The sequence below is a fragment of the Niallia sp. XMNu-256 genome, assembly GCF_036670015.1.
GTDB lineage: Bacteria > Bacillota > Bacilli > Bacillales > Cytobacillaceae > Bacillus_BD.
The window spans coordinates 1,251,887-1,308,373 of record NZ_CP137636.1; the positions used below are offsets into that span (position 1 = coordinate 1,251,887).

The window sequence follows — 56,487 nt, forward strand, 5'->3', positions numbered from 1 at the left end:
AACCAAAAAGACTTGCAGAGATTCTGCAAGTCTTTTTGGTTGAGCTGAATGAATATCATAAAATAAATTTAACTAAAGAAAAAAGAGCTTCAAACTTGAGCCCTTTAATCGTCCATAGTTTATAAGTAACTATTTCGTACAGGAAAATACCCGATAGTCCAAAGTTCCATGGTATTTTGCCATAATATAAACATGTTGATTCATAATGGTGTACAGTTCAGGTTTAATATCATTTGAATAAAAGAATTCTGGCGTCACATTCTGTTGGGAGATTGGTTGTACTTGCTTATGGATGTTTATCCCTTTAAACCCAGTCTGTTGTAACAAAGTAATCCAATCACTTTCTAGCAAAAGGGAATCTATTCCGTAAAATTGAGTAATTTCCTTCTCATTACTTGGGTGAACACGTTGATTTATAGTAAGTTCATTAGCAATAAAACGGCCGCCATATTTTAATAATCGGTAAATTTCAGTTAATGATCTTGGTTTATTGACAAATGAAAGAACAGATTCAGAAATGATCATATCAAATGTGTCGTCTTTTAAAGGACAATTATCGATCGACCCTTGAATGATTTCAACCGGTAATTGGTATCTTGCCATTCTCTTTCTAGCTTTTTCGACCATGACAGGGTTAATGTCTATCCCGGTTACAATGGCTCCGTATTGGGCAGCTAAGTAGGCTGCAGTTTGACCAGTACCACAACCAACATCTAAAATGCGAGTAGTGGGGGTGACTTTCTCAGACTTGAATATTTCTAACGTCAGCTCAATTCCCCCTGGATGGGCCCCACCAACACCAAACTTAGACAAGAAATCTAAATAGATTGAGGTCTCAATTCTAACCACCTACTCCCATTTGATTTTAATGAGAAAATTAAATATAATGTCGAAATTAATTTGGTTCTTGCCTTTTTTCCTTTTTATCGGCTTCAAATGAATCGACCATATGCCTCATCCATTTTTCATAAATCTTAGCCTTATGATCGATGATTTGATTAAAGGAACTTTGGTCAGGTAGAAGGGAAAACAAATATGGATCAGGAGCCCCTTGTGTGTCATCTGTATTTACTTCTATAATCCACAGGTTTCCAAGATGGTCCAATCCAAAATCAATTCCTACTTCAGTGAAAAAATGGTATTGATCAAGCATTTGACAAATTTCCATGGATACTGTCTTTAATTTTTCTGTTGAAAATGTATGGTTTGAAGTAGGGAATACGGTAGAAATCACTTCATGGGTTGGTTTAACGGAACCATTACTAATTTCAATATTGGATACGATGGATCCTTTTCCACCAATTCTTATTAAATCACCCGCATAGACCCAGGAACCGTTCATCTCTTTATATAAATGAGACCTGATATCAAATGGTTGATCTTTAAAACGGACTGTTGGAATTCCTCTCTGTATGATGGTGCTTTTATCTTGATAAAATTGCTGGATTTGATGATAGATCTCATTAAAGTCATGAAGAATGATTGCTTCCTGTCCTTGAATCGTCCAAATATAGGAATTTCCGTCTTGTTGAAAGGTACTGATATCTTTTCCACCCCAGGAGTCAATTGGCTTTATATAAAGAAGGGGATATTGGATCAGCATGGAGGACAATGATTCTCTTGAAAATAATTGGGTATCAGGGATTTGGACGTTATTTATGGAGTGACATAATAATAATTTATACATTTCCCATTTGTTAATAAACTCTCTGTTTGGATCCAAAATAGGTGACATGCCATTAATCCCCCCATGATTCCATCAAAGGATTCTCTACAACCTTTGTTATATTATTTTGACTATCTACATAGGCCACCTTCGTTTTTAAATATTTGATTTCTACCTCGGTAAATATTCCTGTGCTTAAAATGATCACAATGTCTCCCTTCGAAAAAAGGTGAGCTGGCGGGCCGTTTAAACAGATAACACCTGAATGTGCCTCTCCAGGAATGGCATAGGTTTTCCAGCGAGTTGCATTGCGGAGATTGGTAATTTGTACGATCTCATATGGCAAGATATCGGCTGCTTTCATGAGTTCTTTATCGATTGTAATGCTTCCAGGATAATTTAAATCGGCCTCTGTTACAGTAGCTCTATGGATTTTGCCTTTACACATATAACGTTGCATCTTAATCCTCCAAAATATAAACTTTTTAACATCTGTATATGAAGTTTCAAAATACAATGTGCCTAGAATGGAAGGAAATCGAAAAATAAATTATTAAAAATTTATAAAATCGGAGGAAGGAATTTTATTAAAAATCTTAGTAATCTATACAAAGAGAGGATTCTAAATAGATATTAGAATCCCCTCAACGTGTGCTGTTTTTTCAAAAAATTAGTACCCGCTCATAAATTGAGTACCAACAATAACCAACAGAATAAAGAGAACGACAATTAAAGCAAAACTAGAACCCTTGCTGTAACCACCGCCGTATCCGCCATCTGACATAATATCTAACCTCCATTTATGAAAGATAACATATTGTATGCAAATTTGATTATGGTGAAATGGACAAGCATGTAATAGGTGAAGCGAAGAGTTAACAAGAATTATCCGACCGTACTTTCAACTTGTTTAAGAAATTGCGGAACAGGTCTATCAAAAAAGGTTGAATTCTATGAAAGGAATTGAAGAATACAGGAAGTAAATTAAATACCCAGAATAGGGTGAAAATTCTGTCGGTAAGAGACTTTCATCCCCCATTGATGGTTAGATGAAGATAGCAGCATGCTGGTCACACAGACGTTGCCGTAGGTGTATTTAGTCTGTATTCAACGTGCTTTTTATTAAGCGCATGGGTCTTTAACATCATTCATGCTATTGCAAAATACGTTCGTAAAAAAATAATTCAAGGATAGGGCTTGTCCAAAAATGGAAAGCAGCAAAATAGAAATGAATCATGGGAAAAAGACTGGATGTGGATTCTGTTTAAGTGTTCGAATCAAATGCTGTGTATGCCAAATGGCAGGAATATTAAAATTTAGGTTTAAAACAGTTTCAATAAAGTGAACTTCTGGAATCTCTTTTTCTTCATTCCAATTACGAAGTGATGTTTCTAATAAGGAAAAATTTTGCGTCCATGCTTTCTTGTCCTCTTTTGTAAATGTGCCAGATTTACTCCATTCATCGATAATCGTATATAAAAAATAAATATCGTTGCCCACTCCATTCAATGTTTTGACAAGGGTTTCACCATCTTGGAGTTGAGATTGGCTTTTGTGTGCAAAGGGGTTAAATTTCAAACTTAATTTTGCTTTTTGAATTTGTTTTTCTGACTCCTGTAATTCTTGATGTATGTAATTGAATTGTTGTTTAAAATAGTTTTGTTGTAAGGCTCCTGCATCAATCCAAGCTGCCAAGGATTTGAGACTTTTCGCTAATAGGTTTGGTAATCCATCCACATGATGAATGGCTTTTTTTGTAAAATTTGGTGGATATACATATTGTAGGATTAGGGCTACCACTACTCCAATAATTGAGTCTCGGACGCGATCTAATCCATAGCCGGATAGTTTATGTTCAAATTCTAGAACAAGCAAAACACTTAGCGCAATTTGATGAAGCGTAGTGCCATTTGCTCTTAAGAAAAAAGGGAAGATAAGACTGACCAACATAATGAGCGCAATTGATAAACCGTTGGCATGTAAAGAGGATGCGAGAATATATACCGATACTCCTCCAATGATCGTTCCTAAAATTCTAGCCACACCGAAACGAATCGATTTAAAAATAGTCGCCTGTAAACAGAGAATAAGTGATATGGGTCCTAAATAGGGATATTTCGAGCCAAAGAAAATAGATAATTCCCATGAAATAGCCGAACCTATTACTATTTTAAGAATGAGGATCCATTTCTCAGGACCAGTTAGTTTTATTTTATTCACGATAATCCTCCTGCTAAAAATCATCCACCATTAGTTTTCATTTTGTTATGTTTTTTATACAAAATTAGGATTAAAGTTAGCTATTTAAATGAAGTCAAAAAAAAGCCGAACGCTAATGGTATCGGCTTTGATTCTATTCTGGTGAAGCTGATTTAGAAATATGTTGTTTTATAGATTAGTAAAATCCGCCGCCACAAAAACTGGCGCCAATGATGATTAAAAGGATAAACAATACGATTAATAAGGCGAAACCTCCGCCTGCGAAACCAACTGCTCCAGACATAAAATCACCTCCTCAGGATTTAGGAGGTATGTGTATGGGTCCATACATACTATGTGCTAAATAGGCAGTTGACACTTTGTATTAATAAAAGTTTTCGAATACCTAGGCAAATTTGAAAAAAGCTTTCGTGAAAAAGGCATTATAGAGGCTTTCATTCAGTGGTTTTTTTGAGATGAACGTTTTCAACAGACCCATTAGATAAGTGATGTTCATTTTCTACAAATTGTTGGACTAAAATAGGGAGTTGTTCCTTTAACGTTTTTTCAAGTTCCCCAACAGTAACGGGTTTTGCATGTCTCATTAACTCATATCCCAGCTGTCCGGTAATCTCAATGGAAGCATTTTTAACATCTGAAGTTGATGAAATGCCTTTTTCTCGTAACTTGGCTTCCAGCTGATCAATGGTTATACGCAACTTTTTCAGGTTGTGGGTTATAACTTTACCCTCCTGAATAACAGGAGTTGGTTTCCCGATGAATAATCTTTCAACCTTTTTGGATTGAGTGGTTAAAAATTGAATAATGAGCAGTAATGATACAAGCGAACATAAAGTTAATATCGTTTTGATTAATCCGGTTTCAGAAATAGCATGGCCTGTTGTTGAGGCAATGGCTAAAATTGTGATAATCTCTAATCCTGACATTTCACTTACTGTTTTTTTTCCTGCAATGCGCAACAAACAAAAACCGATGAATAGTATCGTGATTGCTTCCCAAATGTAGTTCATAGCAGCCCTCAATTTATTTCTTAATGTCTTGATCTTAAATTTCCCTTATTTTTCTTATCTATACTCCTTTGAAGTACTTTTAAAAAGCTTTGTTTTAGGACAAAGACGGATGAAAAGGATTCTATAGTTCGATTAAAATGGAACCTTAATAAGCATTCAAACATAGTGTAATTTATAACTACATTCTATTATGAGTAAGGATTGAGCACAATTGAACCGAAAAAGTACCATTAATCAATTTCAATTAAGTCAAATTACAGTAAATACGATTGATACCGCCTCTGGAATTTTTATTGGGACAAATTATGCACAAAATTGGTCCTCTAAACGAAAAAATAATTATGGTTTTGGGTCGGTAAGTCAATCTAAAGTGTCAAATAATATTAGTTATGTTATCGATGAGGATTGGGTAGATACCCCAATCGAAAATAAACCGTCTATTTTATATGATGGAGATCGAGCGGGAAATGCAAATGAAATTGAGATTGGTGAAATAAACGTCAATGTTTTAGATACAGGTGCTGCTGTTTCAGTGGGAGAAAATGATTTAAATGCATGGAGTGCTCACAGTAAGCGGAATGCAGGTCAAGGAAGGTTCGCGGGAGAAATACAAAATACACAAAACTCTTCTCTTATTTTAGATAGTGATGTAATGGACGCTCAAATGAATGATTATAAAGGACTATTATAAGGCAAAAAAGGAGGAGGATTTATGTGGCCATTGCTTTTACATTAGGTGCAATTAATGTAAATTCCCAACAGACAAATGCAGTCGTCACAGTTGGGGAAAATCAATTACCAGGATGGGCCGCTCACAGGAAGGTAAATAATGGGTATGGTTTCTTTGCTGGAAATGTATTAAACGCGGGGAATATGGCTTCCGTTATCGATCCTGACGGTGTGGATGGAATGATGAATAACCAAAATATTGCTCCGGGAGTACAAAGTCAAGCTCTTTAATGATAGGGCTTGATTTTTTATATGGAATAAGCGGAATGAAAGTTACTAGCTACTAAAACATTAGCATACGAAATGATTAAATTCATATAGATAAATAAAGAGGTTCTTATAGAATGAAAAAAGAATTTCAGTCCTGTAAGGGAGGTTGCAAGAGTGGTAAAACCTCATTTTCACTCTAATCTAAAAGAGACGTTAGGAGAGGACTTTAACGAATTATTATATGAAATTGCCCCTTTTATGGAGCCTCGAATAGATATCTATGAGTCAGATTTATATTTCAACATTTCTGTAGATTTGGCTGGTGCACGTAAAGAAGATCTTTCATTAAAATGTTGTAACAACATGTTGTTGATTGAGGGAATGATCCAAACTGACCACAAGATAGCATCTTATAAAAAAATTCAAAAAGAACGGTTTTATGGTTCTTTTAAAAGAGAAGTTTTACTTCCTAAAAACTGTGAACTTCAACATATACAAGCTATTTTTGAAAATGGAGTTTTATCAATTACCATTCCGTTATTAGAGGGAACAATGAAAAATAAAGATACGAGGTAAAGGAGATTATTGATGACTTCTATTAAACATGGATTTTTAAAAATTGATACTATAACAGCTTCATCAGGATTATTTATTGGAACAAATATTCATCAAGGCCGGACAAGCAAATCCTCTATCAACGAAGGGTTTGGAAAGATAAAAGGAAAGCGAAATAACGTTAAAGGGAATACCGCGATGATCAAGAAAAAAATTTAAAAAGGAATTGGAATGATGGATGAAGAGAAGATGATGAATAAAATTGAAGAATTGGTTGAAAAAATAAAACTACTTGAAACAGCCATTGATAATAAAAGGAATCCCCCTATTATAGTAAAAGTCGATGTTAAGGACCTTCATCTCAACAAATTAACTTTGGAAGAACTAGCCTTTCATCTTGATAAGTTAGATATCAAAGAAATTAGTGGAATGCTCAATCTCGGAAATACTTTTTCTCCTCGAATCCATCCTAAATCAAAAGATAAACAGCCATCATCCAAAGAAAATCGAGAACCTCAAGAAGAGGAGGAAAGAAATGATTTCAATGAAATTCAAGTCACGATTAATTATCAATCAGTGCCTTATACAATAACGGAGGGAAAGGATGAATAAATTTGAAACGATTTTCCCCTTCTTTTTTTATTGGTTCTATTTCGATTGGGACGGTTGAAGGAGCCTCCTGTGTGAACTTTGGGAATAATCTCCCTAGTGGCTTTGTGAATTATAAAAAACATAATCAAGGTTTTGGGTCGATTTCTGGTGATAACAATGATATTTACGACATATTAGCGACACTAGAGGAAAAGGATATCCATGATACGTTCCATTACGATGGATTTAAAGACGAAACATACTCACAGGCTTTACAAGAAATCGAAAACGAAATGTTGAACACAGAAGTAGAAATTGAAGGACAAGAAGAGTCGATGGAAATGGATAATGAAATTGATGAAAGTCCTCGAACTAAGGATCGATGAATTCATAACCATGCATTTTATGGATAGCTCTATTAAATATGAACAGACTAACTCTATATTATTCTTAATAAGGTTTGTTTCATAAAAGGAGCTGGAATACAAGTTGAAAAAGAGGCTATTTATTGCTTTACTATCTGTCATCATGATTTGCTTCACAACCTTAGCAAATCCGATTTATGCCCAAAAAGAGATCACATCGATAAGTAGAGCCGTAGAGAATCAAAATGATCCTGGAATCGTGACCATTTATCTTGTTCGCCATGGTCAAACCATTTTGAATCATACGAACCGTGCTCAAGGTTGGGCGGATGGGCCACTAACTCCTTCTGGTGAAGATTTGATCAAAAGAGTGGGAAAAGGTTTGGCAGACGTTCCGTTTGTTGCAGCTCATTCAAGTGATAGTGGGCGAGCCATACAAACAGCAAAACTGATTTTAGCGGAAAATCAAACGAAGGCAAAGGATTTGCAGCTTAATGAAAATAAAGGATTGCGCGAGGTTTATTTCGGAAAATTTGAAGGAGAAAAAATGAATGTACTTTGGAAACTAGCCGCTACTCATTCGGAGCTAAGGAATGGACGAGAATTTTTCATAAGAAGTGTCAATCCATATAAAGAATTAATCAATATTCTTTCAGAATTGGATGAATCAGGTGAAGCGGAGAGTTATCAGGAATTATCAGACCGTACTTTTAAAGCGTTTAAACAAATTGCGAGTCAAGCCTATCAAAATGGAGGTGGCAATATTTTAGTGGTTTCCCATGGAATCACAATAAATGCCATACTTGAAAAAATGGATGAGAGTAAAGTACCGAAAGAGATTTGTAAAAACGGCAGTGTGACAAAAGTTGAATTTAATGGGAATAATTGGAGAATTCAGGAAGTAAATGAAATGAAATACGCAGAAAATTGACCCGCACTTCTGATGTGCAAGGGTCTTTTGTGTTTTTGTTTTTACTGTATAAAAAATAACTCATGTCGACATAAAAAAAAGCCGAACGCTAAGAGTGTCGGCTTTGATTTTATTCTGGTGGAGCTAATTAATGTAAAAAGATAAATGATCGATTATTAGTAAAACCCTCCGCCACAAAAACTTGCGCCGATGATGATCAATAGAATAAACAATACGATTAATAAGGCGAAACCTCCGCCACACGAACCAGCTGCTCCAGACATAAAATCACCTCCTTCAAAGTTAGGAGGTAAAAGTATGGGTCCATCTATACTATGTGCTACATAGGTATTTGACACTGATTTTTTATAAGTTATGAAGCTTTAAATTATTTGATGTGAATGTCATTACTTGAATAGAAAGGGTGGGTTTATTAAGTTAAAGTGGTAAATATTAGGAAGGGGCAATGCCCCTTCCTGTTATTATTTTTCCACTTCTAAAACTTCTTCAGTTTTAGCGTCGATTTTTATTTCTATATCGGATTCATTATTTCTTTCATATTCAATGGTGTACGTTTGTTTTCCATCATCCGCTTCAAGTTTCCATCCTGTTGGAGAAAGCCCCTCAACTTCAGAACTTCTTGAGGCAATTTCAATTGCTTTTTCCGGATCGATAATAGCTGAAAAATCTAATGAATCATCCCTATTTTTTTCTTTTTCAACGTCATTTTCCTTTATTTCTTTTGTCGTTGCATCAATTTCTGTGTCATATTCATTTGTTGAATCAAAACCATCGATATCATAATGTAATCGACCATCATCGTTATCCAAGTCAATGGATTCGATTTTAGCGTCTGGATGAGCATCATTAAAGATGTTAACGGCCTCCTCTAAAGAGACAGTGGGGTTTGTTATGTCAACGGTTGTGGTTTGGTTTTCCGTATTTGGATTGCTGGAATCTTTAGCTGTATTTGATTCCTTATTTGTATTGTTTGTTGTACTAGCTTCATTCGTAGTATTTGGCTGATTTGCTGTACTCGTATTTTCTTCTGGTTTATCTTGACCACAAGCCGTTAATAACAGTAAAGTGCCTCCAGTTATCATTAGTTTTTTGAACATATTCGATCGCTCCCATTCTTTGATTAATAATTATTCCTATTCTCATTATGTAAAATACCCTTTAATCATACAAAATACGCATTAAAAAATGGTGAGAAACGAATAGGATTTACATTAATTTAACAAATGAATCTATAGATGTTATGAATAAGTACAGCGATAACTGTCTGAATTTTTACAAACGTTAATGGTGGACAACCTATGAAAATCCATTTAATATATCTATAGGTAATAAAATTTTGAAAATTTAAAAAAGAGGAGGATGTTCATTGTTAAAAAAAACAACATTATCAATTTTGCTTGCAGCTAGCCTTTCTGTAGGGGCCACTCCGGCATGGGCTGCACCCGAAGCAAATCTGCCATCCGATCAAGCGTTTGACAATAAAATTGTGAAACGGATTAAAGTAGACAACATTTATAACCATATTGCTAAGCTTTCAGAGAAACCACGTGTTGCCGGAACACCAGGTGAGGACGTCGCGGTGGAATACATAAAAAGTCAATTTGAGTCTTATGGATATGACACGGAAGTGCAACCATTCGAGATTTATAGTTACACAACTCCTAGTTTAATAGAATTAGAAGTTGATGGGATAACCTTTGAACCAGCACCACTCGACTTTAGCTATGGTGTTGATGGAGAGGTTACAGCCGAACTCGTTTATGCGGGTAAAGGAGCACCAAGTGATTTTGAGGGAAAAGATGTACAAGGGAAGATTGCATTAATTGAGCGTGGTGACTTTAGTTTTGCAGTGAAAATCTTAAACGCTGCTAATGCAGGAGCAGCAGGTGTCATTATTTATAACAATGCGACTGGTGTCCTTAATGGAACACTTGGTGAACCTAATGATGATTATGTTCCCGCTGTAGCGATCACAAAAGATCAAGGAGTTGCATTAAAGGAACGTTTGGATAAAGGTGAAACCATAGAAGCCACTTTAAAATTAGAAGGAGCTAAAACAGACCGAGCTATTTCTCATAACGTAGTCGCAACGAAAGAAGCCACTCACAAATCTACCGGTGAAATGATTCTAGTTGGGGCCCATCATGATTCTGTAGATGGAGCACCAGGGGCCAATGATGATGCATCCGGTACAGCGACGGTCCTTGAATTGGCACGTGTATTTGCGAATGCACCAACCGATACGGATATACGTTTTGTCACTTTTGGTGCTGAGGAGAATGGATTATTAGGATCCTATGAATTTGTGGAAAGAATGACAGAAGAAGACTATGAACGCACAGTTGGTATGTTTCAAATGGATATGGTTGGAAGTAAGGGTGCCGGCGACTTAATTATGTACACAAATGATGGTGAGAAAAATATTGTGACGGATTTAGGAGCAGCAGCGGGTGCACGTTTATCCAAGACGGGAGAAGCCACTTCTTATGGAATGGAAGGACGAAGTGACCATGTTCCATTCGCGGAAATTGGACTTCCTGCTGCGTTATTTATCCATGCACCAGTTGAACCATGGTATCATACTCCAGAGGATACGTTAGACAAAATTAGTAAAGAGAAATTAAAGGAAGTATCTAATATTGTTGGCGCTGCTGTTTACCAAGTGGCTCGCCCAGATACTCCAGCATTAGAAAACGCAAAAGTTGCACCAAAAAACGTCGATTATAATTTTGAGGAAAGAGAACTTTAACGATCCCTTGTAGCCCTGCGGTTTTCCAGCAGGGTTTTTTGTATTTAATGGAATAATACATAAGTGAACCCTGTGTCAGTTAGTTGTGGCTGGAAAGGGAGGTGGATTTTATTAAAGCGTAGGGAATTGCATACAGTTTGAGATATACTTTTTCTTATTAAGTAAAAGTTAGACTAGTATGATACAATAGTTTAATGTAATTAACAATTTAAACAGAGGTTTTTAGCTACCCTCTATAAAAAACTAAGGAGGAACAGTTCTGCGCTTCTTTAGTAGAACTGTTTTTTCTATTTTTAAAGGAGTGTTTTTTAATAAAAAATATAAGAACGAATAGATTTCTAGAACAAAAGAGTGATGGTTTTTCTACTTATTTAATATACTTCATTGGTGTGGATAAAATTAAGATACAGAAGTTCGACGAAAAAATTATTTGAAGGAAAGGGGTTGCAGATATGTCTGGATTTCGTATTGTTGAAAAACTCCAAAAGTTTGGTGAAGATATCAAACAGGATCAGCTAAAGTACCATCATAAACGAGTATTGGTCAGTAAAGAATTTACATTTGATGCGGCCCATCATCTTCATGCGTATGAAGGGAAATGTAAAAATTTACATGGACATACTTATAAAGTTGTGTTTGGTATTAGCGGATTTGTTGATGAAATTGGTCTGGTAATAGATTTTGGGGATATCAAGGAGATCTGGAAAGAGGAAATTGAAATATTTCTCGACCATCGTTATCTGAATGAAACGTTGCCGAAAATGAATACTACAGCTGAAAACATGGTTGTTTGGATTTATGAAAAGATGGCAGAATCGTTGAATAATAAGTTAGAAGAATATCAGAGTGCTCGAGTAGAATTTGTACGATTATATGAAACGCCAACAAGCTATGCAGAAGCACGAAGGGAATGGATGGAAGTTGAGTAAAATCCCTGTTATGGAAATATTTGGACCAACTATTCAAGGAGAAGGGATGGTGATCGGGCAAAAAACCATGTTTGTTCGAACAGCCGGTTGTGATTATTCATGTTCCTGGTGTGATTCTAAGTTTACTTGGGATGGTTCGGGCAAAGATTTAATCAAACAAATGGAAGCAGAAGAAATCTGGCAGGAACTTCAATCACTGGCTGGTGACGGTTTTTCCTTTGTAACCATATCTGGCGGAAACCCTGCCTTATTAAAAAACCTAAGTTATTTGGTCGAGCTATTAAAAGAAAAGCGTATAAATATCGGTTTAGAAACCCAGGGAAGCAAGTGGCAGGATTGGTTCTTAGAAATTGATGAGTTAACGATTTCTCCTAAACCACCTAGCTCTGGGATGATTACTGATTTTGATGCTCTTGATCACATTATCGATAAGCTAAATGCAGAGAACCCGAGACAAAATACGAGTTTGAAGGTCGTTGTGTTTGATGATCAAGATTACCACTATGCGAAAAATATGCATCTTCGTTATCCGCAAATCCCATTTTTTCTGCAGGCAGGTAATAGCGATATTCAAACAACGGACAATACCGAACTATTATTGCAATTAATCCAGAAATATGAGTGGTTAATTAATAAAACGATGTTAGATAACGAGCTAAGAAATGTGAAAGTCTTACCTCAGCTTCACACTTATGTTTGGGGAAATAAGCAGGGTGTTTAATGAAATAGGGGACGTTCCCATGATCCATTAAATTGTGATGAAGATGACCACACGATCATTAGCATTTGCTTACGCAATTATTTTACCTTTACTAAGTATTAGGAGAATAGAAAAACCGTCCCTTAGTAGGAGACGGTTTTTGTGTTCCAAAACGGTGTTAACGGGGTAGAGAAGAACGGTCCTCATGTTATGTGTTAATCGAAGTATCTTATACTAAACGCTCATCTTTAACTTTTTTCTAATTCTAAAAGGCTAAGATCACGGGATAATCTTTTACTTTTCTTCAAGAGTTTTTTATTTTGTGCAACTAATTCTTTTAATTCCTTATTAAGTTGAGAAAGTTCATTATTGATCGAATCAAGTTTCTCGTATAAAGAGGCTGACTCGGTACTATCTACTCGTAATAAAGATGTGTTTTCAGTCGTATTTTCTTGTTTTTGAGAGGTTTGAGGTGCTGTTTCTTCTAGTATTTGGTGTGATATAGGTGCCGCATTTTCTTGTTTCTCAGCATCTGGAGAAATAAGATTTTTAGAACTCCGATCAACCGCAGCCGGTTCTGTTACAGAATTAAGCAAAGATTCATTTTTTAGTAAATTTGTTAATAAACTGCTAGCCAAATCATTGAAAATATTATTGTCTAAATTAATATTGCTATTGTTTACATTCTTTTCATTGTTGTTCTCATTCATTAAGATAACCACCTTTTTATTTAAATAAACAAGTTCAGAACTCCTATTAACTTATGTCCATTAAATAAAAAAGTAGTGTGCTAATACCCTATGTAAAGAGTATTTTTTCGTTTATCAAGAAATGTACCATTTTGAATAATAAAACCTAGAAGATGTTAAGAAAGGACAAGCATGGACAAATGGTATATAAAAATTCAAAATGGGTTGTCCGATTTAAAGAAATTTGTGAAGGATGAGATATTGGAATATTAAAAAATCCACAGGGATGACAGCGAAGTAGTTAATATTTTGTTTAGAAGACGGTACAATTCCATCAACACTAATTTGACACATGTTATTTTTAAATTATTTTAATTGATGGGATGGGAGAGGTAAAAGATATATTGAATAATCTTATTCAACATGTAGACAATCCCCAATCTTTTATAAGATTGGGGACGTCTATACACACCGAGGGAGCGGTTCTTGTCTGCGTTTTTTAATCTCTCATGGATCCTGCTTCCCGAGAAGTCATCGCACCTTGTCCTTCGTTTACATCTTTTTGGATTTCTTGTTTTACTTTTTGTGGATCTGTTCCGGCAAACCCTGGTTCCATAATAGAGCTTAGATTTTCTTTTGCGTTTTGATCACGCTGCATATAAACCCTCCTTTATTTCTTGTTTCATTGTTATTATTTACAAGCTCACATTAATTATGTTTTAGATTTGGACCGGTCGGTAAAACACAAATGATCCTAAATTATTACAGCCAATATAAACCACACGATCATAATCAATTGGATCAATACTTTAGCTATACTCCCGCCTAAAAAGCCAATGATCGTAGCAAAACCAATTTTTATAGCCTTTATGCCGTCTTTCTGAAGAATAAATTCTGTAACAAAAACTGACAAAAATGGAACGAGAATAATCCCAAAAGGAGGGAAGATAAATGAACCAACAATGGTAGCTATCGCTGCAAGTCTCTCCGAGGTTTTTGAACCACCATATCTTTTCACGAAATAACTGTTGGCAATGATGTCTGACCCAATTAAAACTGCACTTAAAACCACCATACTGATCCAGAACCATAGAGATAACTCATTCGGATTAATGAGAAATTGATAAACAATAAATCCGCCCCAAATGGTTACAATCGAAGGAATCAATGGATAGATGATCCCTACAAAACTTAAGACAAATAAGACGATTATTAATCCCCACCATAATAATTCCATTGGCAAAAACTCGCTTTCTATATAAAATTTTATCAATTATGCCAGTTGTTAATCCTCCTTTTTCCAAAACTTTGAAAGAAAGGAGTAGGTTTGATCCATAAACTCATCAAAGGGAGCGGAATGAATGCTCCTATGATTATATGTTTTTCGAATTGTTTCAATTATAAGGTGTGGCACAGGTTTCCCCTTAATAAAAGGGTAATACAGATCATATGCCTTTTTCAAATGCTCCCATCTCATATCATTTCCCGGCTTCACATATTCGGAAACATCAATGATTTTTGCTCTGCCATTTTGCAGTAAAATATTTTTCAAGTGGATGTCCCGTGGGTTTAACCCTTTTTGACGTACATATTCCCTTGCTTGATCGACATCTTCAATTACTTCATTTGGAATCGGAATGCCTTGCAGTAAACAATCATATAAATTGATTCCTTCTTCAAAGCTTAGAACAAGATAATTATCTTTATAGCCAAAGCAGGTTGAAAAATAGGGGGAGTCCCCTAACTTTTCATAGACTTCTGTCTCGATTTGAACCTTTTGGACTCTATCATTTGCATACATTTTAAATGCGTAATCTGGAACATCAATGGACTGAAATACAGCTGCGTCCGTACCAATACCAATACACCTTAAATGATCTGACGTTCCATGGACGGATACAGGTTCGTTATTTGGATTTGATGAAACTGAAATTTTCGACAAGTGTTTATCAGCAAATATCCACTCCTCTCTCATTAGACACATCTCCTTTATAAAAGTTGTCACTTAATCCCGTTAATTACATTCCTTTTGTTTTCTTTTCTATCTCTTTTGTAGATTGATATATATTTTTATTATAAAAATATATAATTTCTAGGAAACTAATACATAAAATGAGCCAAAAACCTCCAGCCATGTAGCCTGCGATGACATCAGTAGGATAATGTACCCCTAAGTAAATACGACTCATTCCGATTAATAAGATAATGATACTAAAAAAAGTGGCCAAGCCTATCTTTGAAAGAGGATGGAACTTACTGCGTATCACTAAATAGATCAAAAATCCGTAATAAGTCATGCTGCCCATGGAATGACCACTAGGAAAACTGAATCCGTCCGCCTCGATGATTCGATTGATCGTTGGACGTTCTCGTTCAAAAAAGTTCTTTAATGATAGATTTAATAGACCACCTCCAGCCACAGTAATGAAGTAAAATAGCATTCCCCATTGATTTTTACGGTTTAGCCAAATCATACTAATCATGAGAAGAAGACCTAGCATTAACTTGGATCCCAATTCTGTTATAAAAATCATGAAAGTATCCATTGCTGGCGATGCATACAATCTGATGGTCTCAATCACTCTTTGATCAAATAAAAATGACCCTTTTTCCATTAGATCATAGGATAAAAGAATAAATGTGTATAAACAAGCAATGGAAAATAACATGCCCGTCATTCCCAAAATTGTAGGGGAGAGAGCGAATCCCTTTAAACGTTTTCGAAGCAATGTAGATTAAACCTCCTAACTATCTTTACAAATATTAATGACTTCATGAAAGTGAAAAAGACCTTTACTTTTAGTAGTAAAGGTCTTTAAAAAAATAAAAGACCCTTACCAACTATACTGGTAAAGGTCTCGCTAACAATGGACATTGCTAACAAAGCCGAGGACTCTCGTCCCGGAATGACGACTTTGTTATTAAAGCTACTCCCCTTTGGAGGATTATAGATAAATATATTACTTTTATTATAACGGTGTTTTATTTAAAAATCAAAAAAAATTAAGAGGAGAGAGGTACCATGTTTCGGTGCGTATGTTAATCTCCTCCGCAACCACCGCCATCCCCACCACTGTCACTACTACCAGAATGGTCATTGCAAGAATCACCTGTATTTGATGCACCAAGAAACCACCAGCTACTAGTATGGTCCGATGAGGTGTCATGATTATTTTTCATGGTTTTTTTATCTTTACGAGAGACTGCAATAATTACGATGATGGATAAAAGAATTAAAAAAGCAAGGAAGAAAATCCATTCCATTGACAACATCCTTTCCAATTCTCATTATACAATGAATTTTCAAAATGGAATGTAAATATTTGGTTAATGACTTTATACGACTCTTAATTTATATTTATCAACCTAAACAATCGGCTATAGCTTCAGCGTGTTAAAGTAAAAAGGTTTTAATATTCCTAGTTTTCCTATATTATATACTATAGATATAGTGGAAACCTATTGTTAATGAGGAAGTAAGAGGAGAGACATATGAATAGTTTGGAAAAATCAAATACTGAGATTAAGAGTCGTTCTTTTGAAGGTGTATCAAATTATTTAAATAAAATGAAGGGTGAATCGAGAAGTGAAGTGAAGTTTGATTATATCGATTCACTCATTTCTGCGACAGGTGTTTTTCTAGCTGTTAGTATCATCTGTTTGTTAGCTGTTTACTTCAATTATCCGATGGTCATTGGTCCTTTAGGGGCAAGTTGTGTTCTTGTCTTTATTGCACATAGCGGCCCTTTATCTCAGCCAAGGCAAGTAATTGGAGGACATATCCTTTCCACTATTACAGGTTTACTCATTTGGAGTATATTCGGAAAAAGCTTATTTATTATTATGATATCTTTAGTGGTTGTTTTAATTCTGATGTCACTCACAAATACCATTCATCCACCTGCAGCAGCAAGTGCTCTCGTAGCGATCAACTTTGAAACAGGCTGGGGATACCTCATCCCCATTATCATTGGAGTTCTCTTCCTTGTTTTACTAGCTATACTTTATAATAATCTATTTCATAATAGACAATATCCAAAATATTGGTTATAACCCCGTAATCGGGGCGTCACTGTGACCGCGCAAAATTCGGGGCGTACAGTGACTACGGAGTGGGGACCGCGGAGTTACCGCGCAATCAAATTTGTTTTTCAAACAGGACAAAGCGATCATTGTATTTCATGATTCGTTGGAGGAGGATCACATTGATGATTAAGATTACGAGTGAGATGATTAGAGTTACTTGTGCTCCTACGATGAATAATCCACTTGTTTGACCAATAAGCATGGCAATGACAGGTAGGATGATGATGCCACTGATATTCTGGGCTTCTTGATACGTTTTGACACGGGAGGAAATAAAAATATTGATTAAAACTGTCATCAACGTAACCATCGGAGAGAGGCATATAATCAATGCCAGCCAATTCGTTGATGGAAAAATCATCGCTCCAAATATTGGATAACCCATTGAGTTGATTAGAATTCCACTAAAGATGAAGCTCACAATCGAAACGAGAAACGAAGGAATAAATGAAGCAATCATTTTACTAACGAAAAGGGTTTTAATCGATACGGGTGAAAGGAGCAAACTTTCAAGCGTTCTTCGTTCTTTTTCACCAACGAAGCTATTTGCAGCAACCGTACTTGCCGTAATAATTGGGACTAATAAGAACAATGATGGTAATAAATAATTAATAAACAAGTAAAGGAATTGCTGCTCAATTGAATCAAAGGGAAGGGCGCTCCCATTCATTTGCCCTAAAAAGGATTCAACTAATTTTGAAGCGTCGGCACCGGCAACTTTTTCTAAATCGAATAGTAAGGCACTTCCTAATAGAATAGCAGGGAAGATGACGGAAAAAACAATCGGAATCACGATCAATGTAGAAAATAAATTCTTACTGCGATAAATGTCTCTTAGATCCTTTTTGACAATGGCTTTCATCATTCGATTATTCATGGATTTTTTCCCTCACTTTGAAATAAATTGATTCAAGGCCATTATTCATAATGGTAACAGAGTAAATGTCATTGCTTTTTAGTATTTCCCTAAGTAAAAATGGAATTTGACCCTTCGAGGGGAGAGTAAAGGTAACTGTATGATCATCCTGTTGTTTACATGGCAACCCTAAGAATGTTTTTTCTATTGATTTAAAATTCGTAAGAACGTTGATCACAACATCTTTAATATACTTTTCCTCCAGTTGTATCAATGAACCTTGCTCAACAACGGTTTGATTTTCAAGAAAAGCGAAGGAGTCACAAATCGGTTCTAATTGGTGCAGGACGTGTGAACAAATAATGATGGTTGTGTCATTTTCCTCGTTATATTTTTTCAAATAAGATAAAACCATCTGAATTCCATCTGGGTCCAGCCCGTTAGTTGGTTCATCTAAAAACAGCAATTGAGGTTCATGCAACAACGCTTTCCCGAGTGCTAGTCTTTTTTTCATCCCAGTACTATAAGTGCCCACCGCTTTATCCTTATGCTCTTCTAAATCAAAGAGCTGTAATAATTCACTGATTTTATTTTTATCTTGGACATCATATAATTCGGAAAAGAAGGCTAAATTTTCTTCTCCACTCATTTGATGATACAATCCCGCGCTTTCTGTTACGATTCCGGATGCTTTTCGGATGTCGTCTCCAACCTTTATAGGGTTGAATCCGAGAATGGATATCGATCCGTTGTCAGGCTTCAGAACCCCATTTAAAATCCGAATAAACGTTGTTTTTCCTGCTCCATTTGGCCCTAATAAACCAACGATCTCTCCTTTATTTACAGTGAAATTTATATCGCGTAAAACCATCTGATCGCCAAATGATTTTGTTACACCTTTAACCTTAATGACTGGCTCCATAGACTTCCCACCTTAATAAAATATAGGATAAAATAATAATTGTACCGAAATGTGAGCAAACATATGTGCAAAAATGGCATATTCCAGTCCTTTTTTCCAGTACAAATAGCCAAAAAAGAGACCGCCAATTCCATTTAATAAGAGACTACGGAATATAATGGTACTGTTTAACTCACCGAAGTACATAATAGTTGCCGGAAAATGGCCTACAGCAAATAATAATGCGGCGATGACAATCGATACCCCATAAACCCAGTTTGGAATTGAATCTATTCCACGTGTAATCACCTTATTGATGATCCATACGAACAAACTCATTATGAAAAGTCGCATCAAAACCTCTTCAAAAACCCCGCCATAAAAGATCCCGGCAAACATACCTGTAATCGAGGTTTCAGGGGTGACGCTTGCTAATTGAGGGATGTTTTGTTGGAAATAAAACTTATCAGCCCCGACAAGGATGAATCCTGTTATAGCTCCAAACAGTAGCGATAACGCTAATGAATGACGATTGATTATTACTTTTTTGCCTTTTTCAAAAATAGTTTCAAAAAAGGCAAATGAAAATCCCGATTTTCGACCGATTTTTAATCCTAAAAATGCGATAATAAAACTCATAATAAAAATTTGAATCGAGCTAATGACGGTTAAGACAGGTATGGAAAATGGCATTTCTTCCATTAACTTCGCATAATCGCTAGGGTTCAAATACAATTGAAGTGTTTCCATCTGATTAGGTACGAGGATCAATGTACCTACAACGCAAATGGCAGAGAGCAATAAAGCGATTTTGACATCGATTTTCTTCATTTTGCTTCCCCCTTAAGGTTACTTTTTTGCATCTGGAATAATAATTGTTGCGATATTTCGTGCTCTTCGTTCAAATGTTGGTTCATTTTTTAACGCGGATTGGATCAGCATTCCGATCCCTTGCACTAATTCCATAAATTCTTCGTCAGATAGGTAAAGATTTGCCATTGTATAACTAACGCCATCTTTAACTAAATCGAATTCATCTTGATTTAAGTAATTTTCATACAAACTCATTAACTGGGCGGTAAAGGTTAAAAATAACTCAAGATGTTCTTCTTTAGTTAATTTTAAAAAGTCTTTCTGTGACTGGACGTCTGGTTCTTTTAAGGCATAAACCTTTTCAATCGTACCTCTCACAGGATTTTCCTGTACCACTTTGATAAATCCCGCATCTAACAGTTTGTTTAAATGGCGATATAAAGTGGCCTGTGGGACATCCTCTGCCCATTTTGACAATTCTTGAGCCGTCATTTCCTTTCCGTTAATTAATGCTTGAATAATCTTCATTCTCACAGGATGGAGAATCACCTTCATCTTAGAAGTATTCATGAAATCACCTTCCATTACATTATATTGTTATCATTATCAAAGATGATAACAATCAACCAAAAAAATATGGATTATTTTTTAATATTATCATTATCGATAATGATAATATAATCTATGTTTAATGTCAATGTGAATTTACTTAGTATGTTAAGAAGTTGAGGGATGAATTTTTTAATAAATAATTTATTCATTGTTCGGGGCGTCACTCTGTACCTGTCTCTTGGGAATTACCCTTTTATTTGGCAAAATTTTCTGTTAAACAATATACTTACTTATAAGCCATATTTTTTTAGAAAACAGAGAGGGTGATTGGTATGGCCTCCGCGAAGGTTGCTTCGATTTGGAGATATCCTGTTAAGTCGATGATAGGAGAGGAATTAAATGCCTGTGAGATTACCGATAAAGGATTATTAGGTGATAGAGCTTATGGGGTCATCGATCATGAAACTGGTAAACTAGCCAATGCGAAAAATCCAAAGAAATGGCCAAACATGTTTCAGTATCGTGCCAACTTTATTGATCCTCTCATAAAAGGAGCAAGTATTCCACCGGTAAGAATTACGTTTCCAAGTGGTCGCTCAATTATTAGTACAGATAAGAACAAAAACGAATTACTATCAAACAGTCTTAATCGAAAGGTTCATTTGTCAATCCCATCCACAATCGATAGACAGTTTGAAGGATATATACCAGAAGAAATTGAGGAACTTGATAACAAAGGATCTATTTTTACAAAAACTTCTCCTGAAGGTACTTTTTTTGATATTGATATGGTCCATATTATTACAACCTCAACGATTAATTACTTAAGAAAACTAGCACCAGAAAGCAGAATTGAGCCACGACGCTTCAGGCCCAATTTGATTATTGAAGTTCCGGATACAGATGCCTTTATAGAAAACGAATGGGTAGGGAAAACCTTAACGATTGGAAATGTACAGCTCAAAGTCTCTCAAGAAACAAAGAGGTGTGTCATGACAACGTTGGCTCAAGGTGACCTAACTAAAGATCCAAATGTACTTAGATCGATTGTAAGAAATAATGCAGGAAGCTTTGGTGTTTATGCTTCTGTTGTGAAACCTGGAAGGGTAAACATTGGGGACACGATTGAGATTAGTCCAAATTTTTAAAGTGGGGGAAGATTCGCAAGGTTCCAAAGTACCTATACAAGGGTTGGCGGACAAAATCACAATATTTTCCTCCGATTTTCGTTGGAATTGCGTTTGAGAGCTACGTCGGTATTTAGTGCGAATCAGTCGTATTGAATGTACTTCGTTTATAAAGCGTAAAATTAGTGGGATGGGCATGATCCGATCCAATGGGATGACTGCACCATTTTATGAAGGGATGATTGAAATTGGCAAAAGAAGCTTTATTAATTGTGGATATGAGTAATGACTTTGTAGCGGATGAGGGTACATTAACGGTTGGTAAACCAGCACAGGAAATCGTACCTTATATTAAGGATTTGGCGTCAAAATTTTTAGCAGAGGGAAATATAGTAGTTGTTTCAATGGATGCACACCAACCAAATGACCCGCATTTTGAATTATGGCCGCCCCATAATATTGTCGGTACAGAAGGGCAACAATTATATGGAGAGCTATATGATTGGTATGAAAATAATAAAGCTCATGAAAATGTCATGTATTCAGCGAAACCAAACTACAATGCATTCTTTCAAACAGATTTGGCTGAAACGTTTAGAAATTTAGGAGTAGATACGGTTCATGTTGTTGGGGTTACGACAGATATATGTGACTTTTTAACCATTGCCGGAGCGGATGCAGAAGGGTTTAAAACAGCGATTCATAAACGAGGAGTAGCCACATTTACAGATCTTGGAGACACGATGATCAACCATATGAACCGTTGCTTCCATACGGAAATCATTGAATAAAATGAAGCGGGGTAGGCGAAAAAATGAAGGATATGTTACAAAAAATTAATAATTTAGCTAAAAAGCAACGTGAACAAGGCTTAACAAATGCAGAAAAAGTTGAGCAGCAAGTGCTTCGAGAAGATTATTTGCGTGCCATACGTGGTCAAGTTCTTACTACCTTTTCAGGTATGAAGGTACTGGATCCACTTGGAAATGATGTAACCCCACAAAAGGTTCGAAATTTAAAAACAATCCATTGAATCGAATGGAATAATATGAATGGTAATAACTTAGTTCATTTGAACTGAGTTATTTTTTTACCCAAAAACACAGAAAATGGATTTTTTATATACGATTTTCACTTATATTCAAAAACTAAGCGCGCCAGAGAGTTTGATTTGTTTCAAAATGTTATAGTTGGAATATATGGTTTATATAACGTAAATGGAGGTTAGTTAAGGTGGAAAAATTTATGGAACGGGCAGTACAATTAGCATTAGAAAATGTTCGTGAAGGAGGACAACCTTTTGGGGCAGTTCTTGTAAAGGATAAACAGATTGTCTCTGAAGGGGTGAATGAGTTACATAAAAAGTATGATGTAAGTGGTCATGCGGAATTACTTGCGATTCGTCGGGCGCAGGAGCAATTTCAAACAAATGATCTTTCAGGTTATACAATGATTGCGAGTGGGGAACCTTGTCCGATGTGCCTTTCCGCTATGTATTTTGCAGGGATCGAAACCGTGTATTATTGTACAACTGTCGAGGAGGCGGTTGACGCAGGATTAGGGACATCAAAAATGATCTATGAGGATTTGCAAAGACCAAAAGCAGAACGAACGCTTTCGATGGTACATATGCCATTAAATAAGGGACGAGAAAACCCAATGGAGCTTTGGAAGAAACAATCGTAGGCTCCTTTTATGAGGTTTTCTAATATTCGAGGGTTTTTTATAGAATAAATGACGTGGGATGAACACACGTCATTTATTGTTTATTACGAAAAACAGACGTTATAGAGTTCTAGTTTTCTTTATTTGTCTGACTTTATATTTTTCTCCTACTTTAAAAATAAACGGTGTTCCAACAATAGTTGGTAAAAACCAAAAGAAAAGAACGGGAAATTCATTTAACACAGGGATCTTTGGAATGTTGACAACAATGGTTGCGGTAACAATCCCAATATAGGAACCTAACATACCGCCAATGTGGCTACTTAACCAATTTTTCCATCTGAATTTTGCAGATAAATAGCCTAGTAGGGCGAGTGCGTATGAAAAGACTCCAACATAGAAAAGATAAGCACTATCTTCCCAATGAATGATAGACATTACGACTGCGGAAATGAATACGAATACATAGGAGCCATGATAAATCTCACCCGCAATTGTATGTTTTCCATTCTTCTTCTTATATGACATTGCGAATATTCCACTTATTAAGCAAATAAAGCCAGTGCTAATATGAGTTATTAAAAATAGATTAAACAAGTAAACCACCTCGAATTGTAATTGAATGATTCAGTAATTAAAGGCTAATCAGTTATGTTAAAGGTCTCTTTCTTAAGTTCCCTTAATATGAGTAGCACACTAATTCCATATATGAGTGAGATGGCTAAAGGAACAATGATAAAGGCATAATCAACAAAAAATCCACCAATGATTAAAGAGGAAAAACAGACACCAAGAGTAACGAATAAATACGCTTTACTTCGATAAATCCACATATATGGTAGAAAATGAGAGCCGCCTAATAAACCAATCGTAAAAGGTAAATAGGATGGCATATGCATATAAACGATAATAAATACGGGAATATAAAAAGCTTGTGGAGCTGCGATAATTCCACCTAAAGTTCCTAAAGGGTTTCCAGTAGTTAGAATATTTACTTTGAGTAGTTTGCTTAATAACAAACCGAGAGGAAAAATAACACTCAATCCAAAAATCCAAATTAAATAAACAGTATCCATTGAGAATAAGGTAGGTAAAAAGGCGAAGATTAAAAAGACAATACATCCAGAAAGTAGAATAGGATATCCTTTTTTTGCTTCTTTAATAATATTGGATTGTAATAGATCTAGTGTTTTGGTCACGAATACACCCCTTTTTAAATCATTCAAATTTCTTAAATAATATAACAGAAAAAGGTAAAATATTCCATAAAAATGGTGCTTTGCCCCTCTTTCACAACGGATACACATTAAATGATAAGCATAATCATCAATAAAGAGATGAACGACAGACATTGTCTTGATTCCGATAACAACAGATGATATAACTTTGTTAATGAAATATATATTTAGTAAAATGCAATATATATATTGTAAAATGAATAATATATCATATAATAAAGTAAAACAGGAGGTGGATTATACATGAGTTTTTTTAAAAAAGGGTTCGATGAACGTGTAGAAAATGTTCGCAATAAGATTTATAAGGAAACACTCCGAATTGTTTTAGTAATTAGTTTAGTCAGTTTATTTTTTAAAAACTTCATATTCGATGTAGAAATAGTAGGGGTGATAACGGAATTAGTCATTCTGTTAGTAAGTGGGATTTATTATTTAGCCCGTTCAATTTTCCTAGGGGTACACTGGGATGAAGTGGAGTTGCATGATCGGAACAGTAAAATGCCGATGAGCAAAAAAACCATATTCGGTAGTATTGGTGCTTCTTTATTAATTGCTATACTTATGGGAATAAATAGCGCTGTTAACTATGCAGATAGTACTTCACAAGGGGTATGGTATTTTATATTGGTCTTGCTTGTTTCGATCCTAATTTATTTACCTATCTTGTTTCTCCTTTTTGGTGGGGTATACTTTTTAGCGAGAAAAATTGGTTTGAAGAACAACAGAGAATAAATGTAGGTGAATTCCTTGAAAAATATAAGATTAAAACTTGCAAGAGTAGAGAAGGACTTATCACAGGAAGAGTTGGCTAAGATTGTCGGGGTTTCTAGGAACACGATCGGTTTAATCGAGGCTGGAAAATATAACCCTTCTTTAAATCTATGCGTATCTATTTGTAAGGCTCTTTCTCGAACATTAGATGATTTATTTTGGGAGGGAGAACAATAAAGTGAAACTTCTAATAATAAAAACAGGTACCCGGGCAATTTCCAGGTTGGAAGGATGCCCGGTACCTGTTACTTTTTAGAAACAAAATTTAGCATGTATTTTCTATTTGATATGTCTGACAAAAGTTGGGACCAGCCAAAAATACGTTTTTCCTTGATGGCGCGATGCCAAACTATTGATAGGCTGCCAACCATGAATTTTGGAATTTCTGTCAAACATTTTAATGCCTTTCCTTCACCCGTTTCCAAGACGATAACTTCGGTTCTAATCGAACCGATCTGATTTTTTAAGGTGACCTCATAATAGCCAGGAGCAGGGAGTGTATAGTAGGGGGTAGGCTTTAGTGTGTTTTCGTCCCATATACATTCCACTTCATACGGGTGTCCTAACAGGGTTGGAATTTCATCCACTCTCCCTTTTAACAGCCTTTCTCGAATGCAAGTGGAACTGACTTTTTCTCCATGGATTTCTAGCTTTTCGACTTTCGTGATATCAATAAGGCCACCAGAATCAGCTTTTAAACGATCCATATTTCCTGCACCCCGAAAGCCGTATGTGTAATCAAAACCTGCGACTGCATGGATTACACCTAGATTGAGTAAGTATTGGGCCACAAATTGTTCAGGTGGAAGTGAGGCAAACTCTTTATTAAATTCGACGATATAGAAAATGTCGACACCAAGCTCGCGTAGCTTTTCCTTTTTTTCAGAAAGGGGCATCAAATAGTGAACCTTTCCATTGGATATCACGGTTTTGGGATGAGGAAAGAAACTCATCACTGCTAGTGAAAGACTTTTATCCCTAGCAATTTTTGCTGCTGTGTTGATCACTTCGCAATGACCTTTATGAACGCCATCAAAAAAACCTAAAGCCATCACATTCGGCTTTGCCTTTTCCTGCCAATACGCCAACTTGTCCAGGTTTAAATAAATCGTTTCCATACAGTCTCCTTTCAGGTTTTATCAGGCTTAACGGGTAATAAGACTCCCAACAAAAGAAGATAGGGGGATATGCCCGTATAGCTCCGAAAGTTGAACACTGAGTATAATAATACGCCTACGGCAACGTTTGCGTGACCAGTCTTGTGGCCTCGGGCTTTCCAACAGTGGGGGTGAAAGAACCCCCACTGTTGGAAGATTCATTTTATTGAGTAACAGCTGATTGTTCTTCTACTAAGGAGCGATAACGTCCACTGTAAAAAATAAGCGGTTCTGCATCCTCTAAGTGAATATCTGTTACTTTGCCAATAAACAATGTATGATCGCCTTCAACATGTACGGCTGATACTTCACAAGCAATTTGTGCAACAGCTCCAGGTACAACTGGTTTGCCATCTAGTCGATCAAACTCAACTTCCCGGTCTTTTAGTTGTCCGGCAAAAATCATTGAAACTTCTTGTTGATCGGCTGCTAGAATATTAACTGAAAAGGTATTGCTTTCTTTTATTAAATTTAGCATTCTAGCCTTTTCACCTATCGAAATGACAACCAGTTTAGGATCAAGTGATACGGACATGAACGCATTAGCCGTCATACCATGTACTCCATCCTCTACTTCTGTTGCGATTACGGTTACTCCTGTAGCAAATTTCCCCATTGCATTTCGAAATTGACGATCATCCATTTTTTCTCCTCCAAATTCTTTTATTAAAATTAATTTTTATATATTTTAAAGGGTGTTTCAGATCAACTAGCAATCTGAAACATCACTAAAATATTAACCTTTTACAACTTTTGTCGAGTAGCCAAAGAGATTTTGTCCATAAGCATCGATGGCATCTTCATATAATGAAGTCGTCATATGGGGTTCAATCGTCAAAATATCTCCCTATTATTTAAATATTCGGTATCTTAATTGTTATATTTTATAAATTATGAATTTGAAGCGCTTTCAGTAACTTAATAATATTGAATTTTCCGCTCACATAATAGACACAAAGTATTTCGAATTTTAATGTCTTTTTCATCAAAATTAGTATTTTCTATACTAAATTCTATTAGAAAGTTGGAAAAGTGATGGAGAAGTTCAAGTAAATGAAAGATAGGGAGGGTTTTTTTTGTTTGAGCAAAAATATGTCAGCTGACATTAGAAGGAGTAAGGAAAAAGGAGGATGTTCTTTCACTTGTTTTTAAAAAGGGACGATTCCCGGCTTCCCTAGAAATACAACAGGGAAACGGGGAATCGTCCCGCTATTTACCTTTTTCTTTTCAATCCAGTGACTGTTGTTCGAAGAATCCAAGCGCACATTTAATGGCTTCTTCTACATTATTCGTTTCATAACCAGCTAAATCTTCATGAGTTATTTCCAACTTAGTACGGGAGAGGGAATAACCGCTGTCAAGGTTAACGTCAAGCATTACCTCATAACCGAGTGGGGTGGGGTTAATGTCAATGATGTCATAATCACGAATCATCGTTCCTGTTTCATAATCTACTGGTTCTAATTTTGACATTTCATAGCTCCTTTTTAATAAATTTTGTAATGTAGATAGGGAATTGAAAACAGGGCTACTAAAAAGATGATGCCTTCTTTTTAATAATGAACAATTATATTATTTACAATGTTAGTAAAAATATTTGGTCGGATCGATGTGGAGTAGTGTTTTTCGTTTTATTAAATAAGGTGCTAGGCATGATCCAAGTTGGATTTTACCTAGCACCTAGTAAAAAGTATAGAGAAACAAAAGGACTCCATGTTTTACCTTGTTGACACAATCGATTTTCTTTTATAGAACAAGGAGCCAAGAATGAAGGTAATAGCACCCCAAATGATCATATTGCCTATTCCGAACCAAATGGAACTAGTGAAAATGCTTGTATCATAGACCATGCTGTTCCGTAAACCTTCGGCAAAATAAGTAAGTGGAAGAATATTGGATACGGGTTGAAGCCAGTCTGGCATGGAATCAATCGGAAAAAATACACCGCTTAGAAACATCATAATAAAGCTTGTAATATTAGCTACTCCCATATATGCCTCTGTTGTCTTGCTCAAAGAAGAAATAAAATATCCTAAGGCATTAAAGGAGAGTGCACCTACGAGAAAGACAACCATTAAACTTAGGAAATTGAGATAGAGGCTCGCCCCAAAAACAAATACACCGATTAGGGACAAGAGAATAAGCTGAATAATGCTAAATAGCAGCCGCATAATCATATCGCTTAATCCAAAGATCCCCATATTGGCAGGTGTCATGCGTAGCCTTTTAATTAACCCTTTTCTCCGCATTTCCACAAGGTCTACCATTCCAAACATACCACCTTGCGCAATCGATAAGGCAATCATTCCCGTTAGGAGAAAATCGGTGTAGTCCAGTGCAGCATTTCCAGCTGTAATCGAAGTAAATTGGAGCTCGTAGATGGGGGTAGCTCCAGCTTCCTGTAAATTGGCTTGTTGCACAAATTGATCTAAGATTCCGGCGATAATTTGTGTAGTCATACTTTGTTCATTTTCTTTATTAACGATCAGTTCGATTGATCTTGCATTCTCCAAATCAGGCAATACAATCGCAGCATCGACTTCTTGTTCTTCTACCCATTGGGTAGCAATCTCTTCATCAACGGGTTGTTCTGATCTAATCTCGATTCCAGGTATTTGTTCGAGTTGGGCTAATAGGTTATCAGAGGTTTCGCTCGGATTTTGTTTGACAATTGCAACGCTTGTTTCAAATTCCTCGTTTGATTCTCCCGTGAAAATAACCATGAATATCGACATTAAAATAACAGGAAAGAAGATTCCCCAAAACCAGGCTTGTTTTTCACGAAGGGTTAGTTTTAATTGAGTGAGAAACATTTGTTTAAACTGTTTCACCTTAGTCCCTCCATTCCTTTCCGGTTAAGGAGATAAAGACATCTTCTAAGCTTTTCTCACGGATGGAAATCTGTTCGACTTCATATTCGTTTTCTTTCGTAAATTTGAACAAATCATAAAGGGTATCCTCAGGGTGTAGGGTCCAAATCTTTAATAAAGTATCATTTCGCTCTGTTCTTGTAACAGAAGCGAGTTCTTGTAAAAATAATTCTCCCTCGATAGCTGCTTTTTGACTTTCAATAAAAGATAACCGAATTTCTCTTTCTTTCGTTAACCCCTCAATAAGAGCGGTTGGCGAATCAATGGCTACGATGAGACCCTGGTCAATGATACAAACGCGGTCGCTTAATATCTCAGCTTCTTCCATATAATGGGTGGTTAAAATGATGGTTTTCCCGAGATGCTTTAATTCTAAAATAATGTCCCAGATATTTCGTCGTGCTTGAGGATCCAATCCTGTTGTAGGTTCATCTAGAAAGAGAATGTCAGGATCACTGATCATTGCTAGGCCAATCGCAAGCCGTTGCCGCTGACCGCCAGAAAGTTTCTTCACATGGTTATTCCGATGGTCGTTTAGATTGATTAATTCCAGTATTTCTTCTGTTGGTCTTGACTGGTTATAAAACGTAGCAAACAGATTTAAATTTTCTTTAGGTGTTAATAAGTCAAACATTGCGCTTGATTGTGGCTGTACTCCAATCATCTTTTTTATTGTCGCTCCGTTACGAATCCAGTTCAATTCCCCATAGTTGATCTCGCCCTGATCAGGTGTAACCAATCCTTCAATCATTTCAAGGGTGGTTGTTTTTCCTGCACCATTCGGTCCAATGATGGTAAATACCTCACCACCATCAACCGAAAAACTAATGTCCTGAACAGCACGAATGGTACCGAAAGACTTTTGCAAATGTTTGACTTCTAGAACAGACATAATAAACCTCACTTTCATAACCATTTTTTTAGCAGGGAATATTGACTTTTAGTAAAATAGGATGTTGCAATACTAATGTTGGGTTTTCTAGAAATGATGGTATTCGATAAAAGACTGTTTCAAAGTGTAAAAGTTTACAAATAGGAAATTAGCTATATATCTTTCTATCCATCAATCATTGTATTACTGGGGGAATGGATTCATCCCTGTTTTTTGTAAAAGATGCTATGTACCATCCCAACTTGTATGGCAATATAATTTCCTTGTGAGAAGAGTCGTATAATTTAATAATCCTCGTATGCACTAAAACTCTCTTTCAGCCAACTTCAAGAGTGATATTCATCACAATTAGATGCGTTAAAAAATCTTATACTAATAATAGAGGAGTAGACGTTTGTCCTCATGATTTTATGAACGATGGGGTGATAAGGATGTTTCAAAGATTTAAATTGCCCATTTTTATATTATTTTGGGTCGTGATTATAATTGTTTTAATAGTTTTGGGAATCGATGAGAAACGAGCAACGGTTGTGGCCCAATCAGGAATCATTCCCGAACATCAAGAATTAAATCAGAAGCCTGTACCTCTGGAGATGAAGCGGACTGGAAGTGACGTTTATGTCAAAATGAATGCACAAATTACAGATATTGAGATTAACGATGGGGTTCCTTACAAAGCTTGGACCTTTAATGGCGAGGCACCAGGACCGGTGATTGTCGTAAATGAAGGGGATACCATTCATTTTACGCTTGAAAATATGGATCCGGCTATGGATCACAGCATGGATTTTCATGCCGTACATGCAGCGCCAGACAAGAAGTTTTCTGATGTGAAACCAAATGAAACTGGAACCTTTGTCTACCAAGCTTCAAGTCCTGGTGTGTTTATGTACCATTGCGGAACGGCTCCAGTTCTTTTGCATGTTGCAAACGGAATGCACGGGGTCATCATTGTAAAGCCTAATGATGGTTATCCGACGGATGATGAAGTTGACCGCGAGTTTGTAGTCATTCAAAACAAATGGTATCAGTACAATGATATTGACAATATGACAAATGAAGAGCCCACAGCGGTTGTATTTTCAACAAAAGCTTTACATGAGGAACAAAACAATACGAATGGAACAGTGGGAGCCATAGTGAATGAGCCATTCCAAGTAAAAACGGGGGAGAAAATTCGTTTCTATTTAGCCAATGTCGGACCTAATGAGTTATCAAGTTTTCATGTAATCGGATCGATATTTGATGATGTTTATATTGATGGAAACCCAGCGAATCATTTACAAGGAATGCAGACAGTTCAGCTTCCAGCAAGCGGTGGAGCGGTCGTTGAATTTACGTTAAAAGAAGAGGGCGAATATAAATTCATTACACACCAACTGAAACATGCACAAAAAGGGGCAAGCGGAAAAATCATCGCCTATTCAGGTGAAATTTCAGAAAAACCGGTTCAAACGGAAGCCGAGACAAGCAATCGCTTGAAGGTAAAAGGAACAAATTTTGATTACAATGAAAAGGAATATGTTGTGAAAGCAGGAGAGGAAGTAACGATTTCTTTCTCAAGTACAGAAGGATACCATGAATTATCAATTGATGAATTTGATGTAAACATTCAGGGACAGGGGAAAGCAACATTTATTCCCGACAAGCCTGGTAAATATAACATTCATTGCAATGTATACTGTGGCCATGGTCATCAACAAATGACTGCAACTTTGGTTGTTATATAAAAAATAAAAAAACGCTCGGTTTTGAACTGGGCGTTTTTAAGTATATACTCTATTACCTATTATTGAAGAATAGATTAGCCCAGATCTGTGTTCTCCCTTTTAGTGAATAGTATGGATGGTAAAGTAAGTAAACACACCTGTCAGTATACCAGTACCAAACAATATACTACCTATAATGACGAAGTTGTTAATAAAAGTTTTAACAATCATGTTGTATTTACTTGTATCAGCCATACCGCCTTCTAGATTCAGTAACCAAGAATCCCCTAGTAAAGTACCAAAGGAAACACTTGAGAACATGAATACGAGTCCTGCGATTGTTAATATGGCAGAAAAAATGCTTAATCCCTTAATATGTTCTTTTCCCAAATAAACTCCTCCTAATCTTTAATACTTTTTTTAAGCGTTAATGCTTGGTTGTTATAAAAATATTATTTAACTATCTGCAAATTAATTTTAACATATAATTCTCACAAAAGCTCCTTTACCTTGTGATAGGATAATATAAAAGGATATTTATCAGGCTTAACGGACAGTAAGGTTCATTACTAATGGAAGTTTCACTTTATATAAGGAGGAGAAAAATGTTAGTTAAAATGAAAGCATTACCTGAAAAGGTGGCATTTATAATAGGTTTATCTTTAATATTAGGTAGTGGTTTATTGTTATTCTTGTTATCACTGGTGTTCTCGATTGATAATTGGATTACGATGGCTGTAGGAGGTATGATTTGGGGGATTGCTTTTATATTTATTGCTATAGCGGCCGATAAAAGACATTCACGCATTGATAAGAAATAAAAGAGTAACTCTTATTTATCAAAGGGATACATGTTAATAACATACGAGTAAAAATATGAATAAACCTGTGTTAAACTAATTTGGGATTATTTGGAAAAGTAAAGCTAGGAGGGATTCATCAATCGATATTTCAGTGTTAAAAATTCTTTGACAGAACGAGAGTAATTAGAAAGGGAACCAACATGAAAGACGTTTTTACCATTGGGGAAGTATCGAGACTGTTTCGTATAAAAAGCAGTGCGATTCGTTATTATTGCGACATTGGTTTACTGAAACCGACTTATGTAGATCCCGAGACAGGCTACCGATACTTTTCAACTGCACACTTTGAACAGCTCAATACGATTAAATATTTACAGACACTTGGCCTTTCACTACAGGAAATTCAAACCTTTGTTGACAATCGTGATCCCGTTTATTTATTAGAACAACTACAAGCTCAACGGGAAATTACACGTCATAAAATTAGAGAATTAGAAGAAATTGAACAGAAAATCAATAATCGGATCCTTCAAATTGAGGATGCACTTACGCCACAGCATATCGGTGTCATTCAAGAGAAATTCTTCTCATCTCGAGAAATCGTTGTATTACGAGAAACCATTCCAAGTGGCGCAGATTTAGAACTGTTTATTCGGATGCTAGAAAATAGTTCGAAATTACAATCAGCAGTGTTTTTAGGAAAAATTGGCATGTCGATTTCACAGCAAAAAATGGAGCAATACCAATTCGACTCTTATGATGCCATCTTTTTATTAGTAGAAAATGAGGTGGCCGAAGAATCTGTAAAAGAAGAAATCCCAGAGGGGCTTTATGTTACCTTGCGCTTTCAGGGGACACATGTGGATGCCAGTACGTATTATGAACAGCTTATTCAATATATCAAGCAAAAGCATTATGGAATCATAGGTGACTCAGTTGAAGTAACGTACATTGATTATGGTTTATCCACTAATGCGAATGAATTTGTCACCGAAATCCAAATTCCTGTAAAAAATTCTTGACCTTCAAGTTACTTGAAGGTTTAAAGTGTTTGGAAGAGGAAGTGAGGTGACAACATGATTGGCACAATAGTAAATACATTAGCGATTATAATTGGAAGTGCAGTGGGTGCCTTTTTAAAGAAAGGGATTAAAGAAGAGTATCAATCTGCTTTATTTACAGCGATGGGGTTTGCGGCTGTTGCGCTCGGAGTTAACGCGGTTGTGCAAAACATGCCAAACAGTGTATATCCAGTACTTTTTATTGTAAGTTTGGCGATTGGTGGCTTAGTGGGAACCATTGTTGATATCGATGCCCAATTTCAAAAACTAGTAAGTCTATTTTCACAATCTGATTTAAGTAAAGGATTATCAACCGGGATTTTACTGTTTTGTATTGGGACTTTATCGATCTTAGGTCCGGTAGAAAGTGCACTCAATAATAATCATACATATTTGTTTACAAATGCCACATTAGACTTGGTGACATCAATGGCATTAGCAGCAACTTATGGTTTTGGAATTGCCTTTGCAGCTGTTGTGTTATTTGTTTGGCAGACGTCGATATATTTGTGCGCTCAATACGTAGAACCATTTCTAACGAATGCGTTAATGACGGAAGTATCGATTGTTGGTGGAATTTTAATTTTAAGTTCAGGATTATCAATTTTAGGAATTAAAGATACGAAATCCTTAAATATGTTACCAGCGTTACTTATCCCTGTGCTTTGGTTTATTGGGGTAGCTTTGTTTGGCTAAGAATCGGTATGTATATATAGGAAAATAAAAAAACGTCAAATCTCTCGGTTCGAAGAGGAATTTGACGTTTTTAGCATTGTAACTCCATATTTTTACCACAACAATTCTTTTGCATGGTCACTCATTTTACTAGGATCCCATTGAGGTTCCCATACGATTTTGACTTCAACATTTTCAACTTCATCAATAAATCGAACGCGGTTTTCCACCCCCGTGCTAATACTGTCGTGCATCGGGCAGCCAGGTGTTGTCAGTGTCATTGTGACAACTACATTTTTATCCTCATCGATATCAATGTCGTATACAAGACCCAAGTCCATAATATTAATCCCTAGTTCAGGATCGTATACTTCATATAAAGCTCCTGAAACTTGTTCTTTTAATGTCATGATCAAAAGTCACTTCCTTTTTATTTTAATAACACGCGAATAATTGAAATTGCAAAGATAATGGATGCGAGCGCTTGGACCCCTAAGAAAATATATAAAGCAATGCCACTTGCGAAGGCTACACTGACGATCATCCCAAAAATGCTGATCGTGAAAAGGACGATAAAGAACAGCGCCTAATTTTTCATTCATCATTTCTTTTAACGTGGGTACCTTTTCTTTTCCAACTTTTTCAGAGTATTTATGTGTCCAATAGAGAAATGGAACAATTTTATATAAATAGCCCAACATGCTGAAAATAATCCATGTCATCATATAAAGATAGATAATCCATCCCCAGACATTTTCCGAATTCAAATTGGATATTCCAGCAAGCAAAGCAACAAAGTGCATGATTAAGCCATTCCAAATCGCTGTGATTGAAAATGAAAACGGTTTGTCTAATTTTTTCTTCACCAGTTTCGATAAAACTTCCTTCATGTCAAGGGCAAAGAAACCGTATCCTAAAAATAATAGGAGAAGACCGACCGCACGAAGGCTTGGGATAGTAACCCAATAAGAAATAATCGTAACCGCCAACCCTGTTAAATAGGTGTAAAAAGCCGGATCGGCCCATTTGTTGGTAAACCCATGTGACAGACTGAACATGGGAACCATTTTATAAGAAAGGCCCATGATTAATAAGGTAAACCAACCGGCAAGCCCGAGTGTCATATGAGACAGTAATATTGATACATGATCAAATAATTCACCAAAGGCCAAATTCCATGCGAGCAAGAAGCCGGCTGTAATGGTAAGAAGTAAACAAGCCAATGCAGAAATCACAAATGCAGCCATTGTGCTTGCTTTTTCTAACTTCGCTATCGTCTTGGCCATTTGAAAAATAAAGATCAAGATGCCAATAACGACTAGGGCACCGCCATAAACAGCGATATTCGTGCGATATCCTAACAAGATTGCAAACGAAGTCAATCCAATTGCTGTAATAAAAAACTGAACAAAACCAAGTCTTTGGTTCCAAATGGAGGTTAAAAAGGTAACTGGAATTAATTGATACATTGCGCCCATTGCCGTCATGACTGCAAACCCTAATAATAAGAAGTGAGCAGACATCCAAACCTTCGGAATGCGGAACATTCCTTCTAGTAATTCACTGCTGTTGAAAAATAGAATGATTTGCGAGGCCGCGAAGGCAATTAGGGCAAATACGATAAAGCTTAAAGGCAGTTTAACGTTTGTATCACTTTTCATATTTGAACCAGGCATGATTAATCACCTGTCTTTGTAATTGTAATTTTGAAGCTGCCATCCTCTTGAGCTTCCGTTTCATGGGAATACCCCATTTCGTCCAGTTCTTCATATAAAAACATCGGACGACGGTCATTAATGATGGCTAATTGTTCTCCCTTTTCCATGCTTTCTAGGCTTTTGAGTGTGCGCATCATCGGATGTGGAGGTTCTAGACCTCGATTATCTAAAATTTTCATCGGTTAAGCCTCCTTTGGTGAGTAAGTTACTTTCCAATGCTTGCTGTCAATTTGTTCTACTGTATTCGTATAACCCTTACGTTCCATGACTTTGTGTAATGGTGCGGGATTGAAGAGGGCATGAAGGACAAGTCGCTGCCCATCTTGTAGCTCTTTAACAGCAGCCATGATTTTATCAAAAGGATCGACTTTCTGTGCTAAAATTTCCCTAACATCTAATTCAATAAATTTTTGGTTTTCCATATAGATCGCCTCTTTTTATCTAGGATTTAACTTAATGATAAACATTATCAACCCCTTTCGTTGTGAGATTTATCACTTTAAAAATAGAATATAAAAATGCCAGGCACCATGGTGGCGTCTAGCATCTAATCTGTTGTTCTGCTTGGTAGTTTAATCTTGAAGACCACGTGAGTGAGCATTCTTTCTAAATTGTAAAATTTGCATGATCGCTTCCGCTAAAACGAGTCCAACAGCAATGGAACCTGCGGTCATGATGGCTTTTACGGCAAACTGAATTCCAACGTTGTAATGATTTTCAACAAAATTGATTGTTGCATCAAAGGCTAAGCCACCAGGTACTAGTGGAATGATACCTGGAATGCTAAAAACTATGACAGGAGTCTTAAAGATCTTCGAGAATATCTGGCTAATTACGCCAATGGAAATTGAGGCGATTAAGGTAGCTTGCACAGTATCATAACCATGGTTCATCAACGAACTGTGTAAAAGTCTGCCTACCATACCAACAATGCAACATGGCAGGATTTTCTTTTCCGGTACATTAAATATTACGGCAAAGGCCCCTGAAACAAAGAAAGTAGTCAATAGATGTATAATCATATCCATGTATTCCTCGATCTATTTAAAAAGTAAAATAATTATTGCTACGCCAGCTCCAATGGCAAATGCGGTCAAGGCTGCCTCTGCACCTTTGGCTAATCCAGAAACAAGATGCCCGGCCATTAAATCCCTTACGGCGTTCGTAATCAGAAGACCAGGTACTAGCGGCATAATACTTGCGACAATGATATTAGAAAGGTCATCTCCAGAACCAATATAATTGAAAATACAGGACATTAACGCCACGACTAGAGCCGCTAAAAATTCGGTAAAAAATTTAATATCTACTAAACGATCAATATAACTCACACATAAAAAACCTGCACCACCGGAGAGGAATGCGGGAATAAAGTCATTCCATTCCCCATTAAACATGGCGAGGGAGAAGCCGCTCACAATGGAAGCCGCAATAATCTTTACATATTGGGGGTACTTTAGATTTCTTTTCTCAATTTTTCTTAGAGTGAAGTAGGCCTCCTCTGCTGAGATTTCTCCATTACTAATTTTCCTGGAAATACTATTTACGATAATAACCTTGTATAAATCCGTAGACCGTTTTGTTATTTCTGCTAATTTAGTTTGTTCCGTTCCACATAATGAAAATATTATTCCAGTCGGTGTGACATAACTGTTCGGGGAGTTAATCCCAAAAGAACCTGCAATTCTTTTCATGGTATCTTGAACTCGGTATGTCTCTGCTCCGCTTTCTAACATAATTTTTCCGGCAAGTAAACACAATTCTCCTAATTCATCCGTATTCAATCCTTTGTCCAAATGATACCCACTCCATTTAATAACATAAGAATATTCTTATCCTTTAACTTATTTGGGATAATATACATGTTTAGAATATAAAAAATATAGACTATTTCCGTTAGGGTAAGGGAACTAGATGAGATTCAAGAAGGGAAGGATTTTCTTGCTTTTGATGGATCGACCTACATTTAGTGAAAGAGAGAATTATAAATGATTAATTAGAAGAAAATTTACTACGACCAATTACCTTGTTCCTAGTAGGCATCATTGTTGTATCTTTGACTACTTTGAAAAAAGTGCTAGACCTCATCCATTTGGATGAAGCCTAGCACTTTTGGGAATCGAAATTTCTATTATTTTTATTTTTTTAATTCTTTTATTTCCTCTTCTATGCGATTGAGGCGTTCAATAATTGGCTGTAAGGATTCTTGAAGCAATGGTTTTAGACGATCGGATTTTTTATTATCCATTTTTTGTAACCCCCTAATAATATCATTTTACTATTATTATATTAGATATAGTTTTTTTAGCAGTGAAATACTTCACAATTCACAAAATCATAGGCCTATAGGTCTTTCTATAAAAATTTTGTTATGAGCCTGATTTCCAAAAATCTCTTTCCTTTTTTGGATAAATTTTTCTTGATAAAGAGATAGTAAAGTAGTAAAAGAAAAATTTTATTAAAAATGGAAAGGAAGGAAATGATGACTTTTAGACGAAAGAGGAGGATAGTTTCTGTTTTAGCTGTACTTCTAACCTTCTCACTGTTTGTTCCCCCAGCTAACGCGCAAACGGGGGCCAACCCTGTTCCACCATTAGAATTTCGAGTCAAAGAAAAAATAACAGTAGATGGAAAGGAATTCAAAGATTTAAATGGCAATGGAAAGCTCGATGCTTATGAAAATTGGCAGTTATCAGATGAAGAACGTGTAAAGGATCTAGTTTTACAAATGACACTTAAGGAAAAGGCAGGCTTGCTGGTGATTCCTGAATTTCCACAGTTTAAAGAAGGCAAATTAGTTCTTCCGAATAAGATGATCGATCAGAACACTCGCTATTTTATCTTTCGTGAAATGCTAAGTGCGGATGTGATTGCCAGCTACAATAACCAACTTCAAGAAGTGGCAGAAGATACGCGATTAGGTATTCCGGTTGTTATTATTTCGAATCCACGTAACCATCCAGCATCTATGACTATACCAGCAGGCACTGATCCAGAGGCGCCGGGGCAATTTTCATATTGGCCAGATCCATTGGGTCTAACGGCTACGAGAGATTTAGAGCTCATTTCAAATTTTGCACAAATCGCATCAAAAGAGTATCGTGCGGTGGGGATTCGTAAACTTTATGGCTATTCTGCAGATGTCTCAACAGATCCACTGTGGCCTAGAATTGATGAAACATTTGGGGAAGACCCACAAATCATTTCAGACATTATTTGGAGAATTGTCAAAGGCTTCCAAGGTGATATTTTAAATGAAAACAGTGTTACGATGACGGTCAGACATTTCCCAGGAGGAGGAGCACGAAAGAAAGGGCAGGATCCTCATTTTGAAGAAGGTCAATATAATCTTTATCCGACAGAAGGCAGTTTAGTGAAATACCATATCCCGCCATTTCGCGCAGCGATTGATGCTGATGCCACATCGATTATGCCTTATTATGCGTATCCTAGCAATCAAAGTGCGGAACAAGGCTTGCCACATTTTAGCCCTGAACAACAATTTGAAGAGGTAGGTTTTGCTTTAAATAAACCATTCATCGATGATTATTTGCGAAAAGAATTAGGCTTCCTTGGTTATGTTAACTCGGATACAAGCGCTGTAATAGATAAAGCTTGGGGAGCATTAGATTTGCCTGTAGAAGAAAGGTTTGCAAAAGCTTTAAATGCAGGAACGAATATTTTCTCGGGAGTGGCCAATCCAGATCCGATCATTAAAGCTGTGAATCAAGGTTTAGTAAAAGAAGAAAGAATCGACCGTTCGGTTACTTATTTACTAACCGAAATGATGAAACTAGGTTTATTTGAAAACCCTTACGTAGACCCAAAAACAGCACTTGAGGTCGTGAATAATCCAACTTCCCAAGAGCGTGCAGATGAAGCTCATCGTAAGTCCATTGTATTATTACGTAATGACAATGATTTATTGCCTTTAACTGATGAAAAATTAGCAGAAGTTAAGCTTTTTGTTGACGTGTTTCCTAGAGGAAAGAATGGAGAAAATACACAAAAGTTAAAAGAAAAAATTCGAATTCATGATGCTGCCATCCCGATAGTAGATAATCTGGAAGAAGCAACTCATGCATTGATATTAGTTAGGCCAAAGCAAAGTTTATTAAAAAGATTCCCTCAGCTGTTAATTGGACCCGAAACTGAAATAGCGGAAATAGACCTGATCAATAGGATCCAACAAACGGTTCCAACGATTACAGCAATCAATTTGAGAAGTCCATTTTTACTAAATAATATTGAACCAAACGCAGCTGCTGTGGTTGCTACTTTTGGGACGAAACCAGAAGCATTAATCGATATGATTCGTGGAAAATTTAACCCTACAGGAAAACTGCCGTTCACATTGCCTGCTAGTCAAGAGGCCATTGATAAAGAGGCTGGGGACGTTCCAGGATTCAGAGAAGATCCTTCCTATGTCTATCGTAATAAAAATGGAGATGCCTTTGCTTATAAGTTCGGACTCTCTTACGGAAATGAATCAGCTGAACGATCAGGCATTCTAGATAAAATGAAAAAATGGTTCAATTTTGGTGATCAATAAGTAGTTCCGATATGATGGAGAAGTATTATAAATAAAAATGCAATAGCATATCAATTAGCATCAAAATTGGTATGCTATTTTTTTATATAATAATGTTTTCACTTAGAATATATATAAATTAGCATGGTAAAAAGATAGAAAATAACTGAGTGGTAATAAATATTGTCACCTTGTGGGTTTGGTGCTAATAATACTAATAGCCACGTCAATCTAAATATTAATTCAATTTTGGAAGGATAAAATGATGGACAAAAACAAAGTGAAATTTCAAACAGTGGATGAATACATTGAGCAGTTTCCCGTCGAACTTCAAGATGTACTTCAAAAATTAAGAGTGATGATAAAAGAGGCCGCACCCGAAGCTGAAGAAAAGATAAGCTATCAAATGCCAGCGTATTCATTAAATGGAGCTTTAGTATATTTTGCCGCTTGGAAGAACCATATAGGGTTCTATCCAACTCCCAGCGGGATCCATGCTTTTAAAGAAGAATTGTTACAGTATAAAGGAACGAAAAGTTCAATCCATTTTCCTTTAACAGAGCCTTTGCCCAATGAACTAATTACTAAGATCGTGAAATTCAGAGTTGCAGAGAATAAAAAGAAGGCACAGGGAAGATAGAGTGAAACTCATCAGTGGGGGTATACTGTCCGTTAAGCCTGATAAAATAGTTCTTCAACGAACACCAATGGCCGGAATAAGTTGTTGGGAAATATTAAGACCCGCTAAATATAGTTGGTCTTTTTCTTGTTGATTATTCTATTACTCAGTGTGCGAAAACGGTTTAGATTATTGTTTTCACTATTAATCCGCGTTATCAAAACTACTTATTACTTGTTTTCCATTTTTTCTATTTGCTAAAAAAACTCAATCCATTAGAAAAACAGTAAGGTATAATAAAAAAAGTAGAAATCAAAGAATGAAGGGGACGACTTTGTTGAATCCAAAAGAAAAGGCCAAACTACTTCCCTCAACCCCTGGTGTGTATTTAATGAAAGATTCCCACGGTAATATCATCTATGTCGGGAAATCTAAAAATCTAAAAAGCCGAGTAAGCTCGTACTTTCAACAATCCATTCAACATTCAAATAAAGTGATCAAGCTTGTTCATCATTTAAAAGATTTCGAAATTATTCAAACGGACACAGAATTTGAAGCCTTTATGCTAGAGTGCAAGCTAATTAAAGAGATTCAACCTCTTTATAATCGATTAATGAAGAATCCTCTGTCTTATACTTATATTAAAATCAAAATGGATAAAAGTTGCCACCGAATCGAGTTAGTCAATGATATTGAGCAGGGGGATAGCAATCTGTACTTTGGCCCTTTTTCAAGTAAAGGGGGTACAGAAAAAGCGATTCAAGGACTTAAAGAGATGTTTAAACTAGAGTGCAACCATAAAACTTCCAAGAACAGTCCATGTTTAAATTACTCATTAGGCTTGTGCATGGGAATGTGTTTTGACACGAACGCTCTGGAAGAATACCATCATACCATTGACAAAATCATAGGCTTGCTTCAGGGAACGGATAAAAGCATTCTTGATGATATGAATGAAAAAATGATTCAGGCTTCCAATCGGTTTGATTTTGAAGAGGCAGCTAAAATAAGGGATCGAATGGAAAGTGTCCAATTTTTATTAAAAAGAGAAAAAGCGATCCAATTTACCGAGAAAAATAATAATATCGTGATGGTGGAATCGATTGGTGACAACGGAGTGAAGCTTTTTCTCATTAGACGAAATCGAGTTCTATTTTCGAAAGTTTATGAAATAGACGATCCGAAGAGGGTAGTTAATCAAATGGGACCAGAGATTATGACTTATTTTTCCATAAATGAACAGTGTCCTAAGATGATTGGGAAAGAAGAAATCGACGAGGCCAACATTATATATCGCTATATTAACAGCCATGCTAGTGACTGTTTCATAATACCTGACCAATGGATCAAGACTAAAAGGATAGACAAGATTGAGCAGGTTGTATTCAATCTCATCTGTTCTGTGTAGATAAGGGGTCCGGCATCCTTGTCATTCCTTTGGCATATAGAAAAATGACCTATTTTTATTAACATAAACTTTAACTTTCTAACCTTTTTAATTAACACGATTAATATATTGTTAAATTAATAGGTTAGGAGGTTATAAGTATGATACATATGAAGAAAATCATTCCAGCTTGTGTTTTATCCCTATCCCTTATTGGGACAACTGTTTCTGCTGCACCCCCAGAACATGCAAACTATGAGAATAGGTATATTCCGGTTCAGTTATTAGCGATTAATGACTTTCATGGACAATTGGATGTCTACCGGACAGTTGGGGGAAAACAAGTAGGTGGAGCGGAGTATTTAGCAGCTTATTTGAAAAAGCATGAACAGGATAATAAAAATACATTACTTGTTACTGTCGGGGATGCGGTCGGGGCGAGTGCACCTGTTTCTTCTCTCCTCCAAGATGAGCCAACCATTGAGTTTTTCAATAAGTTAGGTGTTGATGTAGGTGGACTCGGAAACCATGAATTTGATGAAGGAGTAGACGAATTAAACCGTCTATTACATGGGGGAGAACATGACAAGACTGGTTTTTTCGAAGGCGCTGATTTTCCTTTTACCGCAGCAAATGTGGTTGATAAAGAAACCGGTAACCCGGTCTTACCCCCATATGTAATTAAAAAAGTAAATGGGATGCCAATCGGTTTTATTGGGGTTGTGACAACGGAAACGAAGAATATTGTGCTTCCAAGCGGGATTGAAAGTGTTGAGTTTATTGATGAAGTCGAAGCGATTAATCAAACAGCCCAGGAATTAAAGGAACAAGGTGTCCAGTCTATTGTTGTATTGGCTCACAACCCAGCTTCTTCTAATCAAGATGGCTCCAATCCCTCTGGAGATGTCGTAGAAATCGCAAATCACGTGGATGATGAAATTGATGTCATTTATGGAGCTCATAATCACGGCTATGCTAATACAGTTGTTGATAATAAGCTAATCGTTCAATCTTATGCAAACGGAACGGCTTTCTCTGATGTCGATTTATTGATCGATCCAAAAACAAAGGATATTGTGAAAAAGGAAGCTGAAATTGTAACTACCTATCATGAAGGAATTCAACCAGATCAAGAGATCAAAGAAATGGTCGATTCATATAGTGAGCAAGTTGCTCCTTTAGTGAATGAAGTGATTGGACAAGCTTCTAATCCATTAACGAGAGCTCAAGATGAAAGCGGTGAATCTACACTTGGTAATGTGATCGCAGATTCCCAACGTGCCATAATGGGGACTGATTTTGCTTTCATGAATCCAGGAGGAATTCGCGCAGACTTGGATCAAGGTGATATTACTTGGGGTGAAGCTTATACGGTTCAACCTTTTGGAAACAGCCTTGTGACGATGAACTTGACTGGTCAACAAATTAAGGATGTATTGGAACAACAATGGAGTGGAAGCTATCCAAGAATGCTGCCAATTTCAGGCTTTAGCTACATATGGGATCAAGACGCTCCAATCGGCCAACGGATTGTTGAAATCACAGATAGTAATGGAAATGAGTTAAATCTTGAGAAACTCTACAGTGTGACCGTGAATAATTATTTAGCCACTGGCGGAGACGGGTTCACCGTGTTTAAAGAAGGGACCAATGTGGTGACGGGTCCAACAGATCTAGATGCTTTGGTTGAGTATATTAAAAATTATGAAGGAGCCATTTCTCAACCGGAATTGAATCGTATTGAAGTAAGATAGATAGATAGCCAATCAATGAAATGGTTGATTGGCTTTTCTATTATAAACGAATCTTCCATTTCTACAATGATTACCAATTCAATTGCTGTCTGTGCACGTTGAACATATTAAGTTTCAATGGAAATGGTTTTTCTATTATAATAAAATTTAACGTAGTTCTCTGATTTATTTTGTTTAGATTTGTCATTACTTACAAATTTGTGACTACACCTATTTTTAATATTCTTTCGAAAACTCTTATGTTATAGTTAAAAAGAACACACCTCTACATGATTTCTACCATAAATAAAAATGTTAGTTTATTCTCCAGTTCATCCTACTCACCTCGAGGGAGGCTGCAATCTAATAAAACCAATATGTTTAAACAACTCTTCTTCAATCCTTCGTTGAAAATCCATTTTCTTTCTCTTTTCCAATACGTTCTGTTTTGACTCTTCACGTTAAACTTCATTACTCCCTTATTTTTTCATGATTTCCAATCTTAATAATATTAGTGGAGCGACAAACTCAATAAAGTTTTTGATTTTTGTGTCTAAAAGTTCTATAAATCATTATTTAAACTTGAAGGAGGATAATAATGGGTCACGATATTTTAGGTTATAATATGTCAGGAAAAGAAATTGCTTATGCACGTTTTAACATGGGGAATTATAATGCCACCATCCTTTATGATTTATTTGATGCCAATGACTATTATACCGGAGTCAGTGGTACAGGGGACAGCTCTACTTTTTCATTAGAACAATGTGAAATGGCTATGAATAAATTTAGTCATTTATACAATCGTTATATTACCAACTATTCAAATAACAGCGCTTTAATTCCGTGGGATTTAAAACAAATCCAGACTTTCGTGAATAACTGTTTAGCAACAGCTATAAAGGAAGGAAATGTAAAAGTGTTTTTTGGCTAATATCTTTATTGAAATATGTAGAGCCGTTCAAAAAGGTTATCGAATATACAACAGCGATCGATTAAAGAAGGGAAGATTTTTAATGATAGATTTACAAAAAAAGAAAGCTGTATCGTTTTTACAATTAGTTGCAACAGGTGAAGTACGTGAAGCATTCGATAAGTACATTGCTCCTGATTTCCGTCATCATAATCCCTATTTCCGCGGAGATGCTCAGTCTCTAATGCTTGCAATGGAGGAAAGCGCCGTCATGAATCCTCACAAAGTTTTTGAAGTAAAAAGAGTGATTGGGGAGGGGGACGTTGTTGCGGTTCACTCCCATGTAAAGCAAAGTCAGGATGATCATGGCGGAGCCGTTGTCCATATTTTCCGCTTTCATAACGACATGATCGACGAATTATGGGATGTCGGTCAGCAAATACCAGATGATTCTCCCAATGAAAATGGCGTGTTCTGAAATAGAAGATTTGTTAAATAGGGATCGTCAAGTTATTAATAAGGCATTAGTGAGAATGTTCCTCTTACTAATGCCATTTGTTTTTTCCTTCTATCGCTGATTTAAGTTCTTATTTTTTCCCTTTATTTCTACTGTGTGGAGTAGTAGGATTTCCTTTTACATCTACATCCTTTTCATTTTCCAATCCTGCATATTGCTTATAACCTTCTGGTTGGTATGCTTTATTTTTAGCCAATGATAACACCCCCTTCTCTTTTAAAATATCCACATCAAATATGAATATGTATTGAAATAATCGTTTAATTCCTCTATAGAAGTGTATAAATTTCAAATGTTTCAAACGACTACTTTACGCATGCTCTTTGAAAGAGCCAATAGAAATAAGAAAAAGGTTCATAAAAGGTCTTTCAACAACTAATTCGAGCACGCAACACTCAAAGAGGTCTATTAGAATCCTTCTCACTGACTTCGATCCTATTTTTCTAAATGAATTAAACTATTTGACCTCACTTTCAGAATAAATTTAAAAGTGGTAAGCTTATTGTTTTTAAAGAGAGGTGAAACAGGAAATCGTAGTACATATGTTAAAAATAGCCTCATATAATGATTGAATAAAAGCTTAATGTTTAGGTAATGGGTGGGTGGGATGTAAATTTATTGATTTTTTTAACTTCATTCAGCGAATGCTTTTGTACCGAGTCTTGCGACGGTTGATTGGAGGGGAACCAGGAACGCCAGCTCCAAACACAGATGTGCGAAGGGTCATTGAATATGCGCTTCAGAAGCTCCCTCGTGGGAAGGTTATTTTAGGAATGCCGCTTTATGGATATAATTGGACCATACCTCACCAACCTGGAACAATTGCGACAGCCCACTCCAATCAAAGTGCAGTGGAAGGAGCAATGAGATTTCAAACTCCCATTCATTATTCAACCGAATTCTAAGCACCTTATTTCCAATATCGGGATGAACGAGGTCAATCCCATGTCGTTTGGTTTGAAGATGTACGAAGCATCGGGGAGAAAATGCAACTCGTTCGTGAGTATGGTTTAAGAGGTCTCGGATTCTGGCAACTTACCCTCGGCTTCACACAAGGCCCATGGCTTCTAACCAAGTTCTTCACCATTCGAAATATTTAGAAGGGATACAATTCCAAAAACAGACTAAATACGTCTACGGCAACGTTTACATGACCAGTATACTGCTGACATCAACTAACCATCAGTGGGGGAGAAAACTCCACTGATGGAAGCTTCACTTAATAGGTTAAAATTCCCTGCATTAAAGTGCAGAATCATTGTAATGTATATAATGAAACACTTAAAATCGATCGTTTGCTATAGCTCTAAACTATAATTGAGCTTGTTCTTCGGCAATCGATTCTTTTAAATATTGGATATACACTTTTGCTAATGGACTGTTTGTGATATTTTTGTGTGTAATATAGCCAACCGTGATTTCCTCATCGATTTGTAGTGGAACAGCCACAATGTTTTCCCCATTCAGTTCTTTACTGATAACTCCAGTTGAAATTGTATAGCCATTAAGGCCAATTAAAAGATTAAATAATGTGGCCCGGTCGGTGACACGGATATTTTTCGGCCTTGAGATCGTACTTAATATTTCTTCTGAAAAATAAAAAGAGTTATATTCACCTTGTTCAAACGAAAGATAAGGATAAGGCAGTAAATCAGTTAACGTGACAAAATCCTTTTTCGCAAGCGGGTTTGTCGAGCTAATAAATACATATGGGGTTGCAACAAACAATTTGTGAAACTGCAAATTTCCTTCCCGTAAAAACTTATTAATGACCTTTTGATTGAACTCATTAATGTATAAAATTCCAATTTCACTCCGCAAGTTTTGTACATCGTCAATGATTTCATACGTTTTTGTTTCCCGTAAAGCAAATTCATATTCTTCGCGATGGTAATCTTTGAGTAAACGAACAAAAGCACTGACTGCAAAAGCATAATGTTGAGCTGATACAGAGAAGTGGTGTTGAGGTTCTTGGGTACCTGTATAGCGATTTTCAAGCAGTTCGGCCTGCTCGACAACTTGTCTTGCATATCCTAAAAACTCCGATCCTTCCGGAGTAATGATGATCCCTTTATTCGTACGTGAAAAAATTGTAATTCCCATTTCTTTCTCTAACTCTTTTAGTGCATTGGATAGACTCGGCTGACTAATAAACAAATTCTGAGCTGCCTGACTAATCGAATGACACCTCGCCACCTCAATCACATACCTTAATTGTTGTAACGTCATCTATTCTCTTCCTTTCCCGAGATGTTTCTGTGTTCCCTCTATTTTACTACGAAAATAGTGAAAAAGTCTTCGACATGTTTTAAATGGTAGTGGATTTTGAAATGATTAAATAATACAGCGTTCGAAGAGTGAACGGGTTATTGTTAATTAGTTGTGAAAAAAGAGACTGGCAATTCTTGAAATCTATTAATAAATATTATTCATATAAACAGGCGTTTTTTATGGTCGAGAAAGAAACCTATTACTTTTTTTTCAAGGATAGAGTCCATAGTGGGCGGTGTAGTGAGTGAGGACTCCCGTCCAAGAGTGTAATTGGAATGGACAATATTAAATGATTTTTAACTAATTATAGGCTCTGACATCAGGAACAACAACCTATAAGGAATCATACTTTGTTGTTGAGAGTATATCGAATATTTGATTATTTCAGTTCGAAACCTGATATCATCATTTTTTCATTCTCTCATGTCCGAAAAAAATAAAATGTGAATCAAGAGGAGGATAAAAATGCAAAATTTTCAATATGAGTTACAAAATTTAGAAATGGATCCTTACCAAGTGGGTGAGTTAACACAGGTATCTTATCAGGACGATCCGCGCGTGTTTGGTGGTGTTGGTGTCGGGTTTGGCGGAGGCGGCTTTTTTCGTTGTGGCGGGTTTAACTGTTTTAGATGCTCCAGTTGCTTCTTTAATTGCTTCAGCTGCTCCAACTGCTTTAGATGCCATAACTGTTTTAGATGTCATAACTGTCACCGTTGTTGGGGTTAATCGTTCTTTAAAAAATAAGTCATTTTATAATAAAAAGTGTCCCTGCATGACTGAATGCGGGGGCATTCTTTTTTGTTAAACATAAGGGACAAATAAAACGACATAGAATGATAGTGATTAATTGACGATGAAAAATATAGGAGGGGCGAAATGATAAAACTTGACTCGTCCATGCGTCTGAAAGTAAAAAGGGATACATTTTATTTACCGGATCCAGAAGGTGGGGTGTATGTTAGAAATAACGAAAACTCATTCCGCATGAAAGGAGGCACCATTTATCAGTGGATTGAAAAACTGATGCCCATGTTCAACGGAGAGCAAACAATGGAAGAATTAACAATGGGGTTAACCGCCCCCTATCGGAAAAGAGTATATGAGATTGGAGAAACGTTGTTACAGAATGGCTTTGTACGAGATGTAACTCAAGACAAACCTCATGAATTAAATGAAGCGACCCTTGAAAAGTACGCAGCTCAAATTGAATTTATTGAAAACTTTCTCCATTCTGGAGCTTATCATTTTCAAGAATATCGAAAGGCTAAAGCTCTAGTCGTTGGATCAGGTCCAATTCTCGTTTCAATGATTCATGCACTAATTGAATCGGGACTTCCAACATTCCATTTCATGGTGACGGAATCCCTACCGACTAATCGGCAACGGATTTATGAGTTCATACAGAATGCCCGTAAAACGGACGCTGAGGTGGCAGTAAGGGAGGTGCCGATTGAAAAAGAAGATCATAAAACATTGTGGAAACAAGCTATAGGGGCCTATGATTGCATACTTTATGTCTCGCAGGATGGGAATGTAAACGAACTAAGGGAGCTCAATTTCGTTTGCAAAGAGGAAAGAAAGATATTTATACCGGCGATTTGTTTAGATCAAGTAGGGTTATCAGGTCCAGTTGTTCATCCTGATGAGGATGGATGTTGGGAGTCTGCATGGCGTAGGCTCCATCAATCTGCCATAGTAACTGAACATAAATCGAACACGGTGTCTTCTACAACTGGAGCCCTTCTCGCAAATGTCACTGTATTTGAACTTTTCAAAAGGATGACAGGAATTGCAAGATCAACGAATCAAATTTACCTTCTTGATGTTGAAACATTGGAAGGGAAATGGTTATCATTCATTCCACATCCATTGGTTACATCTGCAAGTATTGCCCCTAGACTGGTTGAAGATGTGGATGTAAGGATGAAACAGGATGGAAAAAGAAACAACCCACCTCATAAACTTTTGGAATACTTTAGTGGACTAACCTCTGAAGAGATCGGAATTTTCCATACATGGGAAGAACGAAATTTGTCACAACTTCCCCTTACACAGTGTTTAGTTCAAGCTGTTAACCCCGTATCCGAGGGACCAGCAGAACTGCTTCCGGAAGTTATTTGTACTGGTTTAACCCATGAGGAAGCAAAAAGAAATGCCGGTCTAAGGGGCATTGAAATGTATGTGTCAGAATGGATTGAATCTTTGATCCGAAATCAGGAGGGGCCTACAGACCCTATATTTACGGAGGGGATAATAGGCATCGGTGCAGGAGAAACCATTGAAGAGGCGATATGTAGGGGGATACAAGTTTATTTAGATGAAAAATTAAGTAACCGAAAGGATGCTGGGCAAACCGGCAACTTTAATGTGCAGCTAGAATCTATCGAAGATCAGCGATGCAGAGTCTATCTAGATGCCCTAACTACCCTAAACGGTCCACCGATGATTAATTTAAAGGAGAATCTATTGGGTTTCCCTGTCATCGAGGTAAGATCAAATGGTCAAAGGTTTACTCGTGCCGGATTAAATATCACGATGGCACTAAGAAATGCGTTACAACAAGCACTTTTAGTGATGCAAAATGACCAAATAAATCCCATGGTAGTGGATGAAGAAAGGGAGCCGGTGAACTTTCGTGAAACTAACCAAATCAAACTCGATATACCCTCATGTAATTCCATGCCAAGATTGGAGCTATTACAATCCACTATTGAGCTCTTACACCAAAATGGCAAACGATTATTCGTCTATGATCTTGCGTTCGAACCTTTTTTAAACGAGGAACTTGCAGGGGTGTTTGGAGTACAGGTTCGAGAGGAGGGATGTTAGTGGCAGTGCAAATTCTACTGGATGGAAAGGGTTTATTAGCTGATTTGGTCGATTATCAATTATCATCACAAAACTATTTTCTAAAGCGTCAAAGTATATTAGATGAGGTGCCCGAAGAAATTGAATTCGTCCTCGTGCTTCACGATGCCTGGCATCCATCCTATTATCCAAAAGCAGAAACAAGAATCAGGGCCTTAAGTGTACCATGGCTTCGAGGGTTCGTTTCATTTGGAGAGGGAATCATTGGGCCATTCGTACGACCAAATGCCACGGGATGTTCCTGTTGTGCGGACATGCGGCGAATCATGGCGGGCCCTGATCGTCAAGAAATTTGGAGGTTTCAGGAAAATATGACGGAAGAGAATATTGGACTGCGGGATGCCTGGGTTACCCATTCGGGACTCTTTCAAATGGCAACATTGATCACGAATGAAGTCATGAGGGTGCTTCAAGGTCAATCTAGCAAATTAGAAGAAAAAATGTTCATGATCAATTTAAGAACGCTATCGACCTCCAGTCACTCTTTCCTACCTGACCCAACATGCCCGATGTGCAGCTCAATCCCTAATGATACAGCAGAATTAGCTCAAATTAACTTACAATCTAGTCTTAAATTAAATGGGGATTATCGCAGTCTTTCAATAGAAGAATTAAAAACAGAGCTAGCCAAAGGGTTCCTCGATTCTCGTACGGGGCTCATGAATGGGAAAATGCAGGATTTGCGACTGCCGTTTGCGGATGTTTTGGTGAACATGCCACTCTTTGGAGGAGATGAAGGGGTAGCAGGACGGACGAATTCTTATGAAGTAAGTGAGTTGACTGCGATTTTGGAAGGCTTGGAGCGATATTGCGGGATCAAGCCTCGTGGAAAAAGGACCGTTGTTCATGACAGTTATAATCAATTACAACATATCGCCTTAAATCCTAAAAGTGTAGGGGTTCATGAAAATGATCAATATGAAAAACCTGATTTTCCGTTTAATAAGTTTCATCCTGAAGCCCCAATGGACTGGGTCTGGGGATACTCGTTTTTACAAGAACGTCCGATTTTAGTTCCAGAGTTGCTTGCCTATTATAGTGTAAGTTGTGGGGAGGGCTTTGTCTACGAAACCTCAAATGGATGTGCATTAGGAGGAAGTTTAGAGGAAGCCATTTTCCATGCGATTATGGAGGTCGTTGAACGAGATTCGTTTTTGTTAACCTGGTATGCTAAACTTCCACTTCCACGGCTTGATCTTACTTCTGCTAACGATAAAGAATTGCAATTGATGGTGGACCGAATTCGTGATGTGGCCGGCTATGACCTTTATTTTTACAATTCGACAATGGAACATGGAATTCCAAGTGTTTGGGCCGTGGCAAAAAACAGAAGATCCAAGGGTGTCAACCTTATTTGTGCAGCGGGGGCAAACCCAGATCCGATCAAGGCTGTTAAAAGTACGATTTTCGAGTTAGCGGGAATGATGTTTAGGGATGATGAAAAATTAGAGTCCAACCGGCATGAATATGAAAAGATGCTACGCAATCCGTTTGCAGTCCGTAATATGGAGGACCATGGCATGTTATACGGTTTACGAGAAGCAGAGGAACGACTGGATTTTATCTTAAAGGAACATGGTCCATTGCGTACGTTTGCACAGGAGTTCAAACAACCTCCATCTCATACTGACTTTAAAGATGATCTTCAAGATATTCTTCAGAGGTTCCGCCGTTTAAACCTTGATGTCATTGTGGTTGACCAGTCTTCACCGATAACCAAACGGAATGGATTATTCTGTGTAAAGGTTTTAATTCCGGGCATGTTACCGATGACATTTGGGCATCATCTTACTCGTGTGAAAGGGTTGGAAAGGGTGCTTACGGTTCCGATGCAGTTAGGGTTTGCGAAGGAACCGTTAACATATGAAGAGCTAAATCCATATCCCCATCCGTTCCCATAACCTGAAGAATAGGAGGAAAGTGATATGGATTTTGATTCGTTTCTCTATCAACTTCATTTTGACACGGATAACATCTATCCACCAAATTGGCAGGTTGATTGGGAAGATGCACCACTTCCTTATAAACGATACAGCGACTTGCGAGCGGTCCCCCTTTCCATAGAAGTACCATTAACGCTCAAAAGGCAAGAAGCTCATCTAAACCCTAGCTTAGAAGAACTAGGTCATTTTTTATGGTATATATACGGGCTCTCTCAATACTCTCAAACTGCCATAATGGATGAATCAGTTGAAAAAAACGTGAGATTTACTGGGTCGTTACGGAGATTTGTTCCCTCTGGAGGGGCACTATATCCTAATGAATTATATGTATATGTTAAGCTCGATGATGTTCCGAACGGGATTTACCATTATGATGTGGCACATCATCGTCTTGTTTTGTTACGTGAAGGTAATTTCGATTCCTATTTATCTAGAAGTCTGGCAAATGATCGTTCTGTTTCCGACTGTTTTTGTACCGTGTTTGTCACGACTGTTTTTTGGAAAAATTTTTACAAGTACAATAACTTTTCCTACAGGCTTCAAGGGTTAGATGCAGGTGTGCTTATTGGGCAAACATTAGAAGTGGCCAACACGCTGGGGTACTCTACAAAGGTATGTTATCAATTTCTTGATCGGTCGATTAATCATTTACTTGGGTTATCACAGCAGAAGGAAAGTGTTTATGCCGTGATCCCAATCAGTATGAAACCATCCATTACTCAAGATGATTATCTTCAAAGAAAAGAAGAAACGGTATCTGCCTCCCAGTTGTGTCGAGAAATTCCAGAGTTGAATCATGTTTCTTATAATCGTTCAAAGAAAGTACTTGATTACCCGATGCTAAGAAAATTAAATGAAGCATCGATGATTGAAACAACAAAGTCATTTGTAAAAATAATGAAAAAGGCTGAACAGAAGCCTCTTTTAAATACGGAAATGGTCTTGTTGCCATTTACGGAGCGTTCTTCATATGATCTCGCAGATGTTTGCCAAAAGCGGTATTCACCTGATATTGATTTTATGTTAGGAAAAGTAAGCCAAACACAATTAAGTACTTTGTTGAAAGAGATCTATTCTTTCCCGTATCAAAATGACCTTGACGATACAGAGGGGCAGATCGGGAATCGGCTTTCTTTATATGGAAGTTTTTATAATATAGAGGGAGTTCCAAATGGTGCTTATTCTTATGACAATAGGACCCATGCCATTCGGAGACTAACCAAAGGAGACCATCGGGAGTATTTACAATCTGGATTAACCATGCCCAATGTAAATTTGTATCAAGTTCCACTCTGTATGCATGTAGTTGGAGATCGGGATCATCTTATAGAAAAATTAGGGTATAGAGGATATCGCATTCAACAGATGGAAGCGGGTATCCTCGTGCAACGTATGCTCTTAGTGGCGTGTGCATTAGGGATGGGAGGGCATCCACTATTGGGATTTGATGCGAACCAATGCGATGAGCTTTATAGAATCAATTCGAAAGGTAAAACCAGTTTGATTCAAGTTCCGGTCGGACCCTACCGTCCGCGCGCTTGGTTAAGGGGGAGTTTGCTCAGTTAGGTAAGAGGGATGTAGTGGTTATTTTATATACGGTTTTAATATAAGGTATCAAAAGTAGTAAATTTGATCGAAATCATAAATATAGGAAAATACCTCCTTTATGCCGTTGTTAACCCTGCATTGCATAAAGGAGGTAAGATTAACTAGAGTCACTTATGAATAACCACTCTAGTACCAATCGAAACTCTTGATGATAATTCTAGAACATCTTTATTATGCATTCGAATACATCCATGGGAAACATTTCTTCCGATTGATGCAGGATTATTTGTACCGTGTATCCCATAATGAGGTTTGGATAAGCCCATCCAAAGGACTCCAAAAGGACCTCCAGGGTGAAGCTGTTTATTAATAATGGTATATGTCCCAGAAGGGGTTGGTGATAATATTTTTCCAACAGCGATGGGATACGTTCTCAAAAGTCTGTTTCCATCAAAAAGTTTTAATTGATGTTTTGATGTAGATACGTCAATCCATCTCACCATATAAATCAACTCCGCTTTTTGAATAGTTTATGAAGTAAAATCCATTAGGTACCAGAATCACCTCAACGTAATTTTCTTACACAAATTGTAACGTATCAAAAAAGGGAAAATGTTTTAAGGATGGAAGTTCATTAAGATTGCTATCAAGCCTTTGGAACAATAGGAGAAAATTGAGATGGTTCATATTGGACTCATAAATGTATGTGTCAGACATCAATGTACCAAAGAATGTAAGTAAGCTGAGGAATACTATTTTCTCCGGCTTTTTTGTTATTTCTCATTTGAAAGGCTATCTTGTCCCCCTAGTCTCTGATTTATTAGGAACAGTCAATAATATCAGAGAAAAAAGCAGCTTTCGAACACTTCATAAGCTTCGATAATATTATCTAATTCAGACGATGTGCAATTAATACTTCAGTATGGATATATCCTGATTTGGCTATATCAATATCAATCAAGGTTCTTGCTATTTCAAATTGGGACGGTTAGTCTATACTACTAATGAAAGGAGCGAACACGTGGTTATGATGAATCAACAAACACCAGTAAGCGAATTACCTAAAATAAGCAAGCCAGCGAATCGTGCTCTTCATCAAGCTGGGTTTTATCGATTGGAGCAATTTACGCAAGTAACGGAATCTGAAATTATAAAACTCCATGGGGTTGGACCGAAAGCGGTGAGAATCCTCAATGAAGCATTAAAGGAAAAAGGACTATCCTTTGCCAAAAATCATAAGAAGGCAGGAGAATGATGGAAACAATCATCATTAAAGATCATATTAAGGTTTATTATGAAAGAGCAAAATCATTTCCAGAAGGGATTTTAACGGCCCATCAAACATTACATTCAATCATTCCTTTTTCACAACACAGAAGATATTTTGGTATATCGCGTCCTGAAGGGAAAGATGGTGTGATTGTGTATAAAGCAGCTGCTGAACAATTGGAAGAGGACCAAATTAAAAATTTTCCCCTTGATACTTTTATGATTGCTAAGGGGACATACCAATGCATAACTGTCCTTAATTATGCCAACGATCCACAAAACATTTCAAAGGCATTTGAAGAATTAACGGCTTTATCTACGATTGACCCGAAAGGCTATTGCATAGAATGGTATTGCAATGATCGTGATGTGAGATGCATGGTGAGGACTATTGAATAATGCAAGTGCCAGACGCCATCTAAAAGGCAATTGTCTGGCACTATTTTGTTTTATCATAATCAACAATTCCCTGTGACTTGTCGAAAGTGACTAAATCTGAAACTGGAAGTTCATCCCAGGTGGTTTTGAAATAAAAAAATTTATTATCTAACAATAATATGCTAGTTTATAATTAAGAGATGTTTGATCGTTAGATATATTCTATCACTCTAAGAAAGTTAAAGCAGGTGAGTACAATCGATGTCATTGAA

Annotated in this window: 69 protein-coding genes and 2 pseudogenes (1 of these 71 running past the window's edge); 35 read left to right on the forward strand and 36 right to left on the reverse strand. The window is 36.7% G+C overall.

The window, feature by feature from the left end:
* Window positions 1-129: 129 nt before the first annotated feature.
* The 7 genes from R4Z10_RS06400 to R4Z10_RS06430 all read right to left on the reverse strand — a co-directional run bounded on the left by R4Z10_RS06400 (window position 130) and on the right by R4Z10_RS06430 (window position 4,896).
* A complete protein-coding gene (locus tag R4Z10_RS06400; protein ID WP_338472373.1) occupies window positions 130-813 on the reverse strand; it encodes a class I SAM-dependent methyltransferase in 684 nt (227 codons plus the stop codon).
* 82 nt (window positions 814-895) lie between these two features.
* Window positions 896-1,735: a YheC/YheD family protein gene (locus tag R4Z10_RS06405; RefSeq protein WP_338472374.1), complete on the reverse strand. Its 840-nt coding sequence runs from the start codon at window positions 1,733-1,735 to the stop codon at window positions 896-898.
* Window positions 1,736-1,739: 4 nt separating this feature from the next.
* A complete protein-coding gene (panD, locus tag R4Z10_RS06410) occupies window positions 1,740-2,126 on the reverse strand; it encodes an aspartate 1-decarboxylase (RefSeq protein ID WP_338472375.1) in 387 nt (128 codons plus the stop codon).
* Between the two features lie 210 nt (window positions 2,127-2,336).
* The gene (locus R4Z10_RS06415; protein ID WP_338472376.1) at window positions 2,337-2,450 is read right to left on the reverse strand and encodes a YjcZ family sporulation protein; all 114 of its coding nucleotides are present in this window, start codon (window positions 2,448-2,450) and stop codon (window positions 2,337-2,339) included.
* A gap of 449 nt (window positions 2,451-2,899) precedes the next feature.
* On the reverse strand, window positions 2,900-3,886 hold the full coding sequence (locus tag R4Z10_RS06420) for an FUSC family protein (RefSeq protein WP_338472377.1): 987 nt from the start codon (window positions 3,884-3,886) through the stop codon (window positions 2,900-2,902).
* A gap of 175 nt (window positions 3,887-4,061) precedes the next feature.
* Entirely contained in the window at window positions 4,062-4,169 is a 108-nt protein-coding gene (locus R4Z10_RS06425) for a YjcZ family sporulation protein (RefSeq protein ID WP_338472378.1), read from the reverse strand.
* A 151-nt stretch (window positions 4,170-4,320) separates the two neighbouring features.
* Window positions 4,321-4,896: a YetF domain-containing protein gene (locus R4Z10_RS06430; protein WP_338472379.1), complete on the reverse strand. Its 576-nt coding sequence runs from the start codon at window positions 4,894-4,896 to the stop codon at window positions 4,321-4,323.
* Between the two features lie 211 nt (window positions 4,897-5,107).
* On the opposite strand from R4Z10_RS06430, the gene R4Z10_RS06435 reads away from it, so the two are divergent.
* The 7 genes from R4Z10_RS06435 (at window position 5,108) to R4Z10_RS06465 (ending at window position 8,277) form a co-directional block, all read left to right on the forward strand.
* Complete coding sequence (locus R4Z10_RS06435) at window positions 5,108-5,587, forward strand: hypothetical protein (protein WP_338472380.1); 480 nt, start codon at window positions 5,108-5,110, stop codon at window positions 5,585-5,587.
* 23 nt (window positions 5,588-5,610) lie between these two features.
* Window positions 5,611-5,856 (forward strand): hypothetical protein, encoded by a 246-nt coding sequence (locus tag R4Z10_RS06440; RefSeq protein WP_338472381.1) that lies wholly within the window; start codon window positions 5,611-5,613, stop codon window positions 5,854-5,856.
* 153 nt (window positions 5,857-6,009) lie between these two features.
* Entirely contained in the window at window positions 6,010-6,411 is a 402-nt protein-coding gene (locus R4Z10_RS06445) for an Hsp20/alpha crystallin family protein (RefSeq protein ID WP_338472382.1), read from the forward strand.
* Between the two features lie 12 nt (window positions 6,412-6,423).
* The gene (locus R4Z10_RS06450; RefSeq protein ID WP_338472383.1) at window positions 6,424-6,609 is read left to right on the forward strand and encodes a hypothetical protein; all 186 of its coding nucleotides are present in this window, start codon (window positions 6,424-6,426) and stop codon (window positions 6,607-6,609) included.
* A gap of 33 nt (window positions 6,610-6,642) precedes the next feature.
* Complete coding sequence (locus R4Z10_RS06455) at window positions 6,643-7,002, forward strand: hypothetical protein (RefSeq protein WP_338472384.1); 360 nt, start codon at window positions 6,643-6,645, stop codon at window positions 7,000-7,002.
* 2 nt (window positions 7,003-7,004) lie between these two features.
* The gene (locus R4Z10_RS06460; protein ID WP_338472385.1) at window positions 7,005-7,367 is read left to right on the forward strand and encodes a hypothetical protein; all 363 of its coding nucleotides are present in this window, start codon (window positions 7,005-7,007) and stop codon (window positions 7,365-7,367) included.
* Window positions 7,368-7,470: 103 nt separating this feature from the next.
* On the forward strand, window positions 7,471-8,277 hold the full coding sequence (locus tag R4Z10_RS06465) for a histidine phosphatase family protein (protein ID WP_338472386.1): 807 nt from the start codon (window positions 7,471-7,473) through the stop codon (window positions 8,275-8,277).
* A gap of 155 nt (window positions 8,278-8,432) precedes the next feature.
* Here R4Z10_RS06465 and R4Z10_RS06470 read toward each other — a convergent pair whose 3' ends face one another.
* Entirely contained in the window at window positions 8,433-8,540 is a 108-nt protein-coding gene (locus R4Z10_RS06470) for a YjcZ family sporulation protein (RefSeq protein WP_338472387.1), read from the reverse strand.
* A gap of 198 nt (window positions 8,541-8,738) precedes the next feature.
* Entirely contained in the window at window positions 8,739-9,374 is a 636-nt protein-coding gene (locus R4Z10_RS06475) for a PepSY domain-containing protein (RefSeq protein WP_338472388.1), read from the reverse strand.
* 269 nt (window positions 9,375-9,643) lie between these two features.
* Here R4Z10_RS06475 and R4Z10_RS06480 point away from each other — a divergent pair, with 269 nt between their 5' ends.
* The 3 genes from R4Z10_RS06480 (at window position 9,644) to queE (ending at window position 12,676) form a co-directional block, all read left to right on the forward strand.
* Window positions 9,644-11,026: a M28 family peptidase gene (locus tag R4Z10_RS06480; RefSeq protein WP_338472389.1), complete on the forward strand. Its 1,383-nt coding sequence runs from the start codon at window positions 9,644-9,646 to the stop codon at window positions 11,024-11,026.
* A gap of 452 nt (window positions 11,027-11,478) precedes the next feature.
* On the forward strand, window positions 11,479-11,955 hold the full coding sequence (gene queD / locus R4Z10_RS06485; protein WP_338472390.1) for a 6-carboxytetrahydropterin synthase QueD: 477 nt from the start codon (window positions 11,479-11,481) through the stop codon (window positions 11,953-11,955).
* Complete coding sequence (gene queE, locus R4Z10_RS06490) at window positions 11,948-12,676, forward strand: 7-carboxy-7-deazaguanine synthase QueE (protein ID WP_338473173.1); 729 nt, start codon at window positions 11,948-11,950, stop codon at window positions 12,674-12,676. Before queD ends, queE begins: the two co-directional genes overlap by 8 nt.
* A 227-nt stretch (window positions 12,677-12,903) precedes the next feature.
* Here queE and R4Z10_RS06495 read toward each other — a convergent pair whose 3' ends face one another.
* The 6 genes from R4Z10_RS06495 to R4Z10_RS06520 all read right to left on the reverse strand — a co-directional run bounded on the left by R4Z10_RS06495 (window position 12,904) and on the right by R4Z10_RS06520 (window position 16,614).
* Window positions 12,904-13,365, reverse strand: a complete 462-nt coding sequence (locus R4Z10_RS06495; RefSeq protein ID WP_338472391.1) for a hypothetical protein — start codon at window positions 13,363-13,365, stop codon at window positions 12,904-12,906.
* A gap of 478 nt (window positions 13,366-13,843) precedes the next feature.
* Window positions 13,844-14,002 (reverse strand): hypothetical protein, encoded by a 159-nt coding sequence (locus R4Z10_RS06500; RefSeq protein WP_338472392.1) that lies wholly within the window; start codon window positions 14,000-14,002, stop codon window positions 13,844-13,846.
* A gap of 96 nt (window positions 14,003-14,098) precedes the next feature.
* On the reverse strand, window positions 14,099-14,581 hold the full coding sequence (locus tag R4Z10_RS06505; RefSeq protein ID WP_338472393.1) for a DUF456 family protein: 483 nt from the start codon (window positions 14,579-14,581) through the stop codon (window positions 14,099-14,101).
* Between the two features lie 48 nt (window positions 14,582-14,629).
* A complete protein-coding gene (locus R4Z10_RS06510; protein WP_338472394.1) occupies window positions 14,630-15,319 on the reverse strand; it encodes a serine/threonine protein kinase in 690 nt (229 codons plus the stop codon).
* 43 nt (window positions 15,320-15,362) lie between these two features.
* On the reverse strand, window positions 15,363-16,073 hold the full coding sequence (locus tag R4Z10_RS06515) for a phosphatase PAP2 family protein (RefSeq protein WP_338472395.1): 711 nt from the start codon (window positions 16,071-16,073) through the stop codon (window positions 15,363-15,365).
* A 310-nt stretch (window positions 16,074-16,383) separates the two neighbouring features.
* Window positions 16,384-16,614 carry a hypothetical protein gene (locus tag R4Z10_RS06520; protein WP_338472396.1) on the reverse strand — a complete coding sequence of 77 codons (231 nt, stop codon included), beginning with the start codon at window positions 16,612-16,614 and terminating at the stop codon, window positions 16,384-16,386.
* Window positions 16,615-16,836: 222 nt separating this feature from the next.
* Between R4Z10_RS06520 and R4Z10_RS06525 the strand changes: the two genes are divergently transcribed.
* On the forward strand, window positions 16,837-17,397 hold the full coding sequence (locus tag R4Z10_RS06525; protein ID WP_338472397.1) for an HPP family protein: 561 nt from the start codon (window positions 16,837-16,839) through the stop codon (window positions 17,395-17,397).
* Between the two features lie 85 nt (window positions 17,398-17,482).
* Here the strand turns inward: R4Z10_RS06525 and R4Z10_RS06530 are convergent, their stop codons facing one another.
* The 4 genes from R4Z10_RS06530 to R4Z10_RS06545 are packed head-to-tail and all read right to left on the reverse strand — an operon-like array spanning window position 17,483 to window position 20,570.
* A complete protein-coding gene (locus tag R4Z10_RS06530; RefSeq protein WP_338472398.1) occupies window positions 17,483-18,307 on the reverse strand; it encodes an ABC transporter permease subunit in 825 nt (274 codons plus the stop codon).
* Window positions 18,300-19,208, reverse strand: coding sequence for an ABC transporter ATP-binding protein (locus tag R4Z10_RS06535; RefSeq protein WP_338472399.1), 909 nt, complete (start codon window positions 19,206-19,208; stop codon window positions 18,300-18,302). The genes R4Z10_RS06530 and R4Z10_RS06535 overlap by 8 nt, the downstream gene beginning before the upstream one ends.
* Window positions 19,209-19,220: 12 nt before the next feature.
* Window positions 19,221-20,018 carry a CPBP family intramembrane glutamic endopeptidase gene (locus R4Z10_RS06540; protein ID WP_338472400.1) on the reverse strand — a complete coding sequence of 266 codons (798 nt, stop codon included), beginning with the start codon at window positions 20,016-20,018 and terminating at the stop codon, window positions 19,221-19,223.
* Window positions 20,019-20,036: 18 nt separating this feature from the next.
* Window positions 20,037-20,570, reverse strand: a complete 534-nt coding sequence (locus R4Z10_RS06545; RefSeq protein WP_338472401.1) for a helix-turn-helix domain-containing protein — start codon at window positions 20,568-20,570, stop codon at window positions 20,037-20,039.
* A gap of 314 nt (window positions 20,571-20,884) precedes the next feature.
* On the opposite strand from R4Z10_RS06545, the gene R4Z10_RS06550 reads away from it, so the two are divergent.
* From R4Z10_RS06550 to R4Z10_RS06565, 4 genes are all read left to right on the forward strand, one after another.
* Window positions 20,885-21,700 (forward strand): MOSC domain-containing protein, encoded by an 816-nt coding sequence (locus R4Z10_RS06550; protein WP_338472402.1) that lies wholly within the window; start codon window positions 20,885-20,887, stop codon window positions 21,698-21,700.
* Between the two features lie 227 nt (window positions 21,701-21,927).
* The gene (locus R4Z10_RS06555; RefSeq protein ID WP_338472403.1) at window positions 21,928-22,470 is read left to right on the forward strand and encodes an isochorismatase family cysteine hydrolase; all 543 of its coding nucleotides are present in this window, start codon (window positions 21,928-21,930) and stop codon (window positions 22,468-22,470) included.
* Between the two features lie 23 nt (window positions 22,471-22,493).
* On the forward strand, window positions 22,494-22,712 hold the full coding sequence (locus tag R4Z10_RS06560) for a DUF896 domain-containing protein (RefSeq protein WP_338472404.1): 219 nt from the start codon (window positions 22,494-22,496) through the stop codon (window positions 22,710-22,712).
* A gap of 212 nt (window positions 22,713-22,924) precedes the next feature.
* Window positions 22,925-23,365, forward strand: a complete 441-nt coding sequence (locus tag R4Z10_RS06565) for a nucleoside deaminase (protein ID WP_338472405.1) — start codon at window positions 22,925-22,927, stop codon at window positions 23,363-23,365.
* Between the two features lie 99 nt (window positions 23,366-23,464).
* Here the strand turns inward: R4Z10_RS06565 and R4Z10_RS06570 are convergent, their stop codons facing one another.
* Window positions 23,465-23,872, reverse strand: coding sequence for a DUF2306 domain-containing protein (locus R4Z10_RS06570; RefSeq protein WP_338472406.1), 408 nt, complete (start codon window positions 23,870-23,872; stop codon window positions 23,465-23,467).
* Between the two features lie 113 nt (window positions 23,873-23,985).
* The gene (locus tag R4Z10_RS06575; RefSeq protein ID WP_338472407.1) at window positions 23,986-24,543 is read right to left on the reverse strand and encodes a hypothetical protein; all 558 of its coding nucleotides are present in this window, start codon (window positions 24,541-24,543) and stop codon (window positions 23,986-23,988) included.
* A 282-nt stretch (window positions 24,544-24,825) separates the two neighbouring features.
* Here R4Z10_RS06575 and R4Z10_RS06580 point away from each other — a divergent pair, with 282 nt between their 5' ends.
* Both R4Z10_RS06580 and R4Z10_RS06585 read left to right on the forward strand, forming a co-directional pair.
* Window positions 24,826-25,314: a DUF6773 family protein gene (locus R4Z10_RS06580; RefSeq protein WP_338472408.1), complete on the forward strand. Its 489-nt coding sequence runs from the start codon at window positions 24,826-24,828 to the stop codon at window positions 25,312-25,314.
* Window positions 25,315-25,329: 15 nt separating this feature from the next.
* Window positions 25,330-25,530 carry a helix-turn-helix transcriptional regulator gene (locus tag R4Z10_RS06585; RefSeq protein ID WP_338472409.1) on the forward strand — a complete coding sequence of 67 codons (201 nt, stop codon included), beginning with the start codon at window positions 25,330-25,332 and terminating at the stop codon, window positions 25,528-25,530.
* Window positions 25,531-25,598: 68 nt separating this feature from the next.
* Here the strand turns inward: R4Z10_RS06585 and R4Z10_RS06590 are convergent, their stop codons facing one another.
* The 5 genes from R4Z10_RS06590 to R4Z10_RS06610 all read right to left on the reverse strand — a co-directional run bounded on the left by R4Z10_RS06590 (window position 25,599) and on the right by R4Z10_RS06610 (window position 30,272).
* Window positions 25,599-26,471: an FAD synthetase family protein gene (locus R4Z10_RS06590; RefSeq protein ID WP_338472410.1), complete on the reverse strand. Its 873-nt coding sequence runs from the start codon at window positions 26,469-26,471 to the stop codon at window positions 25,599-25,601.
* A gap of 202 nt (window positions 26,472-26,673) precedes the next feature.
* Window positions 26,674-27,153, reverse strand: coding sequence for a flavin reductase family protein (locus R4Z10_RS06595; RefSeq protein WP_338472411.1), 480 nt, complete (start codon window positions 27,151-27,153; stop codon window positions 26,674-26,676).
* Window positions 27,154-27,737: 584 nt separating this feature from the next.
* Window positions 27,738-27,983: a hypothetical protein gene (locus R4Z10_RS06600; protein WP_338472412.1), complete on the reverse strand. Its 246-nt coding sequence runs from the start codon at window positions 27,981-27,983 to the stop codon at window positions 27,738-27,740.
* 245 nt (window positions 27,984-28,228) lie between these two features.
* Window positions 28,229-29,341, reverse strand: a complete 1,113-nt coding sequence (locus R4Z10_RS06605) for an ABC transporter permease (protein WP_338472413.1) — start codon at window positions 29,339-29,341, stop codon at window positions 28,229-28,231.
* A gap of 1 nt (window position 29,342) precedes the next feature.
* Window positions 29,343-30,272, reverse strand: a complete 930-nt coding sequence (locus R4Z10_RS06610) for an ATP-binding cassette domain-containing protein (protein ID WP_338472414.1) — start codon at window positions 30,270-30,272, stop codon at window positions 29,343-29,345.
* Between the two features lie 431 nt (window positions 30,273-30,703).
* Here R4Z10_RS06610 and R4Z10_RS06615 point away from each other — a divergent pair.
* Window positions 30,704-31,678 (forward strand): annotated as a pseudogene (locus R4Z10_RS06615) (multicopper oxidase domain-containing protein); the annotation flags it as partial.
* Between the two features lie 423 nt (window positions 31,679-32,101).
* On the opposite strand, the gene R4Z10_RS06620 reads toward R4Z10_RS06615, so the two are convergent.
* Entirely contained in the window at window positions 32,102-32,371 is a 270-nt protein-coding gene (locus tag R4Z10_RS06620) for a hypothetical protein (RefSeq protein ID WP_338472415.1), read from the reverse strand.
* Between the two features lie 215 nt (window positions 32,372-32,586).
* Here R4Z10_RS06620 and R4Z10_RS06625 point away from each other — a divergent pair, with 215 nt between their 5' ends.
* The 3 genes from R4Z10_RS06625 (at window position 32,587) to R4Z10_RS06635 (ending at window position 34,541) form a co-directional block, all read left to right on the forward strand.
* Window positions 32,587-32,802, forward strand: a complete 216-nt coding sequence (locus tag R4Z10_RS06625) for a hypothetical protein (RefSeq protein WP_338472416.1) — start codon at window positions 32,587-32,589, stop codon at window positions 32,800-32,802.
* Between the two features lie 182 nt (window positions 32,803-32,984).
* Complete coding sequence (locus R4Z10_RS06630) at window positions 32,985-33,806, forward strand: MerR family transcriptional regulator (RefSeq protein WP_338472417.1); 822 nt, start codon at window positions 32,985-32,987, stop codon at window positions 33,804-33,806.
* A 54-nt stretch (window positions 33,807-33,860) separates the two neighbouring features.
* Window positions 33,861-34,541 (forward strand): DUF554 domain-containing protein, encoded by a 681-nt coding sequence (locus tag R4Z10_RS06635; RefSeq protein WP_338472418.1) that lies wholly within the window; start codon window positions 33,861-33,863, stop codon window positions 34,539-34,541.
* Between the two features lie 92 nt (window positions 34,542-34,633).
* Here the strand turns inward: R4Z10_RS06635 and R4Z10_RS06640 are convergent, their stop codons facing one another.
* From R4Z10_RS06640 to R4Z10_RS06665, 6 genes are all read right to left on the reverse strand, one after another.
* Window positions 34,634-34,930, reverse strand: a complete 297-nt coding sequence (locus R4Z10_RS06640) for an iron-sulfur cluster assembly protein (RefSeq protein WP_338473174.1) — start codon at window positions 34,928-34,930, stop codon at window positions 34,634-34,636.
* A 9-nt stretch (window positions 34,931-34,939) separates the two neighbouring features.
* Complete coding sequence (locus R4Z10_RS06645) at window positions 34,940-36,196, reverse strand: hypothetical protein (protein ID WP_338472419.1); 1,257 nt, start codon at window positions 36,194-36,196, stop codon at window positions 34,940-34,942.
* Between the two features lie 2 nt (window positions 36,197-36,198).
* Window positions 36,199-36,417 (reverse strand): DUF2249 domain-containing protein, encoded by a 219-nt coding sequence (locus R4Z10_RS06650; RefSeq protein WP_338472420.1) that lies wholly within the window; start codon window positions 36,415-36,417, stop codon window positions 36,199-36,201.
* Window positions 36,418-36,420: 3 nt separating this feature from the next.
* Window positions 36,421-36,660, reverse strand: coding sequence for a DUF2249 domain-containing protein (locus R4Z10_RS06655; RefSeq protein ID WP_338472421.1), 240 nt, complete (start codon window positions 36,658-36,660; stop codon window positions 36,421-36,423).
* Window positions 36,661-36,810: 150 nt separating this feature from the next.
* A complete protein-coding gene (locus R4Z10_RS06660) occupies window positions 36,811-37,266 on the reverse strand; it encodes a threonine/serine exporter family protein (RefSeq protein ID WP_338472422.1) in 456 nt (151 codons plus the stop codon).
* A gap of 12 nt (window positions 37,267-37,278) precedes the next feature.
* Complete coding sequence (locus R4Z10_RS06665) at window positions 37,279-38,034, reverse strand: threonine/serine exporter family protein (protein ID WP_338472423.1); 756 nt, start codon at window positions 38,032-38,034, stop codon at window positions 37,279-37,281.
* A 686-nt stretch (window positions 38,035-38,720) separates the two neighbouring features.
* Between R4Z10_RS06665 and R4Z10_RS06670 the strand changes: the two genes are divergently transcribed.
* The 6 genes from R4Z10_RS06670 to R4Z10_RS06695 all read left to right on the forward strand — a co-directional run bounded on the left by R4Z10_RS06670 (window position 38,721) and on the right by R4Z10_RS06695 (window position 45,899).
* Window positions 38,721-40,790 (forward strand): glycoside hydrolase family 3 N-terminal domain-containing protein, encoded by a 2,070-nt coding sequence (locus R4Z10_RS06670; protein ID WP_338472424.1) that lies wholly within the window; start codon window positions 38,721-38,723, stop codon window positions 40,788-40,790.
* A 244-nt stretch (window positions 40,791-41,034) separates the two neighbouring features.
* Window positions 41,035-41,409: a DUF1801 domain-containing protein gene (locus R4Z10_RS06675; protein WP_338472425.1), complete on the forward strand. Its 375-nt coding sequence runs from the start codon at window positions 41,035-41,037 to the stop codon at window positions 41,407-41,409.
* Window positions 41,410-41,725: 316 nt separating this feature from the next.
* Window positions 41,726-42,796 (forward strand): GIY-YIG nuclease family protein, encoded by a 1,071-nt coding sequence (locus R4Z10_RS06680; RefSeq protein ID WP_338472426.1) that lies wholly within the window; start codon window positions 41,726-41,728, stop codon window positions 42,794-42,796.
* 149 nt (window positions 42,797-42,945) lie between these two features.
* Window positions 42,946-44,529, forward strand: a complete 1,584-nt coding sequence (locus R4Z10_RS06685) for a 5'-nucleotidase C-terminal domain-containing protein (RefSeq protein WP_338473175.1) — start codon at window positions 42,946-42,948, stop codon at window positions 44,527-44,529.
* Window positions 44,530-45,106: 577 nt separating this feature from the next.
* On the forward strand, window positions 45,107-45,442 hold the full coding sequence (locus tag R4Z10_RS06690) for a hypothetical protein (protein WP_338472427.1): 336 nt from the start codon (window positions 45,107-45,109) through the stop codon (window positions 45,440-45,442).
* Between the two features lie 82 nt (window positions 45,443-45,524).
* Window positions 45,525-45,899: a nuclear transport factor 2 family protein gene (locus R4Z10_RS06695; protein ID WP_338472428.1), complete on the forward strand. Its 375-nt coding sequence runs from the start codon at window positions 45,525-45,527 to the stop codon at window positions 45,897-45,899.
* 109 nt (window positions 45,900-46,008) lie between these two features.
* On the opposite strand, the gene R4Z10_RS06700 is transcribed toward R4Z10_RS06695, so the two are convergent.
* Window positions 46,009-46,134 (reverse strand): hypothetical protein, encoded by a 126-nt coding sequence (locus R4Z10_RS06700; RefSeq protein WP_338472429.1) that lies wholly within the window; start codon window positions 46,132-46,134, stop codon window positions 46,009-46,011.
* A 481-nt stretch (window positions 46,135-46,615) separates the two neighbouring features.
* Between R4Z10_RS06700 and R4Z10_RS06705 the strand changes: the two are divergent.
* Window positions 46,616-47,038 (forward strand): annotated as a pseudogene (locus R4Z10_RS06705) (glycosyl hydrolase family 18 protein); the annotation flags it as partial.
* A gap of 211 nt (window positions 47,039-47,249) precedes the next feature.
* Here the strand turns inward: R4Z10_RS06705 and R4Z10_RS06710 are convergent.
* Window positions 47,250-48,167 (reverse strand): LysR family transcriptional regulator, encoded by a 918-nt coding sequence (locus R4Z10_RS06710; RefSeq protein ID WP_338472430.1) that lies wholly within the window; start codon window positions 48,165-48,167, stop codon window positions 47,250-47,252.
* A gap of 543 nt (window positions 48,168-48,710) precedes the next feature.
* Here R4Z10_RS06710 and R4Z10_RS06715 point away from each other — a divergent pair.
* The 4 genes from R4Z10_RS06715 to R4Z10_RS06730 all read left to right on the forward strand — a co-directional run bounded on the left by R4Z10_RS06715 (window position 48,711) and on the right by R4Z10_RS06730 (window position 54,586).
* A complete protein-coding gene (locus R4Z10_RS06715; protein ID WP_338473176.1) occupies window positions 48,711-48,935 on the forward strand; it encodes a hypothetical protein in 225 nt (74 codons plus the stop codon).
* 150 nt (window positions 48,936-49,085) lie between these two features.
* A complete protein-coding gene (locus tag R4Z10_RS06720; protein WP_338472431.1) occupies window positions 49,086-51,038 on the forward strand; it encodes a putative thiazole-containing bacteriocin maturation protein in 1,953 nt (650 codons plus the stop codon).
* Window positions 51,038-52,978, forward strand: coding sequence for a TOMM precursor leader peptide-binding protein (locus R4Z10_RS06725; RefSeq protein ID WP_338472432.1), 1,941 nt, complete (start codon window positions 51,038-51,040; stop codon window positions 52,976-52,978). Before R4Z10_RS06720 ends, R4Z10_RS06725 begins: the two co-directional genes overlap by 1 nt.
* Window positions 52,979-53,002: 24 nt before the next feature.
* Window positions 53,003-54,586 carry a SagB family peptide dehydrogenase gene (locus R4Z10_RS06730; protein WP_338472433.1) on the forward strand — a complete coding sequence of 528 codons (1,584 nt, stop codon included), beginning with the start codon at window positions 53,003-53,005 and terminating at the stop codon, window positions 54,584-54,586.
* Between the two features lie 149 nt (window positions 54,587-54,735).
* Here the strand turns inward: R4Z10_RS06730 and R4Z10_RS06735 are convergent, their stop codons facing one another.
* Complete coding sequence (locus R4Z10_RS06735) at window positions 54,736-55,071, reverse strand: L,D-transpeptidase (RefSeq protein WP_338472434.1); 336 nt, start codon at window positions 55,069-55,071, stop codon at window positions 54,736-54,738.
* A gap of 524 nt (window positions 55,072-55,595) precedes the next feature.
* On the opposite strand from R4Z10_RS06735, the gene R4Z10_RS06740 reads away from it, so the two are divergent.
* The 3 genes from R4Z10_RS06740 to R4Z10_RS06750 form a co-directional block, all read left to right on the forward strand.
* Window positions 55,596-55,823, forward strand: coding sequence for a DNA-binding protein (locus R4Z10_RS06740; protein ID WP_338472435.1), 228 nt, complete (start codon window positions 55,596-55,598; stop codon window positions 55,821-55,823).
* Entirely contained in the window at window positions 55,820-56,236 is a 417-nt protein-coding gene (locus R4Z10_RS06745) for a transcriptional regulator (protein ID WP_338472436.1), read from the forward strand. The genes R4Z10_RS06740 and R4Z10_RS06745 overlap by 4 nt, the downstream gene beginning before the upstream one ends.
* 227 nt (window positions 56,237-56,463) lie before the next feature.
* Window positions 56,464-56,487, forward strand: the start of a protein-coding gene (locus R4Z10_RS06750) for a Wadjet anti-phage system protein JetD domain-containing protein (RefSeq protein WP_338472437.1). 1,062 nt of this gene lie beyond the right edge of the window; only the first 24 of its 1,086 coding nucleotides appear in the window; its start codon is at window positions 56,464-56,466; the stop codon falls past the right edge of the window.

Bases quoted from the DNA above. Each gene is read 5' to 3' on its own strand.
- R4Z10_RS06405 (WP_338472374.1), bottom strand. From the start codon at position 1,735: ATGTCACCTATTTTGGATCCAAACAGAGAGTTTATTAACAAATGGGAA.
- panD (WP_338472375.1), bottom strand. From the start codon at position 2,126: ATGCAACGTTATATGTGTAAAGGCAAAATCCATAGAGCTACTGTAACA.
- R4Z10_RS06415 (WP_338472376.1), bottom strand. From the start codon at position 2,450: ATGTCAGATGGCGGATACGGCGGTGGTTACAGCAAGGGTTCTAGTTTT.
- R4Z10_RS06425 (WP_338472378.1), bottom strand. From the start codon at position 4,169: ATGTCTGGAGCAGTTGGTTTCGCAGGCGGAGGTTTCGCCTTATTAATC.
- R4Z10_RS06430 (WP_338472379.1), bottom strand. From the start codon at position 4,896: ATGAACTACATTTGGGAAGCAATCACGATACTATTCATCGGTTTTTGT.
- R4Z10_RS06450 (WP_338472383.1), top strand. From the start codon at position 6,424: ATGACTTCTATTAAACATGGATTTTTAAAAATTGATACTATAACAGCT.
- R4Z10_RS06455 (WP_338472384.1), top strand. From the start codon at position 6,643: ATGAATAAAATTGAAGAATTGGTTGAAAAAATAAAACTACTTGAAACA.
- R4Z10_RS06470 (WP_338472387.1), bottom strand. From the start codon at position 8,540: ATGTCTGGAGCAGCTGGTTCGTGTGGCGGAGGTTTCGCCTTATTAATC.
- R4Z10_RS06475 (WP_338472388.1), bottom strand. From the start codon at position 9,374: ATGTTCAAAAAACTAATGATAACTGGAGGCACTTTACTGTTATTAACG.
- queD (WP_338472390.1), top strand. From the start codon at position 11,479: ATGTCTGGATTTCGTATTGTTGAAAAACTCCAAAAGTTTGGTGAAGAT.
- R4Z10_RS06495 (WP_338472391.1), bottom strand. From the start codon at position 13,365: ATGAATGAGAACAACAATGAAAAGAATGTAAACAATAGCAATATTAAT.
- R4Z10_RS06500 (WP_338472392.1), bottom strand. From the start codon at position 14,002: ATGCAGCGTGATCAAAACGCAAAAGAAAATCTAAGCTCTATTATGGAA.
- R4Z10_RS06505 (WP_338472393.1), bottom strand. From the start codon at position 14,581: ATGGAATTATTATGGTGGGGATTAATAATCGTCTTATTTGTCTTAAGT.
- R4Z10_RS06510 (WP_338472394.1), bottom strand. From the start codon at position 15,319: ATGAGAGAGGAGTGGATATTTGCTGATAAACACTTGTCGAAAATTTCA.
- R4Z10_RS06525 (WP_338472397.1), top strand. From the start codon at position 16,837: ATGAATAGTTTGGAAAAATCAAATACTGAGATTAAGAGTCGTTCTTTT.
- R4Z10_RS06530 (WP_338472398.1), bottom strand. From the start codon at position 18,307: ATGAATAATCGAATGATGAAAGCCATTGTCAAAAAGGATCTAAGAGAC.
- R4Z10_RS06535 (WP_338472399.1), bottom strand. From the start codon at position 19,208: ATGGAGCCAGTCATTAAGGTTAAAGGTGTAACAAAATCATTTGGCGAT.
- R4Z10_RS06540 (WP_338472400.1), bottom strand. From the start codon at position 20,018: ATGAAGAAAATCGATGTCAAAATCGCTTTATTGCTCTCTGCCATTTGC.
- R4Z10_RS06545 (WP_338472401.1), bottom strand. From the start codon at position 20,570: ATGAATACTTCTAAGATGAAGGTGATTCTCCATCCTGTGAGAATGAAG.
- R4Z10_RS06550 (WP_338472402.1), top strand. From the start codon at position 20,885: ATGGCCTCCGCGAAGGTTGCTTCGATTTGGAGATATCCTGTTAAGTCG.
- R4Z10_RS06560 (WP_338472404.1), top strand. From the start codon at position 22,494: ATGAAGGATATGTTACAAAAAATTAATAATTTAGCTAAAAAGCAACGT.
- R4Z10_RS06565 (WP_338472405.1), top strand. From the start codon at position 22,925: ATGGAACGGGCAGTACAATTAGCATTAGAAAATGTTCGTGAAGGAGGA.
- R4Z10_RS06570 (WP_338472406.1), bottom strand. From the start codon at position 23,872: ATGTCATATAAGAAGAAGAATGGAAAACATACAATTGCGGGTGAGATT.
- R4Z10_RS06580 (WP_338472408.1), top strand. From the start codon at position 24,826: ATGAGTTTTTTTAAAAAAGGGTTCGATGAACGTGTAGAAAATGTTCGC.
- R4Z10_RS06590 (WP_338472410.1), bottom strand. From the start codon at position 26,471: ATGGAAACGATTTATTTAAACCTGGACAAGTTGGCGTATTGGCAGGAA.
- R4Z10_RS06595 (WP_338472411.1), bottom strand. From the start codon at position 27,153: ATGGATGATCGTCAATTTCGAAATGCAATGGGGAAATTTGCTACAGGA.
- R4Z10_RS06600 (WP_338472412.1), bottom strand. From the start codon at position 27,983: ATGTCAAAATTAGAACCAGTAGATTATGAAACAGGAACGATGATTCGT.
- R4Z10_RS06610 (WP_338472414.1), bottom strand. From the start codon at position 30,272: ATGTCTGTTCTAGAAGTCAAACATTTGCAAAAGTCTTTCGGTACCATT.
- R4Z10_RS06625 (WP_338472416.1), top strand. From the start codon at position 32,587: ATGTTAGTTAAAATGAAAGCATTACCTGAAAAGGTGGCATTTATAATA.
- R4Z10_RS06630 (WP_338472417.1), top strand. From the start codon at position 32,985: ATGAAAGACGTTTTTACCATTGGGGAAGTATCGAGACTGTTTCGTATA.
- R4Z10_RS06635 (WP_338472418.1), top strand. From the start codon at position 33,861: ATGATTGGCACAATAGTAAATACATTAGCGATTATAATTGGAAGTGCA.
- R4Z10_RS06640 (WP_338473174.1), bottom strand. From the start codon at position 34,930: ATGACATTAAAAGAACAAGTTTCAGGAGCTTTATATGAAGTATACGAT.
- R4Z10_RS06645 (WP_338472419.1), bottom strand. From the start codon at position 36,196: ATGCCTGGTTCAAATATGAAAAGTGATACAAACGTTAAACTGCCTTTA.
- R4Z10_RS06650 (WP_338472420.1), bottom strand. From the start codon at position 36,417: ATGAAAATTTTAGATAATCGAGGTCTAGAACCTCCACATCCGATGATG.
- R4Z10_RS06655 (WP_338472421.1), bottom strand. From the start codon at position 36,660: ATGGAAAACCAAAAATTTATTGAATTAGATGTTAGGGAAATTTTAGCA.
- R4Z10_RS06660 (WP_338472422.1), bottom strand. From the start codon at position 37,266: ATGGATATGATTATACATCTATTGACTACTTTCTTTGTTTCAGGGGCC.
- R4Z10_RS06670 (WP_338472424.1), top strand. From the start codon at position 38,721: ATGACTTTTAGACGAAAGAGGAGGATAGTTTCTGTTTTAGCTGTACTT.
- R4Z10_RS06675 (WP_338472425.1), top strand. From the start codon at position 41,035: ATGGACAAAAACAAAGTGAAATTTCAAACAGTGGATGAATACATTGAG.
- R4Z10_RS06685 (WP_338473175.1), top strand. From the start codon at position 42,946: ATGAAGAAAATCATTCCAGCTTGTGTTTTATCCCTATCCCTTATTGGG.
- R4Z10_RS06690 (WP_338472427.1), top strand. From the start codon at position 45,107: ATGGGTCACGATATTTTAGGTTATAATATGTCAGGAAAAGAAATTGCT.
- R4Z10_RS06695 (WP_338472428.1), top strand. From the start codon at position 45,525: ATGATAGATTTACAAAAAAAGAAAGCTGTATCGTTTTTACAATTAGTT.
- R4Z10_RS06710 (WP_338472430.1), bottom strand. From the start codon at position 48,167: ATGACGTTACAACAATTAAGGTATGTGATTGAGGTGGCGAGGTGTCAT.
- R4Z10_RS06715 (WP_338473176.1), top strand. From the start codon at position 48,711: ATGGATCCTTACCAAGTGGGTGAGTTAACACAGGTATCTTATCAGGAC.
- R4Z10_RS06720 (WP_338472431.1), top strand. From the start codon at position 49,086: ATGATAAAACTTGACTCGTCCATGCGTCTGAAAGTAAAAAGGGATACA.
- R4Z10_RS06730 (WP_338472433.1), top strand. From the start codon at position 53,003: ATGGATTTTGATTCGTTTCTCTATCAACTTCATTTTGACACGGATAAC.
- R4Z10_RS06735 (WP_338472434.1), bottom strand. From the start codon at position 55,071: ATGGTGAGATGGATTGACGTATCTACATCAAAACATCAATTAAAACTT.
- R4Z10_RS06740 (WP_338472435.1), top strand. From the start codon at position 55,596: ATGATGAATCAACAAACACCAGTAAGCGAATTACCTAAAATAAGCAAG.
- R4Z10_RS06745 (WP_338472436.1), top strand. From the start codon at position 55,820: ATGATGGAAACAATCATCATTAAAGATCATATTAAGGTTTATTATGAA.